Genomic DNA, 57,671 nt, shown 5'->3' with positions numbered 1-57,671 from the left:
ATGGTGAAGACACGCTCAATATCCAACTGGCCGAGAACATCGACCTGGGTGAAGACGGCAGCCTGACGATCAACGAAACGCTGATCGACGGTAACCAAGTCACCACCAATAACGTCACGGTGAATGAGACCCTGACCGTTGAAGGCGACACGTTCCTGAACGAGAACCTGACGGTAGCGGGTAGCACCACCATCAACGAAAACCTGACGGTGGAAGGCACCACGCAGCTGGGCGACAACTTCTTCGTGACCAACGAGGGCAATGTCACCTACGACGGCGACATCACCGAGAACAACCACATCACCAACAAGAGCTACGTGGATAACTCAGTGACTGAACTGGGCGACACGCCGCTGACATTTGGTGCTAACGAAGGTGACGACACGGATCGTCGCTTAGGTGACCGCCTCGACATCGTCGGTGAAGAAGATGCGGAAGGTGATAGCAACATCATCACTAAGATCACGGATGAAGAAACCCTCGAACTGGCGCTGAACGACGATCTTAAGATCGACAACAGCATCACCGTGGGCGACACCTTCATTGATGGTGACAGCGTCACTACCAACAACATGACGGTGAACGAGAACCTAACCGTTGAGGGCGAGACCCGCCTGGGTGACAACTTCTTCGTAACCAACGAAGGCAATGTCACCTACGACGGCGATATCACCGAAGGCAACCACATCACCAACAAGAGCTACGTTGATAACAGCGTGACCGAGTTGGGCGATACCCCGCTGACCTTTGCAGGCGACAGCGGCGAGTCATTCGAACGTCGCCTGGGTGAGCAGACCAACGTTAAAGGTGGTGCTGAAGGTGGCCTCACCGAAGGTAACATCGGTGTCGTAGCCGATGGTGAAGACACGCTCAACATCCAACTGGCCGAGAACATCGACCTGGGTGAAGACGGCAGCCTGACGATCAACGAAACGCTGATCGACGGTAACCAAATCACCACCAATAACGTCACGGTGAATGAGACCCTGACCGTTGAAGGCGACACGTTCCTGAACGAGAACCTGACGGTTGAAGGTGATACCTACCTGGGTGACAGCTTCTCTATCGTGGATAACGAAGCATACTACGACGGCCCAATCACCGAAGATACGCATATCACCAACAAGAGCTACGTGGATAACTCAGTGACTGAACTGGGCGACACGCCGCTGACATTTGGTGCTAACGAAGGTGACGACACGGATCGTCGCTTAGGTGACCGCCTCGACATCGTCGGTGAAGAAGATGCGGAAGGTGATAGCAACATCATCACCAAGATCACGGATGAAGAAACCCTCGAACTGGCGCTGAACGACGATCTTAAGATCGGCAACAGCATCACCGTGGGCGACACCTTCATTGATGGTGACAGCGTCACTACCAACAACCTGACGGTGAACGAGAACCTAACCGTTGAGGGCGAGACCCGCCTGGGTGATAACTTCTTCGTTAACAGCGAAGGTAACGTTACGTACGATGGCGACATCACCGAAGGCAACCACGTCACTAACAAGCAGTACGTGGATAACTCGGTTAACGAAATTGCTGATACGCCACTGACGTTTGGTGCTAACGAAGGTGAGGACACTGAGCGCCGCCTGGGTGACCGTCTGGACATCGTGGGCGAAGCTGATGAGGAAGGTAACAGCAACATCATCACCAAGCTTACCGATGAGCAGACGCTTGAACTAGCGCTGAACGACGATCTCAAGGTCGGTAATAGCATTACCGTAGGTGAAGGTGGCCCGACTATTAGCAGTGACGGTATCGACATGGGTGATAACAAAATCACCAATGTGACTGATGGTGACGTATCCGCAGATAGTAAAGATGCGATTAATGGCTCGCAGCTTTATCAATTGGAAAGCATTGTTACTAACGTTACTGGCGACGTTAGCAATGAATATGTGACCAATAACGGCCGTGGCATTCGTTACGTGCGCACCAACGACAGTGGCTTAGCAGTGAGCGATGCCTTCGCTCAAGGGCAAGGCTCCACCGCTGTTGGCTACGAGGCCGTTGCCTCGGCTGACCGCGCATTGGCGATGGGATACGACGCGATTGCCTCACACCAAGGCAGCGTCGCGCTAGGGGAAGGCGCCCGTACTGCCGCTGCGGTTGGCACTGCTTCGGTAGAAATCGCTGGCCAAACTTACCAGTTTGCGGGGACTTCCCCGGTAGCCACCGTTAGCGTTGGTAGCGTTGGTGCTGAACGTACGGTGACGAACGTCGCAGCAGGCCGAATTTCGGCAGAGAGTACCGATGCGATTAACGGCAGCCAATTGTATGCCACTAATCAAGCGGTCGGGGCGCTAGACAACCGCGTCACCACTGTTGAAGGCGATATCAGCAATATCAACAACGACTTGGCCGACCTGGATGACCGTGCGGTGCAATATGATCGCAACGACGACGGCAGTGTTGATTACAACACCATTACCTTGGAAGGCGATGGCGGCACGAAGATCACTAACGTTGCCCCCGGTGATATTGCGCAAAATAGCTCGGATGCTGTGAACGGTAGCCAGCTATGGGATGTGCAGAACCAAATTACCAACATTGAACAAGGGGGCTCCAAGTACTTCCGCGCCAATAGCGACGGCCCTGCCGCAGACCCACAAGGTGCTGACAGCATCGCCATGGGGCCAAGCAGTGTCGCGTCAGGCGATCGTAGTGTTGCCTCCGGTGCGGGTGCACAAGCCAAGGCGGAAGGCAGCGTTGCCCTCGGTGCGGACTCTGTTGCTGACCGTGAAGGGATGAACGGTGAGCGTGAGCGTTTCTCCAACGAATCCGTTGCTTCCACACAGGGTGCCGTTTCTGTCGGTAGCGCGGGCAACGAACGTCAGATCACCAATGTGGCCGGTGGTACGCGCGACACTGATGCCGTTAACGTCCGCCAGTTGGATGCCGTTCAGCGTGGTGCGGTGAACTACGACCGTGATGAAGATGGCAATGTTGACTACAGCACCATCACGCTGAAAGGCGACGAAGGCACCACTATCACCAACGTTGCCCCAGGTATTAATGAGACCGATGCGGTTAACGTAGGGCAGATGAACGAGCTGGGGCGTCGTTTTGAAAACGAGATCGTCAACGTGCATGGCCGCATCGACAGCGTCGAACGCAACGCCAACGCGGGTTCTGCCAGTGCGATTGCTGCTTCCACGGTGCCGCAAGCGTGGATGCCTGGTAAGAGCATGATTGGTGTGGGGGCGGGCACCTATGGCGGTGAGTCGGCAGTCTCGGTGGGTATCTCGCGTCTGTCCGATAATGGCCGCTGGGTTATCCAAGGCAAGGTAACGGGCGACTCGCAAAGCAACTTTGGCGCAGGTATTGGCGCTGGCTGGCACTGGTAAAGGAGAACGACGTGAACAATCTTAATAACAGTATGATGACCAAGGCGGCCCTCGGGGCCGCCAGTATCGCCGCCGTTCTCGTTCTTGCGGGCTGCGCTAGCCCACCTAATAACGACCAAACCGAGTTACGAGACGCCGGAGATGGCTTTCCAGCACTAGCGGGTAACTGGTATGACGGCGGCAAGTTTGTTGATCCTGAAAACATTTTACGCATTCAGGAAAGCCAGACGAAGGATCAAGTACGCCAGCTAATCGGCAACCCCCATTACTCGGAAGGGTTCTTTGGTGTGCGGGAGTGGAACTACGTGTTCAACTTGTACACGGGTAACGGCAATGAGTACATCACCTGCCAATACCAAGTGCACTATGATGATGAGATGGCATTAGAGAGCACGCGTTGGCGGGATGCACAGTGTCCGGCGTTACTGGTGCCAATCGAAGTAGAAGAAATTGCCGCTGAACCGCGTGAAGAGAAACTAACACTATCAGGCGATGTGTTATTTGATTTTGATAGCGACACGTTAACATTAGAGGGGCGTCGTGCTGTTGATCTAGTGACTCAAACAATCACAAGTGACTTTGTAAACCCGAGCGTAATGATCATCGGTTATACAGATCGATTTGGTAGCGAGTCTTATAATTTAACATTATCCAACTCTCGTGCTGAGACAGTGGGAGACCGTATGGCTAATCAGGGAGTTCGTCGCTCAAGCATTATGACGGTTGGGCGTGGTATGGCGGACCCTGTTGTTGAGTGCCCAGGAAGAAGTGCAACGCCAGGTGTGACTGAGTGTTTGAGGCCGAATAGACGTGTAGAAATCACGGTTACAGAGACGGCTCGTTAGTTGCTTATGTAGCTAACTAGTACTAAAGATAACTACTAACGGTAGGGATATAGTGTTATCTCTGCTTTTTAAAGACTGGAAATTAAGGACTTAAATAATGAAGTATTTTGGCTATATCACTACGTTCGTAGCAGCGGTCGCGGTGGCAGTTGGTCTATCTGTATTTAGTATGGGCGTGATGGCAGAGCAGCAAGAGGAACCAGCTAAGAAGTCTGTGGATCAAAGTTCTGTATGTGTAGCAGCAAGTGATGAACAAGCGCTAGGGTGTCCTGAAGGTGGTATGTTCCTGGCGCGTTTGGCCATCAACGAAAGTGACTTGCAAAACCCGCTAATACTTGAAAATCGTGTGTTGAACACGATGGCTCTTTACTGCGATACAAACTTTGAAATTCAACATACACGCACGGGTGTGCTTTGTGTGCTGACCCATGAGCGCATCGGTACGCCAGCTGAAGATGCTGATGCTATTGAAGCAGTTGAAGAAGAGTCGGTTGAAGATGATTCCTAACTGCATATTTAAATAATTATTTTTATTATTCAGTATCAATTCACATTGATTTAGGGGGTAGTTCCTTATGAGTAAACAGCGCGTGACAGGCCCAGCAAAAAGCAGAGACGCTAGTAAAAATGAAGCCAATCAAAGCGAAAAAGAATTAACTGCTAATGAAAATGCGTCGGCGGTTGCCGTTGGCGAACAAGCAACGCAGCCAACAGTCACGATAGATGGTAAAGAGTACACGCTTGAAAGTCTGGGTCAGCAGGGGCGAGAACAACTTCAGAACCTGCGAGTAACTGATCAAGAGCTACAGCGTTTACAAGATCAATTGGCGATTACGCAAACGGCCCGTAATACTTATGCCCGTATATTGGCCGAAGTGACGCAGTCGGTAACGCCAGTGAAGTAATCTCGCAAGCTGAGAGATTGCTTAATTTTGTTGAACGCCCGGTAGGCGAGAGTCTATCGGGCTTTTGTGAAGGATGGCCTGAATATGAGGATGCTACCCTGGTTGAGCCTTATTATTGTCGGGATTAGCACGCTAGCCAGTGCGGATTATGAGGCAGGGCTTGACGAATACCAGCGTGGCCATTACGCCTCCGCTATTCATGAGTGGCGTACGGCTGCAGAACGAGGCGACTCGGACTCTCAGTTTGCACTGGGAATGATGTTCGAGCGTGGCCAAGGGGTAAGTGCTAGCTTAGATGAAGCCTACAAGTGGTACCGACTTGCGGCGGACAATGAGCTTGCAGATGCTCAGGTTAGACTGGCTGAGCTTTATCTTCTTGAACGTCTTGATGGCGATTCAGGGTCAGCCGCGCAATGGTTTGAGCGGGCTGCCGAGGCAGGCAATGCTGCTGCCCAATTTCAGCTAGGTTTATTGTATTTGGAAGGTGAGGGCGTTGATGAAAGTGCTGAGCTTGCTGCGAGATGGTTTGAGTTGGCCGCTGAACAGGGCCATGTGGCAGCTCAGAACAATATCGGAAGCCTTTACGAAACAGGTCGTGGAGTAGAGCAAAGTTATACCCGCGCGTTTGAATGGTATGAGCGTGCTGCGAAGCAAAATGATCCATTCGCGCAAAATAATTTAGGTGCAATGCATGCTAGGGGGCATGGGGTTGAACGTAACCATGCTTGGGCTGTTTTTTGGTTCGTTATGGCTGCTCAAGGCGGTAACGATTTGGCTAAAGAAAATATCGAGGCAAGTTTGTCTAATCTTGAAGAAATGCAAATTGCCGGAAGCCGCGTCAATATACGCGCGGGAGCGAGTACTGATTTTGACCGTATTGCATCATTGACAAGAGGCACCGCCGTTTATGTGTTGGGGAGTATGGACGGGTGGAGCCAAGTCTACTTCCAACAGGACAATGTACCCGCTTTAGGTTGGATATCTAATACACTAATTGAGTGATTTTTAATAAAGCTAGTGTTATTTGGGCAAAAAATACATTACCGAGCGTGCCTATGTGTATCAATGATGGTGGCGTTATGAATAAAAGTAGCAGCTGGAGTAGCCTAAAGGCTAAGTCGCTATTGCAACGTTTTTTAGGCGTTGTAGTAGGAGGTGTGCTTCTTGTGACTTGTGGGCTGTCCTACGCATCCGATACACACCATCAAGTGATGCCGGGTGATACGCTTTGGGATATTTCAGAATATTATTATGGCACTCCTGACGAATGGCCTACTTTACAGCAGTTGAATGCGATCGCTGATCCCTTCAAACTTCAGCCCGATACAATGGTGGACCTCAGTGCTTTCGACCCTTTTCCTTTGTCAGTTCTATACCGCTCGGGGGATGCATGGTTAGTCGAAGAGAACGGTGAAAAGCTTTTAGAGAGTGGAGACACTATTGAGGTTGATTCCGTCATTCAAACCGGTCCGGGATCTTCCTTAACCGTTCAAATGCGTGATGGGGCTAGGGCGGTGGTGCCCTCTAATTCACGCATTGTGTTAAAGCGTGAAGGTGAAAGTGGGATCACGTTTCAATTAGAGCAAGGAGAGATAGAGTCATACGTACCTTCAAATCGCATGCGCAGAAGAGCATATAATATAGAAACAAATACGGGCGTGCTCGGTGTGCGCGGTACTCACTTTCGGGCAGGCTACTCAAATGAAACACTAGTAACGTCGGTTTATGAAGGGAATGTTGCTGCTCAAAACCGAATAGGTACTGCAGAAGCCTCAATAAGTAAGGGAGAGGGCGCGCGTATTGATGAAACAGGTGGTATCCAAGTTGTGCGTTTATTGCCACCACCCGATGACGTAGATATCACCTCGCTGCCAAATGAGGCCATACAAATAGATATTTTGTCGTCTATGCAGGGGAAAACTTACAGAGTACAAATAGCAAGTGATCCAAACTTTTTAACGATAATACGTGACCAACGATCTGAGGGCGACCAGGTACAGCTCGCCCCACTTTCTCCGGGGTTTTACCATTTGCGAATAGCTGCTATAGATGATTTTGGTATCGAAGGTAATAGTGCTATTTTCGTTATTCATCATCATGGGAATCGAGTATCCGTTAAGCAGGAAGAAGACTCGTGGGTCTTCGAGTGGCTTCATAGAGCACAAATAACCTACCGCTTGCAACTAGCAGCTGATCACGAATTTATGAAAGTTTTATTGGACTATGAACCTCAAAATAACGGTCCTTTAAGGGTGAGCCGTCTGCCTGGCAACGAGATATTCTGGCGTGTAGTTAGCTTAGATGAACGAACAGATATGACGGTTGTTCTCGATACTGGAACACTAAATGACACAGGGCAGTAGCCTTTCTAGAGCATTGCACCGACGGTTTGTGATGACATGGTGTGCAATGGGTAGTTTATTACTACCCATTGCTTTTTTTCTTTATAGTTTGTCTCCCTTACTGTCTGATAATTTTTTTTACGATGCTTGGCTTTCCAGGCAATCAGAGCCTCCTTCTGCCGATATTTTGGTTGTAGCGATAGATGAGCCCAGTCTACAAGCATTGGGCCGTTGGCCTTGGTCTAGAGATGTTCACACCCAGCTGATTGATCAGTTGAATGCAGCGGGTGTGCAATCGATTGTGTTGGACGTCCTGCTAGTTGAGCCAAGCCGCATACCTGAAGAAGATGCGCGGCTTGCTAATGCAATGCATCGCCATGGCAGCACTTATCTTCCAATGGCACTACTTTCTGAATCTTTATTGGAAGGTAGTACACGAGATGTTTTAACCCCCCCTTCTCCATTATTATCTGCTGCCAGGGGCGTTGGACATATCAATATGGTGCTTGATACTGATGGCGTGGCTCGGTCGGTTGAATTGTTGATTGAGCGCCGGGGTGATGTATGGCCACAGCTCATGACCCTTCTTGCGGATGGAGAGAATAAAGGAGAGCATGGTGTATCACATTGGCCAACTGAGGCGATAAGAATACCATTTAGAGGCCCGACTGGTTCATATCCAACTGTTTCTTATCATGATGTATTAATGGGGTATGTTCCCGCCTCTTTACTCAGAGGTCGTACTGTCTTAGTGGGTATGACTGCTCTTGGTTTGGGCGATCGCTATAATGTATCGTTATTGTCTTCCAGTTTAATGCCAGGTGTTGAAGTACATGCCCACTTACTTGATGCCCTACGAAATGAAACTTATATACGCCAAGTAGACAGCTGGATAGGGGCTTTTTTAGCAAGCTTGCCTATTGTTGTCTTAATGCTATTGGCATGGTGGTTAAGGTTTCGTTATTTATTACTAGTGGTGCTATCGCTCGGTGTTGGGGTGTTATGCGCTTCTCTAGTTGCGCTGAATTTTAGGTGGTGGTGGCCTCCTTTTGCGAGCCTAATAGCATTGGGCATCGCCTTCATTGCAATTGTTTGGCAAAGCCAGGCAACATTGCTGTCTTGGTTTAAGCGTGAGCTGGAATTGTTATATCAAGAACCATCTATCTTGCCGTTTAGGGAGCCTGATGATATTCGAGGTGAGGGTGGGAAACTTTATCAGCAGTCTCAAGCACTTGAGTTTGCGCTAGGTAGAATTGTAGAAGGGCGGCGATTCATATTAGATGCAATGCACTCATTACCGCTCCCCATCTTCATACTAAATAAGAAGGGAGAGGTTCTACAGGCAAATAAAAAAGCATTGGCGATTTGTTGGGAGGAAGGAGAGCAGGCCATCGATCACATTGATGCTTTGCCATCCTTCCTAACCTTTGAAGAGAAACACGGTTTTTCGACTATATGGCCACCCCAGCCAGCTGGAATGAGTAACGTCAACGGCATTCAAATAGGTGGATTATGTACTGATAGAGATGGGCGAACGTACCGACTGGAGATGGGAGAGTTATCTACAACGACGAATAGTGCGGCTGGGGGCTGGTTAGTATGGCTGGTTGACCTGACAAGTGAAGTAGAAGCTGAAGCACAGAGGTCTAGTATGCTTAGTTTCTTGTCACATGATATGAAAGCTCCTCAGGCAAGAGCGCTAGCATTTCTAGAAGCCCAAAAAAATCCAGCCTCGGCCGCAACGCAAGCTAATTTCTATAGCTATTTGGAACAATGCCTCACGATGGGGCTTGGGATGATTAACGACTTTATTAATTTAACGCGAGCCAAGTCATTTGACTTGAAAAAAGAGTTTGTGCTTTTTGAAGATGTTGTTATGGAAGTGCTAGATCAGGTTTACCCACTTGCGAAAGTAAAAGATATTAAAGTGGCGAGCAAGCTAAAAGATGAAGATGGCGCCCCGATGATGGGCGACAAGAACTATCTTGCAAGAGCTGTGTTTAACTTAATTGAAAATGCCGTTAAGTATACGCCTTCTGGGGGCGAAGTTAATGTTCTTGTGTATCGGCAGGGTAAGTGGATTGTGCTGCAGGTTTCTGACAATGGCGTCGGTATTGAGTCTGATGAAATTAACGATATTTTCGACGACTTTACGCGCAGCGATAAGGATGGCGTGGCAGAAGGGCATGGTCTCGGGCTAGCATTAGTGAAAACGGTAGCAGCTAAGCATGGCGGCGAGATTTGCTGTGAAAGTGAGTTTGGTAGAGGTAGTCAGTTTACAATGAAGCTACCTTCTTGTGAGTTGTGAGTTGTGAGTTGTGAGTTGTGAGTTGTGAGTTGTGAGTTGTGAGTTGCCGAAGTGCCAATTGTTAGTTGTTTTTTTGAATGCTGATTATATAAACGACGTTGCCTAGCTCAGGCATCTGTTGTATTTGAAAACGAATATTGACATCTCTTAACTGCATGCCATATTCCCGTTCTGGTTGACCATGATGGTAGGCTGGTCGTGGGTCTTGGCCTAATACTTGAGTAATTAGCTGCCTTAAGTCACTAGCATCTGCGCGTTGGGCAAGTGCTTTTTCGGCCGCTGAAGAGAATTCTACGGGGTAAAAGGGTGGCGGTGCTGGGGCAAAGCCTGAGCGTGCATTCGGAACGGCTTCAGTCCAAGGCAGGTAAGGTTTGATATCTACCACGGGTGTACCTGTCATTAAATCTGCTCCTTTGAGCAATAGGCGTGCACCGTTGTGCGTATCAATACCCACTAGCTCAACGAGCGATAGCCCTAAACGATTAGGCCGATGTGTGCTACGACTCGCGAATACCCCTATTTTTTTATTGCCACCCAGTCGGGGTGGGCGTACAAGGGGAGCCCACTCTTCGGGACTGCGGTGAAAAATAAAGCTGATCCATAAGTGGCTAAATGCTTCTAGTCCACGAACGCTTAACGGTGTGTTGAAGGGGGGCGTTAATACCAGTATCGCTTTCGCTGCCGTCGCTAGTCCTGGTTGGCGAGGAATGCCAAACTTATCAGGGTAGTCGCTTTCAATATAACCTATAGGGTTGATGGTAAATGACTCATTTATGGATATATCGTGCATGGCACACCTTACGTATAGATAAAAACGAAGTATAAAGCAGTCGAGCATCGAGTTGGGATGCAATGACCCGTTAAGGTGCGATAATTAAATAGTGGAGTTGTATATATGCTCAGTACTAATGTGACAAGTACTAACGTGACAAGTACTAACGTGACAAGTACTAACGTGACAAGTACTAACGTGACAAGTACTAACGCGAGCCAAACACCTTCTGCGCCCACTCCACGAATTATCTATCGTGAAGGGTTTGCCCGTGACGCAGCTGACCAAGCAGAGGTGTTTTATCACGCGGTGATGCAGGGCGCTGCTTCCCACTATGGTGTAGACGAACGCCGAGCTTGGGCGAATGCTCTGCCACGCGAGGCAAGCGCCTGGGCGGCCAGACAAACGCTTTATACTACGCTGGTTGCCAGCTGTGATGGGCGATGTGTCGGGTTTTTAGAGCTGGATGTTGCGGCCAAACGTATAGAGACACTTTATGTGTGGCCTTCACTGACTGGACGCGGGATCGGTACCACATTGTTGATACACGCTGAACGTATGCTGCTTGAGCAGGGCGTATCGAGTGTAGAAATTGAAGCAAGCTTAGTGCTTTATGAACGTTTGATTCGCCGAGGTTTTAGCAACCTCGGCGAGCAGTGGGTAGAGCGCAGTGGCGAGCTTTTGAAACGCTATCGCTTAGTCAAAAAGCTCAACGCTGTCGAAACCTGAGTACATCAAACGTCGAAGGTGTGGGTAATACGCATCGATAAATCGATCGATTTTAGGTCTTTGGTGAGTGCGCCGCTGGAAATGCAGTCAACACCGGTATCGGCAATTGCCTTCAATGTTGCTGCGCCGACATTGCCAGAGGCCTCAAGTGTTGCCCGCCCACCAGTTATTTCGACGGCTACATGCAAGTCTTCTAAGGCGAAATTATCGAGCATGATAATGTCTGCCTTTGCGGCCAGTGCTTGATCAAGCTCCTCAAACGTTTCCACCTCTACCTCTACTGGCAGGTCACTTGCCAATTTACGAGCTTGCTCAACGGCTGCCGGAATACCGCCACAAGCAGTAATATGATTCTCTTTAATTAAGAAAGCATCCCACAATCCAATCCGATGATTATGTCCACCGCCGCAGGTTACTGCGTACTTTTGAGCTAGGCGCATTCCAGGCAATGTTTTACGCGTATCTAGTAGACGGACATTAGTGCCTTCAATTAAATCAACGTAATGTCGTGTTGATGTAGCCGTGGCAGACAATGTTTGCAGCATATTTAGGGCAGCACGCTCACCGGTCAGTAGGCTGCGAGCAGGCCCTTCTAGCTCTAAAAAACACTGATCTGCTTGAAGAGAGTCGCCGTCTGCTGCCTGCCAACGTAGCGTAACGCGGTTATCTAACCGTCGAAAAATCTCATCTACCCAAGCAACACCACAAAGTACTGCGGGTTCACGCGTAATGATGCTGGCGGTTGCCCATTGGTTCTCAGGGATTAGCTGCGCTGTAATATCGCCAGGGCCAATATCCTCAGCTAGTAAGCGGGCTGCGCTAGCGCGTATCTCTTCGGCAAGAGCGTTTTCATAATGCATGGCGGTGAGTTCTCTAGGCGTTATTGAGTGTGTTGGGCATTATAGTGAAAGAGAATGCCAACGTAGAGAAGAGTGTATCTGTTATGAAAAGTACAGCCTTTGATGGGCAGTGGCCAAGCGCTAGACAAATGGCATCACCCAACTGCGATCAGCGCCCCAATAGTGAGGTCTCGCTACTGCTTATTCATGCGATTAGTTTGCCGCCCGGTCAGTTTAGTGGTGATGCCATTGAGGCACTGTTTACTAACCAGCTAAATTCAGCAGAGCACCCCTTTTTTGCTGAGATTGCACATCTTAGGGTATCAGCTCATTTTCTGATTCGTCGCGATGGCGAGTGCTTACAGTTTGTTGATACAGATCATCGCGCCTGGCATGCCGGGCGCTCATGCTGGCTGGATCCGTATCAAAAGGCGTGGCGAACAGCCTTAAATGACTTTTCAGTGGGTATTGAGCTGGAGGGTGACGACGTGACCCCTTTTACCAAAGCGCAATATCAAAGGTTAGTAGCGGTAACTCAGTGGCTAATAGCGCGCTACCCACAGCTGGATAAGTCACGCATTACCGGTCATGCTCACGTGGCTCCACTGCGTAAGACTGATCCAGGGCCAGCCTTTGACTGGGCTTATTATTATCAACAGTTAGATGCTTAGCGCTGGGTTAATAAATTTGTAAAAGAACGTTGGAAATTTAATTAAGTACTTCACTCGTAAGTAAATAAAACGGTAGTTTGGCTACATTTTTGAGCGTTTGGTAGATTCGTCTAAAGTCTTACTATTTTTTTATGTTGCGGTGCAATAGTCTGTTTTCGATAGCCTTTTAGGGCTTGCTGGAATTGGCAGAGTGACGACTTTGCGGTATCTTCTCATATACAAAAGGCTAACTTTTACGACAATTGTGTAGCTTTACTACATCGGAAAGTACGTAGCTTGTTGAATGTAGAAAGAAAACCTCTACGCGACGCTTAGGCGTCGGTGTTTTATCGGCCTGTGGTGGCTAAACACCGCAGCCGCCCCAGGCCCTAAGGGTTGGCGGGGCTCATTGTCATTTATCGTCATTCGGAGAGACCTCTATGAGTCTGGAGACAAGAGAAGATCTCGATCCGCTCGAAACCACGGAGTGGCTGGAATCCCTGGAATCAGTACTGGATCGTGAGGGCGAAGATCGTGCCCGCTACCTGATGACCCGCTTGGCGGATCGCCTGCGCCGGGACGGGATGAAGGTGCCCTTCTCGGTGACAACCCCGCACCGGAATACGATCCCTGTGCATCGCGAAGCACCGATGCCCGGCGATCTGTTTATGGAGCGCCGCATTCGGTCGTTGATTCGTTATAACGCCATTGCTCAGGTCATCCGTAATAACCGCGCCAACCCTGGGCTGGGCGGCCACATTGCCAGCTTTATGTCGTCGGCCACGCTGTACGATGTTGGCTTTAACCACTTCTTCCGCGCCCCCAAAGGCGATTTTGAAGGCGACCTGATTTACATCCAGGGCCACGTTGCCCCGGGTATTTACGCGCGTTCCTACCTGGAAGGCCGTTTATCAGAAGAGCAGATGGACAAATTCCGTCGCGAAGTCGACGGCGATGGCCTCTCTTCCTACCCACACCCGTGGCTGATGCCGGACTACTGGCAGTTCCCCACGGTGTCCATGGGCCTTGGCCCGATTCAGGCCATCTATCAAGCCCACGTGATGAAGTACCTGCATCACCGTGAGCTGAAAGACATGTACGACCGTAAGATCTGGTGCTTTATGGGCGACGGCGAGTGTGATGAGCCGGAGTCACTGGGCGCGATCTCTCTGGCGGGGCGTGAAAACCTCGATAACCTGATCTTCGTTATCAACTGCAACCTACAGCGCTTGGACGGTCCGGTGCGTGGTAACTCCCGCGTCATGGACGAGTTCGAAGGCGTATTCCGTGGTGCCGGTTGGAACGTCATCAAGGTGGTCTGGGGGCGTCACTGGGATCCGCTGTTCGAGAAGGACAAGAAAGGCATCCTGCAAAAACGCATGGATGAAGCGGTCGACGGTGAGTACCAGAACTACAAGGCCAACGGCGGTTCGTACACCCGTGAGCACTTCTTCGGTAAGTACCCCGAAACCGAAGCGATGGTCAACGATCTATCTGATGAAGACATCTGGAAGCTCAACCGCGGTGGTCACGATCCGTTCAAGGTCTACGCGGCCTACCACGAAGCGGTCAACCAGACCAACGGTAAGCCCACGGTCATTCTGGCGCATACCGTCAAAGGCTACGGCATGGGCAGCGGCGATGGCGAAGCCGCCAACGAGTCCCACCAGGTCAAGAGCATGGAGTACGAGGCGTTGCGTAAATTCCGCGACCGCTTCGGCATTCCGCTCACCGACGAGCAGCTCAAAGATGTGCCCTATTACAAGCCGGAAGAAGACTCCCCCGAGCTGAAATACATGCACCTGCAGCGGGAACGCTTAAACGGCTACCTGCCGAGCCGCCGCAGTGACTTTGAGGCGCTGGAGATCCCCAGCCTGGACGACAAAACCTTTGCCTCGCAAATGGTGGGTTCCAAAGGGCGTGAAGTCTCGACCACCATGGCGTTCGTGCGCGTGCTGAATGGCCTGGTGAAGGATAAGAAGCTCGGCAAACATGTTGTCCCGATTATTCCTGACGAAGCGCGTACCTTCGGCATGGAAGGCATGTTCCGCCAGCTCGGCATCTATACCTCGGAAGGTCAGAAGTATGAGCCGGTCGATAAAGGCCAGATCATGTTCTACCGCGAGGACCAGAAAGGCCAGATTCTCGAAGAAGGGATTAGTGAAGCCGGTGCCATGTCCGCATGGATTGCCGCCGCGACGTCCTACAGCAACAACAACGTCACCCTGCTGCCGTTCTACGTCTACTACTCGATGTTCGGCTTCCAGCGCATTGGTGACTTGGCCTGGGCCGCCGGTGACCTGCAAGCCCGCGGCTTTATGGTCGGCGGCACCGCCGGGCGTACCACGCTTAACGGTGAAGGCCTGCAGCACCAGGATGGCCACAGCTTGATTCAAGCCTCCACCATCCCCAACTGCCGCAGCTACGACCCGACCTACGCCCACGAAGTGGCGGTCATCCTCCAGGATGGTCTGAAGCGCATGTTCTCCGACAAAGAGAACTGCTTCTACTACCTGACGGTGATGAACGAAAACTACGAGCACCCCGCGCTTGAGAACGTGCCTACCGACGATATCGTCAAAGGCATGTACCTGCTCAACGAAACCCAGGGCGATAAAGGCCGCGTGCAACTGCTGGGCTCCGGCACCATCCTGCGTGAAGTCGAAGCGGCTGCCGAGCTGCTGGCCAACGACTGGGGCATTGGCGCGGATATCTGGAGTGTCACCAGCTTTAACGAACTGCGCCGCGAAGCGCTGCTGCTGGAGCGTGAAGCCTTCCTGAACCCGGATGCCGAGGCCAACAAGCCCCACGTGACGAAGTGCCTGGAAGGCCGTGACGGCCCGGTGATTGCCTCCACCGACTATATGAAGCTCTACGCCGACCAGGTGCGTGCCTGGGTACCCAGCGAGTACACCGTGCTGGGCACGGACGGCTTTGGCCGTTCCGACACCCGCGAGAAGCTGCGCTACTTCTTTGAAGTAGACCGCTACTTCGTCACCGTGGCGGCGCTACGTGCGCTGGCAGACCGCGGTGAGCTTGATCGTAAGCACGTCGGCGAGGCGCTGAAGAAGTATGGCATTGACGCCAACAAGCCGAACCCGCTGACCAGCTAAACCGCTGCCCGGCGGGCAGATGCCCGCCGGCTCGATCCGATTTGGAAGGAGCGCGACCTTGAGTAGCGAAATCATCAAAGTTCCCGATATCGGTGGCGATACCGATGTCGAAATCATCGAGATTGCGGTGTCAGAAGGCGACGTCATTGAAGCGGAAGACACCCTAATCACCCTGGAATCTGACAAAGCCAGCATGGACGTCCCGGCCCCGAAAGGCGGCAAGGTCATCAAAGTGCTGGTCAAAGAAGGCGATACTGTCTCCGAAGGCGACGACATCGTTGAGCTGGAAGTAGAAGGTGGCGGCGAAGAGACGTCAGCCCCCGCATCTGACAGCCAGCCCAACGACGCGCCAGTGAAAGAAGACAAACCAACGCAGGAAGACGCCCCCGCACCGGCAGCGAAGAAAGCCAGTGGCGGCAAGCAGACGGTCGATATTAAAGTGCCGGACCTGGGCGGTTCAGACAGCGTTGAAATCATCGAAGTCGCGGTTAGCGCCGGTGATGAGGTCAACGCCGAAGATACCCTGATCACCCTGGAGTCGGACAAAGCCTCCATGGACGTGCCCAGCCCGCACGGCGGTAAGATCGTTGCGCTGACCGTCAAGGAAGGCGATACCGTCTCGGAAGGCGACGTGATCGGCCAGATGGAAATCGCTGGCGAAGGCGGTGATGCATCGGCTGAAGAAGCTGCATCGCAAGCGCAGGCTGCTAGCCAAACCAGCAGCGCGCCGGAAGCAGCGGCTGTTGAAGAGTCTGCCGTTGAAGAAGATAGCGGTAGCGGTGAGCCTGAGCGCAAAGAGATTCGTGTACCTGATTTGTCAGGTTCTTCTGACGTGCCGATTATCGAAATTGGTGTGGCGGCAGGTGATGAGGTCAACGAAGAAGACCCGTTGATCACCTTGGAATCTGATAAAGCGTCTATGGACGTGCCTAGCCCTTACAAAGGCAAGCTCTTAGAGCTTACTGTGAAAGAGGGTGACACCGTCTCTGAAGGCGATGTGATTGGCTATATAGAAGTAGCGGGTGCCAAGAAGGCCGCCCCTAAAAAAGCGGCGCCGGAGAAAGCTCAGTCCTCTAGTGCTAGTCAGTCAAGTACTAGTCAGTCAAGTGCAAAGCCTGCCGCTTCACCAGAAGGTACGCCTAGCCCTGAAGCGCAGATGGCGGCTCATAAGCCTCGCGATGGGAAACTGGTACACGCAGGCCCAGCAGTACGCATGCTGGCACGTGAACTCGGCGTAGACCTCGGTCTTGTTAAGCCTAGTGGCCCGAAAGACCGGGTGCTGAAAGAGGATGTGCAGGCTTACGTGAAGCAGGCCATTGCCAGCCAGGGTAAAGCACAAACAGCGGCTGCCCCTGCAGCGAGTGGTGGTGCGGGTATTCCCGCGATACCTGAAGTCGACTTTAGCCAGTTTGGCGACGTAGAAGAGAAGCCGATGGGTCGCCTGCTGAAAATGGGCGCGACCAATCTGCACCGCAGCTGGCTCAATGTGCCTCACGTGACGCAGTTCGACGAGGCCGACATTACCGAGCTTGAAAGCTTCCGTAAGGCCATGAAAGCCGAGGCTGAAGCCCAGGGCGCTAAGCTGACACCGTTGCCGTTTATGGTCAAAGCCTGTGCCTTTGCCCTGCGTAAATTCCCCCAGTTCAACGTTAGCCTGAAAGGCGATGGCGAAACGCTGGTATGGAAAAACTACGTGCATATTGGGATTGCCGTGGATACGCCGGACGGTCTGATGGTGCCGGTAGTGCGCAACGCCGATAAGAAATCCTTGATCGAGATAGCCAAGGAGATGGCGGAGCTAGGCAAGAAAGCGCAAACCAAGAAGCTTAAGCGTGATGAGATGACCGGTGGCTGCTTCACCATTTCGAGCCTTGGCTCGATTGGTGGAACCGCGTTCACACCGATCGTTAATGCGCCGGAAGTGGCGATCCTGGGGGTATCGAAAGCGCAGATGAAACCGGTATGGGATGGCAGTGCCTTCCAACCGCGCTTAATGATGCCGCTATCGCTCTCCTACGATCACCGGGCGATTAACGGTGCGGATGCCGCCCGCTTTACGGCCTTCCTGGCCGATGTGTTGACGGATATTCGCCGATTACTGCTGTAATCGTCTCACAGTAAGCCACAAGCGGCGCCCAATAGGGCGCCGCTTGTGTTTAAAACAGTTCAGTAGGTCTGCAAAGAAGGGGTGACCAAAGTACAAGAAATTGCCACCTGACTGTTTTTGCTTAAGAAAATGTTAAAAAAATGCGTTATCAGGCTTTTGGGGAGTTGTGTCATCCGAACGGCACGGTTATTGTCAGTCCATTATTCAAAAATTATTCATATCTAACGACTAACATTCAAGGAGCAGTGCCATGCGTTTAATCCTGTTGGGTGCCCCCGGCGCGGGGAAGGGGACTCAGGCTCAGTTTATCTGTGAGCAATTTAAGATCCCTCAAATTTCCACCGGGGATATGCTGCGCGCGGCCATCAAGGACGGTACCGAATTGGGTCTCAAAGTAAAAGAGATTATGAATAGCGGCGGTTTGGTGTCCGACGATGTCATTATCGATCTTGTTAAAGAGCGCATTAGCCAACCCGACTGTGGAAATGGTTTCTTGTTCGATGGTTTTCCGCGCACCATCCCGCAAGCCGATGCGATGAAAGAGGCTGGCGTTAAGCTGGACTACGTGTTGGAAATTGCCGTGCCAGACGAAGAAATTGTGAGCCGTCTTGCAGGGCGTCGCGTGCATCCGGCATCTGGGCGTGTTTACCATGTCGACCATAATCCGCCCAAAGAGCCGGGTAAAGATGACGTGACTGGGGAAGCGCTGATTCAGCGTGAAGATGATCAAGAGTCTACCGTGCGCAACCGTCTGTCGGTTTATCACGACCAAACCGCACCGTTGGTAGATTATTATCAGCAGTGGGCGAAAGAAGACCCTGAGGCCGCGCCGCAGTATCATCGCGTAGAAGGCGTAGGCAGCGTGGCTGACATTACTCGGCAAGTGAAAGAAGCGCTTTGCTAAGTAGCACATGCTAGAGAATTACACGATGGCCCGCAGGTTACCTGCGGGCCATCGTCGTTGAGGCCGCGTAAAGGTATAATGACGGTCTATTTTATGGAGTGCAGAATCGATGTCATCGTTATACCTTCTCGCACTGGACGCATCTTCTAGTGCCTGCTCTGCGGCTTTATTGCGCCAGCAGGGTAGCCAGCGTGAATGCTTGGCGCGTTTCGAGATGACGCCAAGGGCCCATACCCGGCGCTTAATGCCGATGGTGGATGACATTCTCGCTGAGGCCAATATTGCTACGCAGCAGCTAGATGCGGTTGCGTTTGGGCGTGGCCCCGGCTCATTCACCGGCTTGCGCATCGCTGCCGGTGCAGCGCAAGGCTTGGCGTTTGGGCTGGATCGTCCATTGTTGGGTATTTCCACCTTGGAAGCGCTCGCGCTTCAGGCCCATCGCCGCTACCATTTTCGTCATGTAGTGACCGCGTTAGATGCCCGTATGGGCGAAATCTATGCGGCTACTTGGCACTGTTTAAATGACACGCTTAGCTTGCAAAGTGACGAAGTGGTCGTGGCGCCTGCTAACTTTCATTTGCCTGCGGAGGAGGCCGACTGGGTAGGCGTGGGCTCGGGGTTTACGCTGTGGGATGACTTTGCGTTAAGCCTACAGGCCAATATGTCTCAGCATCTCACTGATCTTGAGCCACGGGCCGAAGAGATGGCATGGCTCGCCGTTCGTGATTTGGAAGCGGGGTTAGGTCTGGCAGCCCATGAAGCACAGCCAGTTTATTTGCGCAACGACGTGGCCTGGAAAAAGCCAGCATGAGCCATACGGTAAGCCCAGAGACGCTTGTGTTGCCTTCAGGATTGGCGCTTAGCTACGTTGATGGCCAATTGGCACTGTCAGGTGATGAGCGTCAATACGGAAAACCGCTTAGCGTGGATTTTGCCGCTGGAAAGGCAGCCCATCGCCGTCAGTTTGGTGGTGGTCGCGGGCAGTTAGTGGCAAAAGCCTGTGGGCTTGCTAAAGGCATCACACCTAACGTCGTGGATGCCACTGCTGGTTTGGGCCGGGATGCGTTTGTACTGGCAAGCCTGGGCGCAAATGTCTTATTAATTGAACGTGTCGCGGCGATTGCTGCGCTGCTTCAAGATGGCCTTGCGCGTGCCGCAAAAACAGACGCGACAGCAGAGATTGCCTTGCGTATGACGCTTCGTCATGGTGATGCCGCTGAGCAGCTGGCTGCCCTTGTGGAAAGCGCGGCCTTTGATCCTGAGGTTGTTCATCTTGATCCGATGTTTCCGCACCGTGAAAAGTCGGCGTTGGTCAAAAAAGAGATGCGCTTGTTTCGAGAGCTGGCGGGAGATGACGATGATGCACCGCGCTTATTAGAAGCAGCGCTGGATGTAGCAACGCATCGAGTGGTGGTCAAGCGCCCCCGCAAAGCTCCCCCTATCGATGGCCCAGCGCCGCAGCATACGCTAGAAGGTAAAACGAGCCGTTACGATTTATACGTCCATCGCTCGCTGGCTCGTCGCTGAGCCGTTTCTTCAAGAGAAGGAGTCTCTATGCAGCACGTGTGGCGTGAAGGCAACCGCACTACTCTGTTGCCGGAAGCAACGCGATTTTTGCCAGCTATGTTTGATGCAGTTAGTCAAGCGGAGCACTACGTGCTGGTGGAGCTCTACTTGATGGAGTCAGGTAAGTTAGCGAGCCAGATGAGTAATGCGCTGATCGACGCTGCTGAGCGCGGTGTAAAAGTGTATTTGCTGCTCGATGGTTATGGCTCTATGGGATTGGAACATCGTGACCGCATACGCCTAGAGCAAGCAGGTGTCGCATTACGGTTCTTTAATCCCATTGGTTTTCACTCGCTGGCTCGTAACTTAAGCCGTGATCACCGCAAAATTGTTGTCGTGGATGGAGAGGTTGCGTTTACCGGCGGATTTGGCGCGGTGGATGAGTTTCTGGAAGCATGGTACGAAATTGCGGTGCGCATCGAAGGCCCTGTGGTCGCTGATTGGGAAGAGCTTTTTCGCCGTTTATGGCGTTCCCGGTTAACACGGCAAGCAGGTGATGGGCAGGCTAGTTCAGTGTTGCCGCCACAGCGGACAGCAGTGCATTATGCTGATGGCATACGTGGCCGTGTAATGTCAGCGAGGGGGTATCGTTACCAAGCTATTCGCCACTCGCTCTATGCGCGGGTAAATCAGGCAAACAAGCGACTTTGGCTATGTACACCTTATTTTGTGCCGACCTTCACGCTGCGCCGACGTCTTATTCGCGCAGCACGGCGTGGCGTGGATGTTTGTTTACTATTACCGGGTAGTAAACATGACCACCCAGGTGTGCGCTATGCAGGACAACGGTTTTACCAAGCGTTGTTAAAAGCTGGCGTGCGGATTTTTGAGTTCCAGCCCACGTTTATTCATGCCAAGTTTGTGTTAGCAGATAACTGGGTCAGTCTTGGTTCATGCAACTTCGACCATTGGAATCTGCACTGGAACCTTGAAGCTAATCAAGAAGTAGAAAACCAAGCCTTCGCCAAGCAAGTTCAATCGCTGTTTGAGCGTAACTTTGCCGCCAGCCAAGAAGTCGATGCTGCCGCCTGGGCCGCACGACCCTGGTGGCAGCGAGCCCGAGAGTGGGTCTATGGCGTAGTGGATGGTATTGTCACCCGTCTTAAATAATGTGCGGCTAACAATCGGCTATCGACGCTTTTTACCTTTGGCCGGTGTTTTCTTGCGTGGCTTAGGCTTTGGCGTTTCGGGGGGCACGCGGTAGTGAAGATAAAGATCCAGGACTAATTCTGGCAATTGAGCAACAAAGGTTTCCTGACTGGCCTGATCTTGGGCCATCTCAGCCATTTCTGGCTCATCATCGAATAAACCTGAGAGCGACATAAAGGGCAACAGTAGCGTGGCGGCAGCTTCTTCGTCATCTTGGAACCACGCGCTTTCGTCGCTAAAGACACCTTCCATAAACCCCGCGCACCAGTCGCCGATGGGCGTTTCCTCAGCGGGGATGCCATCTAGCGTTAGCTCGAAGGGTAGCTCTGGTAAACCGCCCTGTTCAAGCACTGCGACGGCGTTGTCACGTAGCAGTGTTAACAGTTGGATAATCTCGTCTCGTTCGGCATCGTCCTGATAACTTGGCTCTCCCTGAAACAGCTCAGTTAGCCATTGACTGGTAGGTAATTCGCTAGGGGCAACCGCCAGCGCCACTAAAAAACCATGGGCAGAGATAAGGTCCAGCGCATCTTCGCCGACCTGCTCTGAGTCGAGAAAGTCATCCAATCGATCAAGTTGCTCGTCATCAAGTAGCGGCTGAGGTGGGGTGGTATTGGGCGACGTTGCTGCGGGAACGTTATTGCGCTCTGCCATAAGGGGCCTCATCATAAAAATCGTCTTTGAGAAAAAGATGTTGATCGGCAACACTCGTTGGCAACATCGTTACTGGTTAGTTTATCACTAATGAAGACTTTACCACTGCCCCCATGGCCTGCTGAAAAACTTGCGACACTATCTTCAGAGGCGCTCATGCACGCCGTGCGAGACAGAACTGATGAAGCGTTAAAACGCTGCCAAGAAGTCTATCCTGCGCTGCCAGCGCCAAAGGTGTGGTTCGACCTAAAAGGTGCCTCAGCAGGGCAGGCGCATCTAGGGCGTGGCGGGCTGCGTTTTAATCCTGTTTTACTGAGCAATAATCGGCAGGCGTTTTTTGACGAGGTGATTCCCCATGAAATGGCGCATTGGTTAGTCTTTCATTTAGCCAATGGCACGCGGCTCAAACCGCATGGTCGAGAATGGCAAGCTGTCATGCGAGACCTGTTTGGCCTTGAGCCTAAGGTGACTCATCGCTTTGATGTTCAGGATGCCCAGTCTCGGCCATATTATTATCAATGTGACTGTCAAACGCATTGTTTCACAGCCAGGCGTCATTCTTTAGTGGTAAAGGGGCGTCGCTATCGCTGCCGTCATTGTGATCAGACCTTGGTCTACAGTGCTTTTAAAAAACCTTGAAAGTGTTTTAACCTATTGTTTTAAATATTAAAAATGTTAATACCAATGTCTAAAGGGAAGCCGGCGTTGGGAGGTTTATGCTAGGTAAATATTAAGCGCGTCGGTGCGACTAACAATAATACCGACACCATTTTCTAGAGAGTGCAATTTCACGGACAGAGGCAACTTCATGAGCGAGCATAAAAACGTCTATCCAGTGCGCGATAGTATCGCTGCCAGTGCATGGGCTGATAAAGATAAATATGCGGCAATGTATCAGCAGTCCATGGACGACCCGGAGCGTTTCTGGGCTGAGCAAGCAAAGCGTCTTGATTGGATCAAGGCGCCAACCAAGATTAAAAACACCTCCTTTGCACGCGATAATGTTGATATTCGCTGGTTTGAAGATGGTGAGCTAAACGTTAGCGCCAACTGCCTAGATCGCCATTTGGAGAAGCGTGGCGACCAAACAGCGATTATCTGGGAGGGAGATAATCCTAACGATTCAAAACATATTACGTACCGTGAGCTTTATGAGCGCACTAACCAGCTGGCCAACGGCCTGAAGTCGCTGGGGGTAAAGAAAGGCGATACAGTGACGCTGTATATGCCGATGATTCCCGAGGCGGCCATGGCCATGTTGGCATGTGCCCGTATTGGTGCAGTGCACTCTGTTGTGTTTGGCGGCTTTTCGCCGGACGCAGTCGCTCAGCGGGTAATTGGTGCTGATTCTAAACTGGTGATCACTGCTGATGAGTCAGTGCGTGGTGGTAAACACGTACCCCTTAAAGAGAATGTCGATTCGGCTCTGACGCGCGATGGCACTGATGTGTGCAAAAACGTATTGGTGGTGAAGCGTACAGGCGGTGATATTGACTGGAAGGAAGGCCGTGACATTTGGTTTGACGAGCTGGTGGATAAGCAATCTACCGAATGCCAAGCTGAAACCATGAATGCCGAAGATCCGCTGTTTATTCTCTATACCTCTGGATCAACCGGTGCGCCTAAGGGCTTAAAGCATACCACTGGCGGCTACCTGACCTACGCAGCGATGACCCATCAGTATGTTTTCGACTATCAAGAAGGCGAAGTTTACTGGTGTACAGCGGACGTAGGTTGGGTGACGGGCCATAGCTATATCGTGTACGGACCGCTTGCCAATGGTGCAACCACGCTAATGTTTGAGGGCGTACCGAGCTACCCAAGCCATGGGCGAATGGGCGAAATTGTTGATAAACATCAGGTCAATATCCTCTATACCGCGCCTACTGCTGTCCGTGCATTAATGGCGCATGGTGATAACGTGATGGACTCTAGCAAACGTGACTCACTGCGCTTGCTAGGTTCTGTAGGCGAACCTATCAACCCAGAAGCTTGGGAGTGGTTCTATCGCGTTATTGGCAATGAGAAGTGTCCTATTGTGGACACCTGGTGGCAAACCGAAACGGGCGGCATTATGATCGCGCCACTTCCTGGCGCTACTGATCTAAAGCCTGGCTCTGCTACAACGCCCTTCTTTGGTGTGAACCCCGCGCTGGTGGATAATGAAGGCCATAAATTGGAAGGCGAGACGGAAGGCAATCTAGTCATTCTCGACTCCTGGCCGGGCCAAGCGCGCTCCATTTGGGGCGACCACGAACGCTTTGTACAGACCTACTTTTCTACTTACGACGGCATGTATTTTACAGGAGATGGCTGCCGCCGGGATGAGGATGGCTATTACTGGATTACAGGCCGGGTTGACGACGTACTTAACGTCTCAGGCCATCGTATGGGCACTGCTGAAATAGAGTCGTCTCTGGTTGCTCACTCGGCAGTGGCAGAAGCCGCCGTCGTCGGTTTTCCGCACGATATTAAAGGCCAAGGCATCTATATCTATGTAACACTTAATGATGGTATTGATCCCACGGATGAACTCAAGAAAGAGCTGACCCAATGGGTACGTAAAGATATTGGCCCGATTGCATCGCCAGATGTAATTCAGTGGGCTCCTGGGCTGCCAAAAACACGTTCTGGTAAAATTATGCGGCGCATTTTACGTAAAATTGCGGCCAATGAGTGTGATGGCCTGGGGGACACCAGCACGCTGGCTGATCCGTCGGTGGTGGACGAACTCATTGAGCATCGTGCCAACCAGTAATGTTTTTTGCCCCCAGTTATCCTTCTAATGGGGGCACTTTTAAATGACGGATGTCATTCATTTGCTATGTTAAATAAGGCAAACTGGATAGATCCGTTGCAGTGCCGGCCATGGAGCCGGCACTGTTATTTCTGTTTGGATGACGTATCAATGACAAATAGTGCATGTGATGCTTGGGAATGACGAAGCCCATGGGGTACCATGCTTCAACCGTATGAGCCTAGCGTCGCGGCGGTAGCCAACCCCGCTGCTCGAGGAACCGGAGGAATATCCATGGCAGTAGCCCATAAGTTTATCGTCGCAGACGACCATCCGCTGTTTCGTGCAGCGCTCACCCAGGCGTTGCGCCAGTTAGCCCCCCAGGCTGAGATTGTCGAAGCCGACACCATGGAAGCCACCACTGAGGTCGTTAATCGACACCCTGATGCTGATTTGATTTTGCTAGACCTCCATATGCCAGGAGCGCATGGCTTTTCAGGTTTGATTCAATTGCGTGGCCAGATGCCCGATATTCCGGTGGCGGTTGTTTCAGGCAGTGACGAGCCCTATGTAGTACGTCGTGCAATTGACTACGGCGCGTCAGGCTTTATTCCTAAATCATCCTCGCTACAGTTGATTGCTGAAGCGGTGGGGGAAATCCTGCAAGGGGAAGTTTGGCTGCCAGAAGCGTTGGCGAACGTCTTAGATGAAACCAGCGAAGAAGAGTCGCGTTTTGCGGAGGCAATTGCCTCACTGACGCCGCAGCAGTTTCGTGTGCTCAATATGCTGACGGAAGGCTTGTTGAATAAACAGATCGCCTATGAGCTTAGCGTCTCAGAAGCCACTATTAAGGCCCACGTGACGGCTATTCTGCGCAAGCTGGGAGTGCACTCGCGCACCCAGGCTGTTATTGCTGCTCAGAAACTTGAAGTGGAACCGCCAAAAGTTTCTTCTTGAAGGGTAAGTTGGATTCCCGATAACCCCCTTCGGGAATGACGGTGTGGTGCATCTGTCTCGTTTCGGGAATGACGGTGTGATGCATCTGTCTCGCGGCTCTGTCATTCCCGCATGCTTTTAGCGGGAATCCATTTTGAAGCAGGCTCCCAGGCATCAGCGGGTAAGGTCAAACTGGATTCCCGATACCCCCCTTCGGGAATGACGGTATGGTGCATCTGTTTCGTTTCGGGAATGGCGGTATGATGCATCAATCCGCCGTATCATTACGTTTTCCCTCCTGCTCGGCTAGCCTGAAGGGTGCGAGTTAAAAGCGCGCGCAGCGCGGCAGGTTTGACCGGCTTAAGCAGCAGTTGATAACCCGCACGCTTAATCTCTTCGGCCACCGCTTCCGTGCGGTCGGCGGTAATCACAATGCCCGGTACGGCTCCTTCGAAGCGCTCACTGAGGGCCTCGAGTGCCATTAGCCCCGTGACTTCATTGTCCAGATGATAGTCTGCCAAGATGGCGTCGGGGTCGCCGTCCATGTTACGCAGAATCGATTTTGCACCGCCGATGCTGGTCGCGGTAAATACTTCACATCCCCAGCCGCTTAGCATGGCCGTCATGCCCTCTAAAATGAGCGTTTCGTTATCGATACACACAATGCGGGTACCCGCTAGCTTATTACCACTCCGGCGGCTTTGAGGTTCTTGGTCCGCTAAGGTTACTTCACGGGCGGCAACAATGGGAACGCTGACGCAGAATGCAGTCCCCACACCTACCCAGGACCGAACCTTAATTGGGTGGTCAAGTACACGGCTCATACGATCGGCAATTGATAAGCCTAAGCCGAGCCCTTTCTCACTCTCTTTATGGCGTGAAACTTGATCCAATCGGCGGAACTCTTGGAAAATTTCCGTTAGCTTAGACTCAGGAATACCGGGCCCACTATCCCACACCTCTATGGAAAGTCGTCCTGCTTGGCGGCGACAGCCTAGTAGTACACGACCTTCTTGGGTATAGCGAATCGCGTTGGATAGAAAGTTTTGTACAATCCGGCGAAGCATCTGCGGATCGGAATCTACCCATTGTTGCGTCGGTACGACGACAAGATCCAGTCCACGGTCATCGGCCATTACTTCAAATTCGGCACGCAGTGGACGAATAATATCCGCCAGTGCAAAGTGGCTGCGTCGCGGTGTGAGGGCACCCGCATCAAGCTTTGAAATATCTAGCAGAGTGCCAAGCAGTTCTTCAGCGGCTTGAAGTGAGTTATCAATATGGCTGATGGTACGCTGGGTATCGCTAGCGGTGACGTTCTGCATTAATGCGGAAGTAAACAGCCGGGCTGCGTTCAGCGGCTGTAACAAGTCATGACTGGCGGCAGCCAAAAAGCGCGTTTTGGAAGCGTTAGCATCTTCAGCTAATTGCTTCGCTTGGCGCAGCGCTTGCTCTGCTTCAGCGCGCACACGGTTCTCTTGGCGCAGCGCCGCGTTGGCCTCGGAAAGTGCTTGTGTGCGCTCGCGAACACGTTCTTCCAGAGTTTCGTTGGTCTCTTTCAAGGCGATTTCAGCTTGGCGGCGCTCAGTAATGTCTTGATAAAGCGCGAAGAAACCTAAAATCGACTGGCTATCGCCAAAGTGGGGCGTATAGGTGACCAGCATATAGCGCATGGCATCATTAACGCGCATTGAGACTTCAAAACTGACGCGCTCGCCTGCAAGCGTTCGCTGAACCCATGGCATGCGCTCTTCAGCTTTTTTAACCGGTAATACGTCTTCGTATCGGCGTCCAATCACGGCATTACGATCAATATCGAAAGCTTGTTCGTAGGCGCGGTTGGTGAATAAGTAACGGCACTCTTTATCAAAATAGGCAATCAGCGCGGGTACATTATCGGTGTAGATACGGATGTTGTTTTCAGAGCGGATCAGCGCCTCTTCGATGCGCTTCTGCTGAGTAATATCTTGATAGGTATAGACAAAACCACCGCCAGGCATCGGGTTGCCTTGGACTTCCAATACACTGCCATCTTGGCGGTAACGCACATAACGATGGGGCTGGCCGTCGCGAATGTTGTCTAGCAGCAGTTGGACGTGCTCCTCTGGATCTCCTGGACCATATTCGCCGTTGTGCGCGTTGTAGCGAAAAATGCGATCCATGGGGGCGCCGACCCGTATCAAGTGATCAGGGAAGCGGAACAGCTCTAAATAGCGTTGGTTCCACACCACCAAGCGCAAATTTTGGTCAACCACGCTAATACCCTGGTTGATGTTTTCAATGGTGGCTTGCAGTAGTGCGCGGTTGAACTCTAAGACTTGAGAGGCTTCATCAACGATTGAAATGACATCTGAAATGCCGATGCCGCGTCCCTGAAGCGCCGAGTTAACGACTATGCGTGCTGACGATGCACCTAGCACTGACGCAAGAAAGCGCTCAGTAAATTGGATGACGTCGATAGACGCCCGTGAACTATCTTCCATGGGTTTGCCCGCGCGTCGTGCGTAATCCTCAAATGCGCGATCCACTTGGCCTGCCCCAAGAAAACGCTCACAAAGTACTTTAAGGTCGCCAACAGTAGTGGCGCCTGTCCAAGGGCGGTTTACGGATGTTTGGCGTGTTTCAACGCTATCGACAAACAGCGATGCCTGAATACGCTCGACAACCCGCTGAGAAGTTACCTGTGAAACAAAGATATAGCAGAACAAGTTGATGCCCAGCGACAGCATGACTCCGTGGGTAAATGGGTCGCCGAGGTTTAAGCCAAATAGGGTTGTGGGCGATAGCCAATTAAGCCCTAAAGGGCCGCCCGCTAGCCAGGCTTGAGGAAGCACTCCGGCGTTGATCATAGCCGGCATTAGCAGGCTGTATGCCCAAATCGCAAAGCCTGCGTTCATGCCAACGATAACGCCGAGGCGGTTACCGCGCTTCCAATACAGCCCGCCGATGAGTGCGGGGGCAAACTGAGCGGCGGCCGCAAAGGACAGCATGCCAATTGAGGCTAGCGAGGTGAATTCGGCAATGAGCTGATAGAAGCCGTAAGCCATTGCCAGAACAGCGACAATGGTAAGGCGGCGCGCGCGGAGTACTAAGCGGCCATAGTCGCGAGCTTTGGTGTCGAACCAACGCAACCTGAAGAGCGCTGGGATCACGATCTCGTTAGAAATCATGATAGAAACTGCCACTGCCGCCACAATAACCATCCCTGTCGCGGCAGAAAATCCGCCAATAAAGGTGAGAAGGGTCAGCCACTGCTGGCCAGACGCCATCGAAAGAGAAAGTACGTAAGTATCAGGCTCAACCCCGCTTTCAGAAAACAGCAGTAAACCAGCTGCCGCCAAAGGCACCACAAAAAAGGCGACTGCGAGTAAGTAAAGAGGAAATAGCCAGCGTGCTTTCGTTGCGTCATCTGGGTGGATATTTTCCACCACTGCCACATGAAACTGACGAGGCAGGCAAAGTATGGCGAGCATGGCGAGCAGCGTTTGCGCCCAGAAGCTTTGGCCAAAATCTTGATTGGCTAGCTGGCGCTGCAACTCCAATTGGCTTTCGGCGTGGCCCATTAGTTCACCTAGGCCATCAAACATGCCCCAGGTAACAAACGCGCCGAGGACAACAAACGCCAGCAACTTTACCAGAGATTCAAATGCTACCGCATGAATCAGCCCTTCGTGGTGCTCTGTCGCGTCTGTGTGGCGAGTGCCAAAAAGGATGGCGAAGATTGCCATGACGATAGCGACATAAAACGCTGTGTCGCCAAACAGCGGCGTATGGGTCATATCCGCTGCGTCGGTAAGAACACTAAAGGTGGTAGACACCGCTTTTAACTGCAGAGCAATGTAGGGCAGGGTGCCAATGAGGGCAACTAAGCTAGCAAACGCCGCAAGAGATTGGGTTTTGCCGTAACGGGAAGCAATAAAGTCAGCGATTGACGTGACGTTTTGATGTTTGGCAACGCGAATCATTTTTGCCAGAACAGGCCAAAACAGCAGAAACGTTAAGATTGGGCCGACAAAGATACTGGCGAATGACCAGCCAGCCGTGGCTGCTTGCCCCACCGCGCCGTAAAACGTCCACGAGGTGCAGTAAATGGCCAATGCCAAACTGTAAATGATTGGCCGTCGGCGGCTGGCGCCGTGAGTCCGTGCACGGCGATCACCGAACCAGGCAATTCCAAACAGCACCGCAATGTAAAGCAGTGATACCGCGACCAGCAGACCGCCATGAAACATGTCGTCTCCCCACGTTGAAGGCTTCGCCTAGCGACGATCTAATATCAAATAACGATCATCTAAATAAAGACCCTATTCTAGGCGAAGGAGGGGCATCACGTCTGCTGGTCGGCGGCAAGTTGGCAAACGGTTGTTAGCAAAGGCGCGGTTTCCCGTAGCGTGCGGCGTTCGCTTAATTCAGCGTCGCCCGTCTCTGTATTCAGGGGGACTATCTCGCGGTGAGCGCAGTTCAAGACATAAGGCTGAGTGGTCAGTATATCGGTATGGCGGCGTTCGAATTGATAGAGAATAAATTCAGCAATTAACTCATCGTCAATGTGACGAGCGCGCACATTGTCGCTATCAACGATGCTGAATTTAGTCGTCATCGGAAACACAAAGGTCCATGGTCGCCACACGGCGCTAGACGTATCGCTGGAAATGACGATGGCAGTTTCAGGTAGTTGAGAGCGCTTGTGTTCAAACCAGCTGTATTCGGTTGAGACCTGATACCCAAGCATACCCAGGCCACCAAAAACGGGCACGATCCATTTAGGCAGCCGTTTACGGCTAAGCGTTCTAAGTAATAGGCCTATCCCTGCGGCGGCAAGCCCGGCAAATACAGCGGCAACAAGATGCCAAATCATAAAATATCCTTTCTAAATGACATCGGGCTCCCCTAAGGAAGCCCGATGAGAAGTATCGATTCCGAATCTAATGGCAGTGTGCCAAAGAGGAGGAGCCGATTATGACTTAGTGGTCGACCGCGACACCAGCACCTTTCGGGTAGCGAACGCTTTCTACCAGGTCTTGAATCTCCTGCGGAGGCTCTTCCGTTGCGCTAGAGACAGCAAACGCAGTTGCAAAGTTGATCATCGCGCCTATTGCACCGAAGGAGAGTGGTGAAATGCCCAGGATCCAGTTGTCTGGCGTGTTAGCCAGCATGTTGGTGCCAGGGACGAAGAACCAGCCGAGATAGGTGAAGATATAGAGCAGGGTGCAGATCAGACCTGCAAGCATGCCGCAAATCGCGCCTTTGCTGTTCATGCGCTTGGAGAAAATGCCCATCATCAGCGCTGGGAACAGTGAGGCACCCGCGATACCAAAGGCAAGTGCAACCGTCTGTGCTGCGAACCCGGGTGGGTTAAGCCCGAGGTAGGTAGCCAGAAGAATTGCGCCGCCCATTGAGATGCGTGCTGCCAGCATTTCACCCTTTTCAGAGATTTTCGGATTGATCATTGTTTTGATCAAGTCATGACTAATGGCTGACGAGATAGCCAATAGTAGGCCAGCCGCTGTTGAGAGAGCCGCAGCAATACCGCCTGCTGCAATCAGGCCGATAACCCAACCCGGTAGGTTAGCAATTTCTGGGTTTGCTAATACGAGAATGTCGTTATTAACGGTCAGCTCGTTACCTTCCCAGCCACGATCAGAATAGTCGGTAGCATCATTGTACATTTGGATGCGGCCGTCATTGTTGAGATCGTTGAAGGCGATAAGCCCAGTTTCTTCCCACGTGCGCACCCACTCAGGACGATCTTCATAGAGAATCGGATTGCGGGCGGCTTCTTCGTAATTCTCTACTTGTCCTGCCATCTCGGGATAGACGGTGGTAGCCAAGTTTAGACGCGCCATGGAACCAACCGCAGGAGCGGTGAGGTACAGCAGTGCAATGAATACAAGTGCCCAACCAGCGGACCAGCGCGCATCAGCAACTTTCGGCACAGTGAAAAAGCGAATAATGACGTGGGGTAAACCAGCAGTACCCACCATTAGCGACAGAGTAAACAGCACCATGTTCAGCTTATTATCGACGTCGGCGGTATAGTCGCGGAAACCAAGTGCATTGACCACTTCATCCAGCTTGGTCAGTAGCGGAATACCAGACTCCGTATGAGTACTGAACATACCGAACATCGGAATCGGGTTGCCGGTTAGTTGCATGGCAATGAACACCGCCGGAATAGTATAGGCGATGATAAGCACTACGTACTGAGCGACCTGCGTGTAGGTAATACCTTTCATGCCGCCAAAAACGGCATACAGGAACACAATCAGCGCTGCGATCCAGATACCCCAGGTGTTGCTCACTTCCAAGAAGCGCGAGAAAGCAACGCCAGCACCGGTCATTTGACCGATAACGTAAGTAACAGAGGCAACGATTAAACACACAATCGCGACGAAGCGCGCAGTGTTGCTGTAGAAACGGTCACCAATAAAGTCGGGCACTGTAAACTTGCCAAACTTACGCAGGTAAGGCGCTAGCAGCATTGCCAGGATAACGTAACCACCTGTCCAGCCCATCAAGAAGGTGGAGTTAGCGTATCCGCCAGACGCTAGCAGACCGGCCATTGAAATAAACGATGCAGCTGACATCCAGTCAGCGGCAGTCGCCATACCGTTGGTGATAGGGTGAACGCCGCCACCGGCAACGTAGAAGTCTTTGGTCGACCCGGCTCGTGCCCATATCGCAATCCCGATATAGAGCGCAAACGACGCGCCGACAAACAATAGGTTAATGGCAAACTGGCTCATACTGGCTTACTCCCCAAGGCCGAATTTTGCATCGAGTTTGTTCATTCTCCAGGCATAGAAGAAGATCAGTACGATGAAGGTGAGGATGGAGCCCTGTTGAGCGAACCAAAAGCCCAAGTCAGTCCCACCAACGGGAATGCCCGCTAGCAGCGGACGAAAGAGAATGGCACATCCATAAGAAACGAACGCCCAAACGGCCAAGCATCCAAAGATTAAGCGGACGTTGGCTTTCCAGTATTCAGCAGCATTGGATTTGTCATCTGCCATTGTGGTGCTCTCCAGTTGTGATTTTTAGGGTTGGAAAGTTAACTCAGGATAGCGTGTGATCCATTAGGGCAATCCTTCATAGAAAACCGCTCTTTTAGTTGTCTGCGATGATTTAGTGCGATTAGACGCATATCACCTTGTTGGTTAAGTTGCTCTGCTGGTTAATGGTTTGGCAAGGTTTTCTTCAGTGCCTTGATAAGTGTTTAACAAGTGCCACGTGAACATCCTGTATAGCCCGTTGTTAATAGTGGGCAATAATTGCAAAAAATAAATCCCAGACTTTGGTATCAATGAGCTTTCAGTACGTATTGTGATGTTTATTTTTGAAAATAAATACTTGTTTTTGAAGTTTTTTTGGCTTTCATGTCTGAGTGATAGGACGATGGTCTATGGATCGCTTAAAAGCAATGTTTGCTACTTTTAATAGGTGGTATATTAAGTGGTCAAGTTTGCTAGTTCGTGTCGCTACTTTGGTCGCTAAACAAACGTCTTTGCGACGTTAGCGGTATAGCAAAAGGTATAATAAAGGCGCTGGTTAAAAAGCAATCAAACCTTAAGCCATTGTGTTCTTCATCGCGATTAACTGGGGTCACTCATGATTGACGTTGATCTTTCCCAATTGCCCTTCACATTAATTGATGATGAAGGGCGTGACCACGTTCGTCGTGGTATGGACATCGCCTATTTTGATCGTGATGAAATTATTATCGAGATGGGGCAAGCGGGTGAATCGGTATTTTTGATTCACAAGGGCGAAGTTGCTGAGCTGGATCCTACCCTGCCAGCGTCTAGTGCACGGATTGGGCACTACACAGCTGGTGACCTGTTTGGTGCCATTAGTATTCTGAACGGTAAAAGCCGCTATCGCTTCCAGGCTGAACAAGAGTGCTTGTGCTATGTGATGCCGAAGGCGCTATTTATAAAACTATGCCGTCATCATCCTGACTTCGAAAATTTCTTCAAGCAGTCGCTATCTCACAAAGCGCGATTAATGACTGAAAAGCGTGCCGAAGGTGGCGTGACCATGGCCGGTTTTATGTTGGCTAAAGTCAGCGAATGTATGCGTGAACCTCTTATCATGGATGCATCGACAGATATTGCCAGCGCGGTGCGTCAGCTCAACGATAGCCATGCAGATAGTTTGCTCGTCAAAACCCAGGGCGAGTTTGGCATTGTCACTAAAACCGATTTGCTCAATGGTGTCGTGCTGAATAACTATGAACATACAGCGCCCGTTGAGGATGTGGCCCATTTCTCGTTGGTGACCGTTACCCCCCATCAATACTTATTTGAAGCGCTCGTGCTGATGACGCGGCATAAAGTAACGCGGGTAGTGGTTATGGAACAGGGCGCCCTGAAAGGGGTGGTGGAGCTAACGGATGTCCTTAGCTATTTTTCGAGCCGTAGCTATGTCGTTAGTCTGCAGGTAGAACAGGCGAATAGCTTAGAAGCATTGGCGGCTGCCAGTCAACGCACGCCAGAATTGGTGAATGCGCTTATGGCGCAAGGGGTCAAGCTACGTTTTGCCATGGACCTACTGGCCGCGTTGAATGGCCGAATTATCAATAAAGCGTGGTCATTTGTTATTCCTGAGCAGTATCACTCCCAAAGTTGCCTAATGGTGATGGGGAGCGAAGGGCGCGGTGAACAAATTCTTAAAACAGATCAAGATAATGGCCTGATTTTAGCCGATGACAACCAATGGCCTTCGCTTGCCGAAGACATGAATGTGCTTACCCAAACGCTGATTCAGCTCGGCTACCCACCATGCCCAGGTAATATCATGGTGTCTAATCCTGAATGGGTTGGCACTGTGTCGCAATGGAAAAACAACATTGCTAAATGGGTGAGTGCAAGAGATGGCGACAGCCTAATGAAGCTGGCGATTTTGCTGGATGCCCATGGTGTGGCTGGTAATCCGCAATTGCTAGACAGCGTGCGTGCAGAGCTGTTTGAACGCTGCTCACGGGATGAGCTATTGCTGTCTTACTTTGCGCGTGCTGCGCTGCGTTTCTCAACACCGCTAACGCTATTTGGCTCCTTAAAAAAGCCTCAGCATGGGATCGATATTAAAAAAGGCGGTATTTTTCCTATTGTTCATGGGGTGCGCACAATGGCCCTCGAGCGACGCATTAATGCCACTTCCACCTTAGATCGCCTGGACGCTTTAGCAGAAGATGGTCGTCTTGATCGCCGTTTTGCTGACGACCTGGGCGAGGCGCTGGCGCTGTTTACCGAACTACGTTTAAAGCAGCAGTTGCAGACAGCAGAAGCGTCGACTCAGCAGCGTGGTAACCGTGTTGTGGTGCAAGAACTCTCGTCCCTTGAGCGTGACCTGTTGCGTGAGGCGCTGCATATCGTAAAAGATTTTAAGCAGCGGCTCTCCCATCGTTATCATTTGGAGTATTCGTGAGCGGAATGCGCTTGTTAGACCGGCATATGTCACTGCTCAGTGGCTCGCTGCGTACATTAATGCAGCGCGAAAGCGACCGTCGACGTTGGGCAGATTCCCCCTACGCATGGCTGTTTCAGCCCTACATGGGGGAAGAAATGGTGGCGCTTGCCTGCCAGGTTAGCCCAGGCCAAGCGCCGGTGGTCAGCGTCGCTGCTGTTGTCTTAAGCCCAGGGAGAGTACAGACCAGCCGAGCCTGGGTGGCTACCCTGGCAGAAGAGCAGAACAACAACGCCCCTGCGCTGCGGCGACATCATCAGCTGTATGCGACGGATACGGTGCTGGCGCCGAACGCTGAGCATCTTGGGGCGCTGGCTGAATTCATCGGTAATCGGCCGCTAATTGGCTGGGAGTTAGGGCGCTCGGTGGAACACCTAAATCTTTTGTTTAAAGCAGGGTTGGGATTTGGTTTGCCCAATGCCCAGGTCGATGTTGGAAAGCTACACTATCGCCAACTGCGTCGCTTACATCCACAGTGTGGGACAAGTGGCCGCCTAACCGAAGCGCTCGCTCGTTGGCAAATCCCCGCTCTTCAATGGATGGGAGTGCTTGGGGATGCAACCGCAAGCGCGCTTTTATATCTGCGTTTGCAGCGCGAGATCGCCCAGCAGGGGTAGTCGTTACTACCCTCATGGGATGAATCCACGGGTTTATCTTGGGTGGACGTGGTGAGTCTTGTTAGAATGCCCGCTGCTTCTTCTACCATCGGCAGTGCCTACACCATGCTACAACCTGACTATTTTGACCCCGCAGCGCCTGATACTGTTTCTGTTGACAGTCCTGCTGTTAATAGCGCACAGACACCATCCGAGCATCACGCCGCTAAACAAAAGCGTGAATTTAATAAGCTACAAAAGCGCTTACGGCGAGAGGTTGGCAACGCCATCATTGATTATCAAATGATTGGTGAAGGTGACAAGGTGATGGTGTGCCTGTCTGGCGGCAAAGATAGCTATACGATGCTGGAGATACTGCTTAACCTGCAGCGCAACGCGCCGGTTAACTTCTCTCTGGTCGCCGTCAATATGGATCAAAAACAGCCAGGCTTCCCGGAGCATGTGCTGCCCCAGTACCTAGATAAAGTGGGGGTTGAATACCACATTCTAGAGCGTGACACCTACTCGGTGGTGAAAGAGAAAACCCCAGAAGGAAAAACGACCTGCGCGCTCTGCTCACGACTAAGACGTGGCTCTCTCTATGGGTTTGCCGAGGAAATTGGGGCAACGAAAATTGCCCTAGGGCATCATCGTGAAGATATTTTAGAAACGTTATTTCTTAACATGTTCTTTGGTGGCACTTTGAAAGCAATGCCTCCCAAGCTTTTATCTGACGATGGCAAGAATATTGTCATTCGCCCTCTTGCCTACTGCAAAGAGGCTGATATTGCAGAGTTTTCTCGACTAATGGAATTCCCGATTATTCCCTGCAACTTATGTGGCTCTCAGCCCAATCTCCAGCGTCAAGTCGTCAAAGATATGTTGGCTGAGTGGGATAAAAAACACCCAGGACGTCTAGAAAGCATGTTTAAAGCAGTGACCAATGTAGCGCCTTCCCAGCTAGCAGACCGCCGTTTATTTGACTTTGCTGGCCTTGAAGCCAAACAAGCGGCGTTGATGGAAGGGCGTATTCAGGCGCTTAGCGTGGACTAGCCGACTGTTCTTCCTCTTCAGCTAGCGTGATGAGGCGCCGCATATTTAAAATATTAACCTCGCGCCCTGAAACAGCCACCACCTCTTGCTGTTGAAAGCGGCTAAGAATACGGCTGACCGTTTCTACCGCCAAGCCTAAGTAATTGCCGATGTCGGCGCGGGACATGGAGAGTCTGAAGCTATAAGGCGAGTATCCACGGCGGCGAAAACGGTCTGAAAGGGTGACTAAAAAGCTTGCTAGTCGTTGATCGGCCGTCTTGCGGGATAGCAAGCGCATCATGCGCCGGTCATCTCGCAATTCTTTGCTCATGCTCCGATAAAGCTGGCCACGTAGTTCGGGCAGTTCTTCGGAAAGCAGGTCCAAACGGTCAAATGGGATTTCACACACCGTAGTGGTTTCCAGTGCAATGACGCTACCGGGGTAGTGCTCTTCATCAATTCCGTCCAATCCTACTAGTTCGCTGGGAAGGTAGAAATTTGTCAGCTGATCATTGCCGTTCCCTTCGCTGGTCACCTGTTTCAGGCTGCCTGAGCGGACGGCATACACACTGGTGAAGTGATCACCCTGGCGAAACAGGGGCTCGCCTTTTTTGAGCGGTGCGCGGCGGCGAATGATGGCATCAAACTGGCTCATGTCCTCAAGCTCTAAGGCGAGCGGTAGACACAGCGAGCTTAGGCTACAGGTCTGGCAGCGCGCCTCTTGCAGCAGTGAGCGTCGTTGGCTGGCGGGGTGTGGCATATCATTCTCCCTTTCTCGTTAGCCATCATAGGCCCAGAGGCAAGACGTCTCAAGAAGCTTATACAATCTTAGAGTAGCGCTGAGTAGATTGGTCAGTTAGGCGAGCATCAAAGGCCATCGCTAAATGACGAATCAGCAGCCGCCCAGTGGGGGTGGCGCTAATAACTTGCTGATGGCGAGTGATTAAGCCGTCTTGCTCAGCTGTCTTCAATTGCTCAATTGCGGTGGAAAAATAGTCACTAGCATCGATGTGCCAACGCTTTCCAACTGCCGCTAGATCAATATGCATGTCGCACATTAGCCGTTCAATCACGTCTCTTCGTATTAGGTCGTCCTTATTTAACCTTAATCCTTTAACGGTTGCCAGCTTACCTTGATCTAAGGCTGCTTCATATTGGTTAAGCTGGGTCGGGTTTTGTGCGTAAACGTCGTCAACCCGTGATATAGCGGATACGCCTAAGCCAACTAAATCGCACTGTGCATGGCTAGAGTAGCCCTGAAAGTTTCGTTGCAGTGTGCCGTTGCGCTGAGCAATCGCTAGACTATCGTCAGGTCGTGCAAAGTGATCCATGCCAATATGCACATAGCCTGCGTTAGTCAGCATTTCTATGGTGGTATGCAAAATAGCCAGCTTTTCATCAGCGCTGGGAAGATCCGTTTCGTTAATGCGTCGCTGTGGCGCAAAGCGGGTGGGCATGTGCGCATAATTAAATACGGACAGCCGTGCCGGGTTTAGTTCGATGACTTGACTTAGCGTCTCGGCAAAGCTTTTTTCGGTTTGAAATGGCAGTCCATAAATCAAATCAAGATTGAGTGAGCGAAAACCAAGACGGTGTGCTTCTTCCATCAACGTTTCGGTGAGTACCCGGGGTTGTACTCGGTTGATGGCTTTTTGTACCTGCGGATTTAAATCCTGTACACCAAGGCTTAGTCGATTAAAGCCGAGAGACTGTAGATGGCGCAACGTAAATACGTCTGCTTCACGAGGATCTATTTCAATAGCGTAATCGCGATCGGCTGAGCTAGATAAACCAAAACGGGCATCTAGGCGGTCAATTAGGTCCCCCATCTGTGCCAAGGTTAGAAATGTGGGCGTACCACCACCCCAGTGTAACTGTTGCACCGGGCGTGAAGTGTCTAAATGGCGGGCAGTGAGCACCATTTCTCGATCTAGCCGAGAAAGGTAAGGTTCTGCAAGGGCGGTATTCTTCGTTGCGATTTTATTGCAAGCGCAGTAGAAGCAAATTTTTCGACAAAAGGGTACATGTACATACAGTGATAGCGGGCGGTGGCTCTCGTTACTGCGCGCTAGCGCCTGAGTAAAGTCATCGGCACTAAACTGCTCATGAAACGCTAGAGCTGTCGGGTAGGACGTGTAACGTGGGCCACTTTTGTCATAGCGACGCAGCAGCGTTTCATTCCAGGCATTAGCCCCAGACACATCAGTGTTGGTAGGTGAGAAGGCAGCAGTGGCATGAACGGGCATGGCGAGCGCTCCGAAGTGAGAAGTAAACAAAAGGAGTGACTGAGCGCCGTCGCTCAGTGTTCTCTCGGCATGCTACGTCGGTGTCACTTGGAATGCGTTGAGCTATATCAAACTATAGGAGGGTCTGACTAATGCGCTGTTAGAGGAATAAGCGTCCATAGCTGCCAAAGGGCGAAACTTATAATCGACAGTGCGGCGACGCTGCGAGTGGCAGGGTGGCGAATTAAATGGCTTAACTGCTGTGCTGCAAGTCCTGTTGCCAGCAGAGCAGGGAGTGTACCCAGGCCAAAAGCCCCCATTAAAAGCGCGCCATCGAGTGGGTCTGCAATCGCTAAGCTCCAGGCTAGCATGGAGTAAACCAGCCCACAGGGCAGCCAGCCCCACAGTGTCCCTAGGGCGAAGGCTTGAGGAAGATGGACGACAGGCATCAGGCGTCTTCCCACTGGCTCTATATAACGCCAAAGGTGCCTTCCCACCGCTTCTACTTTCAGCAGTCCTTTCCACCAGTTGGCGATATAGAGTGCCATTAAGATGAGCATCAATGCGGCGAAAGCCTGCAATGCAACACGTGCAGACGGTGAAAGCGAGATAAGTGTGCCAAGTGCAGCAACAATAGCACCCGCCACCATATAGCTGAGAATGCGTCCGGCGTTATAGCTAATCAGCAGCCCGCCCATTCGGGCAGGGTGTCGCATGCTAGGTGGTACGGCAAAGGTCAGCGCGCTCATAATGCCGCCACACATGCCGATACAATGGGCGCCGCCCATTAAGCCAAATACAAATGCGGCTAGTAGGGGCGGTAAATCGAGTCCCGTCGGATTCATGCGGGCGGCTCTTGGTTATCTTGAGAAGAGGACCCGCTTTTTTTACGCGCTGCACGCTGCTCGGGAGACAAATCATTCTCATCGTCGTCGAATAGGATGCGGTGGGCTGGCCCTTCTAAATCGTCAAACTGGTCGTGCTTCACGGCCCAGAAAAACGCCCACACCGCGAGACCCAGAAGAGTGAGTGAAAGTGGAATCAGTAAGTATAAAATCGTCATGCCGTCACCGGTGTTGATAGGGCAATCTGAGGGGCGGGCGGGGTACGCCAGCGAGTGAGACGCAGCGCGTTACCTACCACAATCAGGGAGCTTAGCGACATGCCAATCGCAGCGAGCCAGGGGGGAATTAAGCCCATTGCTGCTAAAGGCAGTGCCGAAAAATTGTAGCAAACCGACCACAGCATATTTTGGCGCATAATGCGGCGTGTGGCGCAGGAAATATCAATCGCCTCAAAAATACGCATTAGGCGTGGACTGAGCAATATCGCGTCGGCGCGGGTTCGGGCAAGGTCTGTGGCGCCATTCATGGCAATGGCGACGTCAGCGCCAGCCAATACCGGCACATCATTGATACCGTCACCGATCATCACGACACGCTCACCGCTGGCTTGTAACTCACGTAGTCGTGCCAGCTTGCCCTCAGGCGATTTGCCAGCGTGCCACGTGGTAATATTGAGCTGTTCTGCCAAGCTCTCTACCGCTTCTTGCGTGTCACCAGAAAGTAGTTCTACTTCCAATCCACGGGCTTGAAGTGCGGCAACGGTTTGAGCCGCATCTTCACGAATGCCATCGTGTAGCTTGAACCAGGCACGTGGTGCGCTGTTTTCACTGAGTAAAAGCCACTGGCCTGTGCCTGGTGGAGGCAGTGTGGTTGTCGTCGCAAAATCAGGTTTGCCTAATCGCCATGTTGCGCCGTTTAAAGTGCCTTCTAGCCCGCTCCCAGTCACACTTTTGATGTTGCGTGCCTGCAGAGTGGCATCTCTAAATGGGCGAAAAGCTCTGGCAATGGGGTGTTCAGAGTGTGCCTCTAGCGCCGCCGCGATGGCTTGGGCATGCTCTTCACTGAGCGTCGTATCGCTGTGGGCGAGATGCTGTTGGTCAATAGGATGCGTTTGGGTCAGCTGCATTTCGCCGCGGGTCAGCGTACCGGTCTTATCAAAGATCACGCGGGTGACGTTGGAGAGTGATTCGATCGCGTCAGCACGTGTAATTAGTACGCCTCGCTGGCGCAATTGGCCATGCCCTGCTGTCAGCGCAGTGGGGGTGGCCAGCGCCAGTGCACAAGGGCAAGTGACTACTAATACCGAGAGTAGTACCCATAGCACGCGAGATGGATCAATAAACCACCATGCTACGGTGACACACGCGGTAACGATCAGCAGTCGTAATACAAACAGGTGCGCCATACGCGCCGCCATCTGGGCAAGTCGTGGGCGACTTGCAAAGGCGCGATCGGTTAAATCGACAATACCGGCCACTCTGGCGCTATTGCCAGCATGGGTTACCTTTATGGTGAGCGGGTTTTCCATGTTTTGGCTGCCACCCACCACGCTTTCGCCTACCCGTCGAGTCACTGGCAAATACTCACCGGTCAGCATCGACTCATCAAGGCTGGATTCGCCGTCTTCGATAATGCCGTCAGCGGGAACGCCATGACCGGGCTTGATGAGCACGCGGTCGCCTTCTTTAAGTTCACTGGCAGGCAGAATGCGTTCACTGCCATCAGCTTCAAGGCGAATAGCGGACACCGGCAAAACGCCGCTCAGCGCATTGCCACTGTGGCCGCTGCGCCGCCTGGCCCTACCTTCTACATAGCGGCCAAATAGCAAGAAGAAGGTAAACATGGCGACCGAGTCGAAATAAACATCGCCAACGTTAAACAGCACTGCATAACTGCTCGCCAAATAGGCGCCGCCAATGGCTAGCGAGACCGGCACATCCATGCCAAGAACGCCGGTTTTCAGATCACGCAATGCGTTACGGAAAAAAGGCTGCGCTGAGAAAAATACCACGGGCGTGGCTAGGGCAAACGATAGCCAGTGAAACAGAGCGTAAAAGTCTTCGCTAAGCTCACCTGGCCCCGATACATAAATGGGAATGGAGAACATCATGACCTGCATCATCCCGACAGCCGCGACAATCAGGCGTCGCACATTCATGCGTTCTTCATGTTGTAAGCGCGTTTGGGCTTGATCAGGTTCATAGGGCTGCGCATCGTAGCCAATGGCCGCTAGTTCAGCGAACAGCTGTGAGAGGTTGATGACGGCGGGGTCCCAGCTCACACGTAGGCGATGATGGGTAAGGTTGACCGCGCTAGAAGTAACGCCATCAAGTGCATTCAAACGGTGTTCAATGAGCCAGGCGCAGGCTGCACAGGTGATGCCGTCTATTGCTAGTGTGGCTCGTACTTGTCCTTCGTCACCCTCTGGGTGAACAAACTGCGCTTGCAGCCCTGGGTCATCAAATACCGACCAGGTTTCTGCTTTGGCAGCTTGGCGCTCGTCAGGGCGCTCTGGCATTTCTGTGCGATAGCGATAATAGCTCTCCAACCCGCCATCAACGATGGCGTGGGCGACGGCTTCGCAACCTGGGCAGCATAGTGGTTTGGATGTGTCGTCAATGTTAATTCGCCACGGTGCCCCTTCGGGCACCGGGTTGCCGCAGTGGTAGCAGCTAAGGGCGGTCGTGGTCATTCGTTCTCCGAGCGCCCGCCAGGTAGTAGTGCAATCGTGTTTTCGTCAGGAAAGCGTGCTTCTCCGATAAGGCGCCATTCTGATTCATCGCCTTGCTCTGGCTGTAGCTGTAGATACCAGCGATAGCGCAGATTGTCAGGTCCTTGAGTGATGTAGCGGCCTTCGCGCACATGCTCTAGTACAAACGACTGGTCACGATCGTCTTCGGTGGGAAAGATAAGATCTAGATAGAGCTTATCTGGGCGAGCATCACCCGCAAGATCAACAACAATATCGCTGGTAAGCGGATCAATGCGTAACTCGGCACTTAAATTTAAAGCGCGCGCTTGCTCTTGCTTGGCGAATACCATGTTAATTGCTTTGCCGTGCTCGTAGTAATCTTCTTGTACCACCATACCGTCGTAGCTTTTGATCGACATAACCGCAAAGGTCGTGCTGACAATAATGGAGGAGAACAGCAAGCCTAACAAAAACCATGGCCAGAACTGTTTGTACCAAGGTGTAATCGTAGGGTCTGACATAACGCATTTATCTCCTGGCGTTACCTAAGAAGCGGGCTTCACGCTCCTGACGGATTTGCTCATCTTGTTGTGCTTGTAGCACAAAAGTAATGGGGTGGCTGGGCTGGCTTAGATCTTGAGGGTTTGCAAGTACGGTGACTACCTGAATGCGAGACTCGCCTGCTGGCACGCTAATCGACGCGCTATCTAGCGTTAAGCTGGGTAGGCCTAACACACTGATTTGGTAAGTGTGTGGCTGGTTATCAAGGTTACGCACTGTAAGGCTGTAAACATTGCTGATTTGCCCTTCTCGGGTCATTTGATACAGCTGTGTGCGCTCACGCTCGGCGTCGAAACTAAGTGGTATGCGGTCGTTAACCGCCCAGGCAAACGCAACGACCATAATAATCAGCGCGGCAAAGTAGCCCAGCAGTCGAGGCCGTAAGATGTGGCTTTTCTTGCCTTCTAGCGCATTTTCCGTTGTGTAGCGAATAAGCCCTTTGGGGTAGCCCATTTTGTCCATGACGCTGTCACAGGCATCAATGCAGGCTGCACAGGTAATGCACTCGTACTGGAGCCCATCACGAATATCAATACCTGTTGGGCAAACCTGAACGCATAGCTCGCAGTCTATACAGTCGCCAAAGCCGGCTTCTCTCGCCTGAGTATGGCTAAGCGACTTCTTCCGCCGACCTCTTGGCTCGCCGCGTGCTTCGTCGTACGACACGATCAGCGTGTCGCGATCAAACATGACTGATTGGAAGCGCGCGTAGGGGCACATGTAAATACACACCTGCTCACGCAGCCAGCCTGCATTTAAATAGGTAAATACTAAAAAGAAGCCAACCCAAAAATAGGACCAGCCATGGGCTTCTAGCGTAGGCAGTTCCGTTACTAGCGTGCGGATGGGGGTGAAGTAACCCACAAAAGTAATGCCAGTAGCCAAAGAAATCAGTAACCAAGCGGAATGTTTAGCTCCTTTCCGCCACGCTTTGTCAGCATTCATTGGCTGCTTGTCGAGCTTAATACGGTGGTTTCTAGATCCCTCTATGCGGTGCTCAAGCCAAATAAATAAGAATGTCCAGACGCTTTGTGGGCAGGTATAGCCACACCAAACGCGTCCAGCAAAAACAGTAATAAAAAATAGCCCAAAGGCACAGATAATAAGCAGCCACGAAAGTAATACGAACTCTTGGGGATAAAATGTGGCAGCAAAAATATGAAACTCTCGGCCTGGAAGGTCAAACCAGATAGCAGGGCGGTCGCCCCAGTTCAGCCATGGAAGCAGGAAAAAGCCCAGCATAAGCGCCCAGTTGGCGCTGCGCCTTACTTTCTGGAAGAGCCCTTTAATTTCGCGCACATAAATATGTCGGCGCTTAGCATACATGCTCTGAGTTGTACTTTCCCCAGGGGTATGGTGCCCAACGGGCGGCGGCGTAATATCTTGGCTAGGTATTTTTTCCATGGCGATGATCGCAGCTCACTAAGGCGGGAATGGGCGGCAGCATGGATATCGTGGCGTTAAACCTGCGACGCTAGATAACACAACTGTATGCCGTGTCGCTAAATAATAGTGTAACGGATAGAAAGGGTATCTGGACGGACGGTGGATGAAGAAAGGGTGCGGTATGAAACCGCACCCTCGTGATACTACCTACAAGCGGTTGCTACTAACTAAGCGATTAGTCGTTGAAGCGTAGGCTGTAGACATAAGCGGCTACTAGATGAACACGCTCTTCACCGATATAAGCCGCTTGTGCTGGCATGTGGCCGTTACGACCATTGCGCAGTGTTTGGCGGACAGAATCAGCAACGCTTTGTCCCGGTGCCAAATAGAGCCATACATCATCAGTAAGGTTAGGTGCGCCAAGCGCGGTATTTCCCGTTCCACTGGGTGTATGACATGCCGCGCACGCTGCTAGGAAAGTGCTTTCGCCACTGGCTGCACGGTCTGCATCATGCTCTTCGCCAGACATTGAGAGAACGTACTGAGTGAGGTTCTCAATGTTGTTCTCGCCAAGCTGCTGCCAGGCAGGCATTAATCCATTACGACCATTATTCAACGTCGTCATGATGTTTTCCGGCTCACCGCCATACAGCCAGTCGTCATCGGTGAGGTTCGGGAAGCCGTAACCACCTTGGGCGTTAGAGCCGTGACATACCGCGCAGTTGTTCAGGAAAACACGCTCTGCTACCCGCATGGCTTCAGCGTCTTTTGCCAGTTCAGGAATAGGTATTTCCTGATACTGAGCAAAAATCGGTGTGAAGCGCTCTTCGGCATTAGCAACCTCTTCTTCCCACTGGCCTTCTTGGGACCAGCCCAAAATGCCCGCATAGTTACCTAGGCCTGGGTAAAGTACTAAGTAGCCCAAGGCAAAAATAACGGTGAGGATAAACAGCTTGAACCACCACTGGGGTAGTGCGTTGTCGTACTCTTCGATCCCATCAGCCGCGTGGCCAGTGGTTTCGATATTGCCATCAGCATCGGGTGCTTTATCGGTACGGCGGTTGGAAAATAAGATCCAAACGCTCAGAGCGATAGTGCCCAGTGTGACGACAATGATCCAGGCGCTCCAGAAGCTGGATAGGGAGTCACCCCATAAATTATTCATGTATTTTTATCTCCCCTGTCGTGGCGGGAATCCACTTCGTGCTCAGACGAAGCATGCTTGTCACGGGTCGGTTGCTTATCATCGTCATCGGCGAAAGGCAGGTTAGCTGCTTCGTCGAAGTCTGGTTTGCGTCGCTTGGAATAAGCCCATAAACAGATGCCAATAAAAGCGACAATCAATATCAGCGTGATAAGGCCGCGGAAAGTTCCCGTATCCATAACTTAACGAGTGCCCTCAAGCACGGTGCCTAATTGCTGCAAGTAGGCCACCAGTGCAGTAATTTCCTGGGTGCCGCGAACGTCTTCTGTCGCAGTGGCGATATCTTCATCGGTATATGGCACGCCTAGCTGACGCAGCGTGCGCATTTTTGCCGGTGTCGATTCGCCATCCAAGGTGTTTTCAAACAGCCAAGGATATTCAGGCATGACTGACTCGGGTACCACATCTCGTGGGTTATAGAGGTGGGCGCGGTGCCAATCATCACTATAACGTCCACCTACGCGAGCAAGATCCGGCCCAGTGCGCTTAGAACCCCAAAGGAAGTTGTGTTCGTAAACCTGTTCGCCTGCAACGTTATAGTGGCCATAGCGTTCGGTTTCTGCCCTGAAGGGGCGAACCATCTGGGAGTGGCAGCCTACGCAGCCCTCGCGGCGGTATATGTCGCGCCCTTCCAGTTCCAGTGCGGTGAGAGGCTTGAGGCCCTCAACTGGCTCAGTTGTTTGCTTTTGAAAGAACAGCGGTACGACTTCGGCCAGGCCGCCAAAGCTGATCGCAACCAGGATCAACACGGCGAGCAGGCCAACGTTCTTTTCAACAATCTCGTGTTTCATTGGTCTCAACTTCCCCGTTTTAAGCGGCTTGTGGCGCTGAATGGCTAATCGTTTCGCGACGTTTTACGGTCATGTAAACGTTGAATGCCATAATTAGCATGCCTGTTACCCAGAAGAGGCCGCCAATCATACGCACAAAGTAGCCGGGGCCACTGGCTTCGACAGACTCTACAAAGGTGTACATCAGCGTGCCGTCAGCATTAATCGCGCGCCACATTAGGCCTTGCATGATGCCGTTGACCCACATGGCGGCGATATACAACACAGTACCAATGGTGGCTAACCAGAAATGCACCGCAATTAGATTGACGGAGTACATCTCGGTACGCCCAAAGACCCGCGGAATCAGGTGGTACATAGAGCCAATGGTAATCATCGCTACCCAACCTAGCGCACCAGCATGCACGTGACCAATGGTCCAATCGGTGTAATGCGACAGCGCGTTGACGGTCTTGATGGCCATCATTGGCCCTTCAAACGTCGACATGCCGTAGAACGACAGCGCTACCACCAGGAAGCGAAGTGTTGGATCGGTGCGCAGTTTATGCCAAGCGCCAGACAGGGTCATCATGCCGTTAATCATACCGCCCCAGGAAGGCGCAAGCAGGATGATAGACATAATCATACCCAGCGACTGTGCCCAGTTAGGCAGCGCTGTGTAGTGAAGGTGGTGGGGGCCTGCCCACATATAAATCATAATCAACGCCCAGAAATGGACGATGGAGAGGCGGTAGGAATAGACCGGGCGTTCGGCCTGTTTTGGCACGAAGTAGTACATCATGCCCAGGAAGCCTGCCGTCAGGAAGAAGCCGACCGCATTGTGGCCATACCACCACTGCACCATCGCATCTACCGCACCCGCATAAATCGAGGTGGAGTACATGGGGGTGACCGGAATGGCCGCATTATTAACGATGTGCAGCACCGCGACGGTCAAAATAAACGCTGCAAAGAACCAGTTCGCCACGTAAATATGGGAAGTGGTGCGCTTTTTAATCGTCATTAAGAAAACGATAGCGTAGCTAATCCAAACGACCGCAATCAAAATATTGATAGGCCATTCAAGCTCTGCATACTCTTTTGTAGTGGTATAGCCTAGCGGCAATGACACGACAGCCGAGAGAATAACCGCTTGCCATCCCCAGAAGGTGAACGCTGCGAGCTTGTCAGAGAACAGGCGAGTCTGACAGGTACGCTGTACGACATAGTAAGACGTCGCAAATAGCGCTGAGCCACCGAAGGCGAAGATAACAGCGTTAGTGTGTAACGGACGTAAGCGCCCGAAGCTTGTCCAAGGTAAGCCGAGGTTCAGTTGCGGCCAAACTAGCTGGGAGGCAAGGATAACGCCAAGCGTCATACCTACAATGCCCCACACAACGGTCATGATCGCGAACTGCCGAACTACCTTGTAGTTGTAGGTCGGGTGTTCCAGTGCTGTGCTCATTTCATGTTCCCATCGAACGCGGTTAGGGGGTAACCCGTAGCATTTTGCATTAGCATTTTGCCCGGGTGCGGCCACCCGCTTGATGATGCAGGTCAAGATCCGATAGAGATTCTATCGCAGCCGCGCCTTAAGCTGAACACGCCAATAGAAGTAACACTGAATTATTAGGAGTTAATCGTGTCTTATTACGCGGGTTTTGGTTTCGTCGATATACACCCAGCAGCTTTAAACGACGCGTTAGCTAATCCCAGCGTACAGCGGTTTATAGTGATTGGGCACGGCCCGCTTTCAGTTTTGGGGTCGCCTAAGGTAGGCCGAATACTACTTGCTCATGGCGCAGGGGCGGGTCATTGCTCTGTGTTTATGCGGCAATTTGCCGCGACGTTAGCAGCGCAAGGCATGCAGGTATTGGCAATTGATTTTCCCTACATGCAGCAGATTAACGAGCAGGGTAAACGCCGTCCGCCACCCCCTATCAAGCAAACGGTGGCTAATTTTGCCTCATGGTACTCGCTACTGACGTCTTTAAGCGATCAGCCCTTGTGGGTGGGCGGTAAGTCGATGGGTGGGCGTGTTGCCACTTTATTTGCCAGTGAAATGCTTGCCAATAATGAAGTGCATGGTCCTGGCGTTATTGTCGCGGGCTATCCTTTCCATCCACCTAAAAAACTAGACAAAACCCGTTTGGAACATTTTCCCGCTATTCGTTGCCCCGTGCAGATTCTTCAGGGGGAACGAGATCCCTTTGGCAATGTAGATGAGGTTTTAGGCTATAACCTTCCTAATAATATTAACGTTGCTTGGCTTGCTGATGGCGATCATGATTTTAAACCTAGACGTGTTTCTGGATTAAATCAGCAAGTTTTGATTGACGAAGCGGCCATACTTGCGGCATCCTTCGTCCGCGCTCACCAAGCAAGGTACGTGTGATGAGTGGCAATACGCTGGTTTGAATCGAAAATTTGAACGCGCCGTGTTGACATATCACCAAGTTCCTGTAGAATGCAGCGCCACGTGACCAGCGGGTGGTTAGCTCAGTTGGGAGAGCACCAGCCTTACAAGCTGGGGGTCACTGGTTCGAACCCAGTACCACCCACCATTTATTTGGTCGTTTGGAAACGTGAAGCAGTAGCAATTGATGCATTAAGTGGACCGGTAGTTCAGTTGGTTAGAATGCCGGCCTGTCACGCCGGAGGTCGCGAGTTCGAGTCTCGTCCGGTCCGCCATCATCAATTATTACCGTATAAAAGTTATCGCTATTCGGACCGGTAGTTCAGTTGGTTAGAATGCCGGCCTGTCACGCCGGAGGTCGCGAGTTCGAGTCTCGTCCGGTCCGCCACGATAACTTATCAAGTTGCACCATTTAAGCATTATTGCTTTAAATGCCCTGGGTGGTTAGCTCAGTTGGGAGAGCACCAGCCTTACAAGCTGGGGGTCACTGGTTCGAACCCAGTACCACCCACCATTTAGCTGAATGTTTTTAAGCGCCTCTGAACCGCTTTTAAATAGCTAGTTTCATGGTTAGAAATAAGTGACTTAAAGTGGACCGGTAGTTCAGTCGGTTAGAATGCCGGCCTGTCACGCCGGAGGTCGCGAGTTCGAGTCTCGTCCGGTCCGCCATTTAAGCACTCATCGACTAAACGTTTTAGTCGAACGAATTCCAAAAAGCCCAGATCATTGATCTGGGCTTTTTATTGCGTGTCATTTAGTACCTTGAGTCCATTCTCTAGCGCCATAACGTGCAGCCATGCAGCTGCACGGTAATATCAGGCGATAGCGCTTACCCCGGCTTTGGCGATCTGTACGTCCTGGTCAGGCTTCACGCCTGAGATGCCGACAGCACCCACGACGTTGCCATCGACGATGATAGGAACGCCGCCTGACAGCAAACCTTGCAGTGGCGCAGAGACAAATGCCGTGCGCCCACCGTTAATCATTTCTTCAAATACTTGGGTCTCTTTACGGCCTAGTGCTGCACTGCGCGCTTTATGTGTTGCTACATCGGCACTGAAGGGTGCAGCACCGTCTAAGCGGCGCAGAGCGAGTAGATGCCCGCCATCATCCGTTATGGCAATGGTGACCGGCCAGCCGTTGTTATCGGCTTCTTTTTGAGCAGCATCTAGTACCTGAATGACATCGGCTTGGCCGAGAACAGCTTTGCTTTGCATCAAACTTTCCTTTTGATCAAGGGGAGTAAAGTGCCGCGCTATTGTTTGCTTGTAAAAGCTTGTTAGCGCGGCAAAGTGAATTAGTGTTTATACCAGGGCAGCATCCACCACTTCCACCCAGTGCCGTACCGGGGTGCGATTGGCACTAGCAAGATGGGTTTGGCAGCCAATATTGGCAGTGACGATAACCTCTGGGTTGCTAGCTTCCAGCGCATTGAGCTTGTTATCGCGCAGCTGTGTGGCAAGCGCTGGCTGGGTAACCGAGTAGGTGCCAGCTGAGCCACAGCATAGATGCGCATCTTGTACCGGCGTTAGCGAAAACCCCAGCTTGCTGAGCACGCCTTCAACCGCACCATTGAGCTTCTGGGCGTGCTGCAGTGTGCAAGGGCAGTGAAACGCCAGACGTTGGTGCTCTTTCAGCTCGAGCTTCTCTACTGGCTCTTCGCGCAGTATTTCGACAATATCTTTCGCCAGTGCGCTGACTTTTTGCGCTTTCTGGGCATAGGCCGGGTCATCTTTGAGCATGTCGCCATACTCTTTGACAAAAGCGCCGCAGCCGCTGGCCGTTTGAACAATGGCTTCAGCCCCTTGTTCGATCTGTGGCCACCAAGCATCGATATTGGCACGCATACGAGCGCGACCATCGTCCTGGGCATTCAGGTGAAAATCAATGGCCCCACAACAACCTGCTTCGCTGATGGGCGTCACGCTAATCCCAAGACGGTCTAGCAGTCGAGCGGTCGCTGCATTGGTGTTTGGCGATAGGCCTGGTTGAACGCACCCTTCTAGTATTAGCACCTTGCGAGAATGGCGTTGGCTATCCGGGCGTTGGCCTGCGTCGACTGGCGTCGGTGGCATCTTACTGCGTAGCTTGCCAGGCACCAGGGGTTTGAAGGTTTGCCCTAAGGACAGAAGTGCTTTGAAGCGCTTAGGGTCTACCAGCATCTTACGCAGTGCATAGCGTTGGGCGCGTTCGGCCATGGGGCGAGGAACCCGGCGGTCAATTTCTGCACGACCGATATCCAAAAGTTTGTGATATTCCACGCCTGAAGGGCAGGTGGTTTCACAATTGCGACAGGTCAAACAGCGGTCTAAATGCAGGCGTGTCTCTTCGGTGACCTGATCATTATCATCGCGGCTTTCCAGCAGCTCTTTCATTAAATAGATGCGCCCGCGCGGCCCGTCCCGCTCATCGCCTAGCAGTTGATAGGTGGGGCATGTAGCATTACAAAAGCCGCAGTGTACGCAGGTGCGTAGGATGCGCTCGGCCTCCTGAATATGCGGTTTTTGGCGATCAGCATCGGTAAAGTGCGTCTGCATGTCTACTCTCCTGATTAAAACGCCGCATAAAGACGGCCTGGGTTGAAAATGCCATAGGCATCCAACTCGGCCTTCAGGTTGCGATGATACTTTTCGACCACGGGGTTGAGCGGGGTGAACGGTGACTCTGCTCCGCCTTGGGCATAGGGGGTAAAGCAAGTGGCATGACCACCTGCCTGCTGGCAAACCGTGCGCAACGTATCAGCCGCCGCGCTGGTTTTTATCCACCGCTGGCTGCCACCCCAGTCATAGAAGATATCGCTTTGGGGTATATTCAAGGCTAGCGGCGGCGTATTGGGGGGTAATGATAAGCGCCACAGCGCTTGCCCTTCATTCAGACGGAAAAAAGGATGCTGATGGTCGCGCAGTTGCTGCCAGAAATCGCTGGAAAGTGATTCGCCGCCCAAGCGTTCCTTGGTCGCATTAACGGAACTTGCGCCGCCTTCTAAACGAATAAATAGCTCGCCTGCGTGCCATCCTGCTGCGGTGATGGGCAGCGGCTGTCGTCCTAGTTCGGCGAGCTTACCCAAGGCATCTTCAAGACTCATGCTTAGGCGTAGGCTGTGAGTGGCAGTAGGAATGGGAAGGACTTTAAACGAGATATCAGCCAGTACGCCTAGCGTCCCTTGAGCACCTGCCATCAAGCGTGAGAGGTCGTATCCGGCGACGTTTTTCATGACTTCACCGCCAAAACGCAACAACTTGCCTTCTTGGGTGATCACGCGTGTGCCTAAGACAAAGTCCCTCGCTGCGCCAGCCCATGGGCGGCGTGGGCCGGACATGCCGGTGGCAACAGCACCGCCAATGGTGCTGGCATCGCTGAACGCGGGTGGTTCAAAGGCCAGCATTTGATTTTCTTCGGCTAGAGCTGCGTTGAGTGCGCTTAACCGCGTACCGGCACGAACAGTAATCACAAGCTCTACCGGGTCATAGGAGACAATGCCGCTATGGGGCAACATATTTAAGGCGTTGCCTTCTACCGGTCGGCCGTAAAAAGCGCGGGTATCGCCACCTACTATGCGCAGTGGCGTGCGGTTGGCATAGGCGCTGCGCACCTGTTCGCACAGGTCGTCAGCGATATCTTGATCGGCAGCATGTATCGCTAGTTCAGTCATGGTGATTCCTAATCATTATGCTTCCTAGTGGTTAGTCGACTAGGAGTCGCATCAGAAGCGTGGTAGTTCCGGATGCGGTAGTTCGTTGTTATGCACATGCATCGCGCCAAACTCAGCACAGCGCGCCAGGGTAGGAATATTTTTCCCTGGGTTGAGTAAGCGCTGTGGGTCAAAAGCGGCTTTCAAGGCATGGAATACCGTTAGTTCATCGGGTTGAAACTGACTGCACATCTGATTGATTTTTTCGCGGCCGACGCCGTGTTCGCCAGTGATAGAGCCGCCCGCCGCGACGCATAGCTCCAGAATTTTTCCGCCGACGTCCTCTGCAAGAGCCAGCTCTCCCTCTTTATTGGCATCAAATAGAATCAGCGGGTGCATATTGCCGTCACCGGCATGGAAGACGTTGGCAATCGCCAAGCCACTCTCTTCCGACAGGGCGGCAATACCTTTGAGGACGCGAGGGAGTTCGCGGCGAGGGATGGTGCCATCCATACAGTAGTAGTCAGGCGACATGCGCCCCACCGCGGGGAAGGCATTTTTTCGCCCTGCCCAGAATTTGGCCCGCTCAGCCTCATCGCGAGCCTGTTGAATGTCGGTCGCCCCCGCTTTTTCTAAGACTCGGCGAACGGTTTGGCAATCGTCGTCCACATCGGCTTCAACACCATCTAGTTCGCACAGAAGAATGGCTTCTGCCTCAACGGGGTAACCAGCTTTGATGAAATCTTCTGCAGCCTTGATGGCCAGCTTATCCATCATTTCTAATCCGCCAGGAATAATCCCCGCGGCAATAATGTCGCCAACAGCACGGCCCGCTTTCTCTACGTCGTCAAAGCTGGCCATTAGTACCTTGGCGGTTTCAGGTTTGGGCAGCAGCTTTACGGTAATTTCAGTGACCACACCCAACATGCCTTCAGAGCCATTCATCAGCGCGAGGAGGTCAAAGCCAGGTGCGTCCAGTGCTTCGGATCCCAGCGTCATACGCTCGCCTTCAATCGTCATGACATCAACACGCATCACGTTATGAACGGTGAGACCATACTTGAGGCAGTGCACGCCACCCGCATTTTCCGCCACGTTGCCACCAATCGAGCAAGCAATCTGTGACGATGGGTCGGGTGCATAATAAAGCCCGTAAGGGGCAGCAGCTTCAGAAATAGCTAAGTTGCGCACGCCTGGCTGTACACGTGCAATGCGAGCATCTGGGTCAACATTAATAATCGTGTTGAAGCGCGACATCACTAGCAGGACGCCTCGTTCAAGCGGTAAAGCACCGCCTGAAAGCCCCGTGCCTGCACCACGAGTAACGACCGGAACACCCAGGGCATGGCAGCGTTTTAGAAGACCTTCTACCTGTTCCAGAGTCTCGGGTAATGCAACCAGCATCGGCATGATGCGATAAGCGGCAAGGCCGTCGCACTCAAAGGGATGTAAGTCCTCTTCACGGTGCAGCAGCGTCAAAGACGGCACTGCGTTTTGCAGATCATCTAAAACATCTGCTTTATCGCGGTGAATGAATTCGCCGTCGAGGCGTTCATCGAAAAGAATGTTCATGTTAGCTCCTGTGGGTGAGGAGAGCAGAAAATTATCTAATCACTTTATGGAAAATCTTTCCATAAATAACTAATTCGATGCTGGAAAACTTTTGCATACAGTGAAAATTCTAATAACGTGTTAATGATTTACTGTTTCTGCTGAGGTTGCTGGGTAGTGGTCCCTCGTGAAGAGGCTGCTGGGTTGCCCTTAGGCTACCCAGCAGGAATGACTCACTCTTGATTAACGTTTTCCCGTCACATCAGTGGATCGGTAATGCCAATCACATAGAAAGCAATAAGCGCAATGATCCCAGTAAAGATCAGATAGTAGATCGTGGGAATAATTGTTTTACGAATCGTTGTACCTTCGCGACCCAGTAGGCCAACCGTCGCTGATGCGGCGACAACATTGTGAATCGCAATCATGTTACCCGCTGCGGCACCAACGGCTTGCAGCGCGACCATCATCGCCGTAGACAACCCAAGTGTTTCGGCAACGCTAAACTGGAATTCCGCTAGCATCAGATTAGAAACGGTATTGGAACCGGCAATAAAGGCACCCATAGCCCCAACCGCAGGTGCAAAGAAGGGATAAATGCCCCCTACGCTGTTAGCTACCGCCTGGGCCATCATGACGGGCATTGACACAAGGTCAGCACCATTCACGCCAGAGTTAATCAGGATGCGTACCATGGGAACGGTGAAGATCAAGACAAAGCCAGCACCGAAGATGGTTTTAGTAGATTCAGACACGGCAGCGCTGATTTTCTGCGGGTTCATGTGGTGCAAGAAGTAGGTGACGATGACCACCGCGATAATAATGCCGCCTGGCAAATAAAGCGGCTGTACACCGCCGCTAACACCGGCTTCGCCTAGAATGTTGTTCCAGCTCAGGTTAACGGAGGTCAAGGCAGCTTTCAGCGGTTCAACGGTGCGTGAAGCAACCAAGAATACCGCGAGTAGGACGTAAGGAATCCAGCCCTTGAAGGTCGACATTGGCGCTTTACCAACAACGTCATCCAATTTGATCTGCAGGTTGCCGATCCATTCATCTGGCCAAGACGTTGATTCAGGAAAGTCCCAGGTGTCTTTCGGTAGCAAGAAGCCTTTGCGAGCAGCGGGTACTACAATCGCTAAGCCCACCATAGCACCAATCATTGATGGGAATTCTGGGCCTAAGAAAACGCCGACCAGCATGTAAGGTACGACGAACGAAATGCCAGTAAAGATTGCAAAGGGTGCAATGGATAGGCCTTCTTTCCAGGAGCGATTCGCACCGAAGAAGCGCACCATGATCAATACCAAAATCAGAGGCATCAATATGCCTACGATGCCGTGCGTGATGGCCACAGAGCTAGTAATTTGCTGGAAAAAAACGTCCCACGTAGAGCCGCTAGCTTCCAACTGGGCTGTGATGCCAGCGCGATCAAGCCCGCTACCGACACCCACTACAACTGGGGTGCCAACGGCGCCAAAAGAGACCGGAGTGGACTGAATCATCATGCCGACAACAACGGCTGCCAGTGCAGGGAAGCCAAGCGCTACCATGAGCGGTGCAGCGACTGCTGCGGGCGTACCAAAGCCAGAAGCCCCTTCAATGAAGCAGCCGAATAACCAAGCAACAATTAGCGCCTGAACGCGACGGTCAGGGCTAATGCCTGAAAAACCGTTACGAATCGCAGTGATGCCGCCAGAATGCTTAAGCGTATTTAGCAGCAAGATGGCGCCAAAAATTATCCATAAAAGGCCTGCTGTTTGAATCAGCCCTTGAATGGTAGACGCGGCAACGCGGCTAAACGACATATCCCAAGCGGTCAGACCAATGACGGCTGCGGTCAGGAAAACAATCGGCATCGCTATTTTTGCGGGTATTTTAAAACCAATGAGCAAAATACCGGCAAGCAGCAGCGGCAGAAATGCCAGAAGTGCAAGTGTAGTTTCATTCATTTTAGGAATGGCCCCTTGTTATTGATTTGGTGTGCTCGGCAGATGCCAGCGGTCGTGGCAATGCTGGTTGGATCAGTGCGAAAGATACGGTTAGGTAGAAAAAATGGCTATATTGGATAATTGGTAAGACCAATTAAGGGCGGTTGTATGTATAGACTTTGAACCACTCTTTTAAATTTAACGAATTGTTTTTATTTGCTTTTCAATTTCCACAATGCAGTAGGGCTGCCTGCAACCCATTAGACTAATAGACAGTACAGTTTCCATCTAAGAGGGCAGTACAGGGCAAGTGAATGGAGAAAAAGTCGCTTGCTTACTTAGCTGATATGAAGACCTTTGGGGTAGGTTCAGAACAAGTAAAACCCGTTACTTGCGTCATTGGTGGCTTGAGCCCATTGTTGTCAGCGTGTGTTTGATTTTAACCACGTTTCTAATTACAAGGAGGCCGTCACAGTGGCAATAACTCTTTATGACTTATGCGGGCACGATGAGCGCTTACGCTTTTCTCCCTATTGCTGGCGCGTTCGTATGGCACTGGCACACAAAGGGTTGGAATATACGACTGTTCCTTGGCGTTTTCTTGATAAAGAGGCACTTGCCTTTGCCAACTACGACAAAGTGCCGGTGTTAACCGATGGTGACACGGTTGTCACTGATAGCTTCGAGATCATGCGCTACTTAGATAAGGCCTATCCTGCCAATCCAGTATTGGGAGAAGGAGTGAGCTATCAGCGAGTCCACTTTTTTAAGCTCTATATTGAGCGTAGCGTGACTCCGGCACTTTTTCGAACGGTCGCGCTGGATTTATTAGCGGCCATACATCCTGACGACCGCGCCTACTTCAGAGAGACCCGCGAAGCCCGTTTTGGTATGCGTTTAGAGGACGTCAATAATCCAGAGCAGGGGCGAGCACAGCTGAAAAAAATGTTGGCTCCTGTGCGTGATCAGCTTCGGAGTAGCCCATTTTTAGATGGCGAAGCACCCAGTGGAGCAGATTACCTCCTATTTGGCAGCATGATGTGGGCATATACAGTGTCACTTGAGCCATTAGTTGACGCTAATGATCCGGTTGATGAGTGGTTTAAGCGTATGCTGGAGGTGCACGAAGCGGTCGCGGGTAAGGCCATTACTATTCGTGATCTATAATGTGTCAGGCGGCAATAATGCCGCCTGTATCCATCGTATGTACGAGGAAAGCCACACAAACGGCTTATGTCGTATGTGTGAGAGGAGATGGCAATGATTGATCTGTATTACTGGACAACTCCCAATGGCCACAAAATCTCCATCATGCTTGAAGAAGCAAAACTGCTTTACCGAGTAAAACCTATCAACATAGGGCGTGGCGAGCAGTTTGACCCTGAATTCTTAACCATTGCGCCGAATAATCGTATTCCCGCTATTGTTGATCATGCACCTCAAGACGGTGGTCAGCC

Annotated in this window: 48 protein-coding genes and 5 tRNA genes (2 of these 53 cut by a window edge); 29 read left to right on the top strand and 24 right to left on the bottom strand. The window is 51.9% G+C overall.

The window, feature by feature from the left end:
- From ACN06F_RS14560 to ACN06F_RS14530, 7 genes are all read left to right on the top strand, one after another.
- Window positions 1–3,356: the 3' portion of a YadA-like family protein gene (locus tag ACN06F_RS14560; protein ID WP_433924157.1), read on the top strand. 5,251 nt of this gene lie to the left of the window's left edge; the window shows 3,356 of its 8,607 coding nt (coding positions 5,252–8,607); the start codon falls outside the window, past its left edge; the stop codon is at window positions 3,354–3,356.
- Between the two features lie 11 nt (window positions 3,357–3,367).
- A complete protein-coding gene (locus tag ACN06F_RS14555) occupies window positions 3,368–4,201 on the top strand; it encodes an OmpA family protein (protein WP_433924156.1) in 834 nt (277 codons plus the stop codon).
- Window positions 4,202–4,298: 97 nt separating this feature from the next.
- A complete protein-coding gene (locus tag ACN06F_RS14550; protein WP_433924155.1) occupies window positions 4,299–4,709 on the top strand; it encodes a hypothetical protein in 411 nt (136 codons plus the stop codon).
- Window positions 4,710–4,776: 67 nt separating this feature from the next.
- Window positions 4,777–5,106: a DUF6447 family protein gene (locus ACN06F_RS14545; RefSeq protein WP_433924154.1), complete on the top strand. Its 330-nt coding sequence runs from the start codon at window positions 4,777–4,779 to the stop codon at window positions 5,104–5,106.
- 84 nt (window positions 5,107–5,190) lie between these two features.
- Complete coding sequence (locus ACN06F_RS14540) at window positions 5,191–6,108, top strand: SH3 domain-containing protein (protein ID WP_095604706.1); 918 nt, start codon at window positions 5,191–5,193, stop codon at window positions 6,106–6,108.
- 77 nt (window positions 6,109–6,185) lie between these two features.
- Window positions 6,186–7,469 (top strand): FecR family protein, encoded by a 1,284-nt coding sequence (locus tag ACN06F_RS14535; RefSeq protein WP_433924153.1) that lies wholly within the window; start codon window positions 6,186–6,188, stop codon window positions 7,467–7,469.
- Window positions 7,470–7,515: 46 nt separating this feature from the next.
- Window positions 7,516–9,756, top strand: a complete 2,241-nt coding sequence (locus ACN06F_RS14530; RefSeq protein ID WP_433924152.1) for a CHASE2 domain-containing protein — start codon at window positions 7,516–7,518, stop codon at window positions 9,754–9,756.
- A gap of 61 nt (window positions 9,757–9,817) precedes the next feature.
- On the opposite strand, the gene tsaA is transcribed toward ACN06F_RS14530, so the two are convergent.
- The gene (tsaA, locus tag ACN06F_RS14525) at window positions 9,818–10,546 is read right to left on the bottom strand and encodes a tRNA (N6-threonylcarbamoyladenosine(37)-N6)-methyltransferase TrmO (RefSeq protein ID WP_433924151.1); all 729 of its coding nucleotides are present in this window, start codon (window positions 10,544–10,546) and stop codon (window positions 9,818–9,820) included.
- 180 nt (window positions 10,547–10,726) lie between these two features.
- On the opposite strand from tsaA, the gene ACN06F_RS14520 reads away from it, so the two are divergent.
- Window positions 10,727–11,257, top strand: coding sequence for a GNAT family N-acetyltransferase (locus tag ACN06F_RS14520; RefSeq protein ID WP_095604709.1), 531 nt, complete (start codon window positions 10,727–10,729; stop codon window positions 11,255–11,257).
- Window positions 11,258–11,262: 5 nt separating this feature from the next.
- Here the strand turns inward: ACN06F_RS14520 and nadC are convergent, their stop codons facing one another.
- On the bottom strand, window positions 11,263–12,117 hold the full coding sequence (nadC, locus tag ACN06F_RS14515; RefSeq protein WP_038478005.1) for a carboxylating nicotinate-nucleotide diphosphorylase: 855 nt from the start codon (window positions 12,115–12,117) through the stop codon (window positions 11,263–11,265).
- A gap of 83 nt (window positions 12,118–12,200) precedes the next feature.
- Here nadC and ampD point away from each other — a divergent pair, with 83 nt between their 5' ends.
- The 7 genes from ampD to ACN06F_RS14480 all read left to right on the top strand — a co-directional run bounded on the left by ampD (window position 12,201) and on the right by ACN06F_RS14480 (window position 21,546).
- Window positions 12,201–12,767: a 1,6-anhydro-N-acetylmuramyl-L-alanine amidase AmpD gene (ampD, locus tag ACN06F_RS14510; protein WP_038478002.1), complete on the top strand. Its 567-nt coding sequence runs from the start codon at window positions 12,201–12,203 to the stop codon at window positions 12,765–12,767.
- A 419-nt stretch (window positions 12,768–13,186) separates the two neighbouring features.
- A complete protein-coding gene (aceE, locus tag ACN06F_RS14505; RefSeq protein ID WP_253486034.1) occupies window positions 13,187–15,859 on the top strand; it encodes a pyruvate dehydrogenase (acetyl-transferring), homodimeric type in 2,673 nt (890 codons plus the stop codon).
- A gap of 58 nt (window positions 15,860–15,917) precedes the next feature.
- Window positions 15,918–17,966: a dihydrolipoyllysine-residue acetyltransferase gene (gene aceF, locus ACN06F_RS14500; RefSeq protein WP_433924150.1), complete on the top strand. Its 2,049-nt coding sequence runs from the start codon at window positions 15,918–15,920 to the stop codon at window positions 17,964–17,966.
- Between the two features lie 250 nt (window positions 17,967–18,216).
- Window positions 18,217–18,870, top strand: coding sequence for an adenylate kinase (adk, locus tag ACN06F_RS14495; protein ID WP_433924149.1), 654 nt, complete (start codon window positions 18,217–18,219; stop codon window positions 18,868–18,870).
- 109 nt (window positions 18,871–18,979) lie between these two features.
- Window positions 18,980–19,681, top strand: a complete 702-nt coding sequence (gene tsaB, locus ACN06F_RS14490) for a tRNA (adenosine(37)-N6)-threonylcarbamoyltransferase complex dimerization subunit type 1 TsaB (protein ID WP_433924148.1) — start codon at window positions 18,980–18,982, stop codon at window positions 19,679–19,681.
- Window positions 19,678–20,397: a class I SAM-dependent methyltransferase gene (locus ACN06F_RS14485; protein WP_253486032.1), complete on the top strand. Its 720-nt coding sequence runs from the start codon at window positions 19,678–19,680 to the stop codon at window positions 20,395–20,397. The genes tsaB and ACN06F_RS14485 overlap by 4 nt, the downstream gene beginning before the upstream one ends.
- Before the next feature lie 27 nt (window positions 20,398–20,424).
- Window positions 20,425–21,546, top strand: coding sequence for a phospholipase D-like domain-containing protein (locus tag ACN06F_RS14480; RefSeq protein ID WP_231657676.1), 1,122 nt, complete (start codon window positions 20,425–20,427; stop codon window positions 21,544–21,546).
- Between the two features lie 18 nt (window positions 21,547–21,564).
- Here ACN06F_RS14480 and ACN06F_RS14475 read toward each other — a convergent pair whose 3' ends face one another.
- Window positions 21,565–22,239 carry a YecA family protein gene (locus ACN06F_RS14475; RefSeq protein ID WP_415965108.1) on the bottom strand — a complete coding sequence of 225 codons (675 nt, stop codon included), beginning with the start codon at window positions 22,237–22,239 and terminating at the stop codon, window positions 21,565–21,567.
- 90 nt (window positions 22,240–22,329) lie between these two features.
- On the opposite strand from ACN06F_RS14475, the gene ACN06F_RS14470 reads away from it, so the two are divergent.
- The 3 genes from ACN06F_RS14470 (at window position 22,330) to ACN06F_RS14460 (ending at window position 25,933) form a co-directional block, all read left to right on the top strand.
- On the top strand, window positions 22,330–22,878 hold the full coding sequence (locus ACN06F_RS14470) for a SprT-like domain-containing protein (RefSeq protein WP_039868362.1): 549 nt from the start codon (window positions 22,330–22,332) through the stop codon (window positions 22,876–22,878).
- Between the two features lie 169 nt (window positions 22,879–23,047).
- The gene (gene acs, locus ACN06F_RS14465) at window positions 23,048–24,997 is read left to right on the top strand and encodes an acetate--CoA ligase (RefSeq protein WP_038477978.1); all 1,950 of its coding nucleotides are present in this window, start codon (window positions 23,048–23,050) and stop codon (window positions 24,995–24,997) included.
- Window positions 24,998–25,270: 273 nt separating this feature from the next.
- A complete protein-coding gene (locus tag ACN06F_RS14460; protein WP_009721286.1) occupies window positions 25,271–25,933 on the top strand; it encodes a response regulator in 663 nt (220 codons plus the stop codon).
- A 101-nt stretch (window positions 25,934–26,034) separates the two neighbouring features.
- Here ACN06F_RS14460 and ACN06F_RS14455 read toward each other — a convergent pair whose 3' ends face one another.
- The 5 genes from ACN06F_RS14455 to ACN06F_RS14435 all read right to left on the bottom strand — a co-directional run bounded on the left by ACN06F_RS14455 (window position 26,035) and on the right by ACN06F_RS14435 (window position 32,925).
- Window positions 26,035–26,181 carry a hypothetical protein gene (locus ACN06F_RS14455; protein ID WP_167541167.1) on the bottom strand — a complete coding sequence of 49 codons (147 nt, stop codon included), beginning with the start codon at window positions 26,179–26,181 and terminating at the stop codon, window positions 26,035–26,037.
- Window positions 26,182–26,196: 15 nt separating this feature from the next.
- Window positions 26,197–30,144: a hybrid sensor histidine kinase/response regulator gene (locus tag ACN06F_RS14450; protein ID WP_433924147.1), complete on the bottom strand. Its 3,948-nt coding sequence runs from the start codon at window positions 30,142–30,144 to the stop codon at window positions 26,197–26,199.
- 95 nt (window positions 30,145–30,239) lie between these two features.
- Entirely contained in the window at window positions 30,240–30,770 is a 531-nt protein-coding gene (locus ACN06F_RS14445; protein WP_120386388.1) for a hypothetical protein, read from the bottom strand.
- A gap of 106 nt (window positions 30,771–30,876) precedes the next feature.
- Entirely contained in the window at window positions 30,877–32,658 is a 1,782-nt protein-coding gene (locus ACN06F_RS14440) for a sodium:solute symporter family protein (protein WP_038477969.1), read from the bottom strand.
- A 6-nt stretch (window positions 32,659–32,664) separates the two neighbouring features.
- Window positions 32,665–32,925 (bottom strand): DUF4212 domain-containing protein, encoded by a 261-nt coding sequence (locus ACN06F_RS14435; RefSeq protein WP_038477966.1) that lies wholly within the window; start codon window positions 32,923–32,925, stop codon window positions 32,665–32,667.
- Between the two features lie 595 nt (window positions 32,926–33,520).
- On the opposite strand from ACN06F_RS14435, the gene ACN06F_RS14430 reads away from it, so the two are divergent.
- From ACN06F_RS14430 to ttcA, 3 genes are all read left to right on the top strand, one after another.
- A complete protein-coding gene (locus ACN06F_RS14430; protein WP_433924146.1) occupies window positions 33,521–35,338 on the top strand; it encodes a putative nucleotidyltransferase substrate binding domain-containing protein in 1,818 nt (605 codons plus the stop codon).
- Between the two features lie 5 nt (window positions 35,339–35,343).
- Entirely contained in the window at window positions 35,344–35,994 is a 651-nt protein-coding gene (locus tag ACN06F_RS14425; protein ID WP_433925123.1) for a DNA polymerase III subunit epsilon, read from the top strand.
- Window positions 35,995–36,060: 66 nt separating this feature from the next.
- Window positions 36,061–37,026: a tRNA 2-thiocytidine(32) synthetase TtcA gene (gene ttcA, locus ACN06F_RS14420; protein WP_099049291.1), complete on the top strand. Its 966-nt coding sequence runs from the start codon at window positions 36,061–36,063 to the stop codon at window positions 37,024–37,026.
- On the opposite strand, the gene fnr is transcribed toward ttcA, so the two are convergent.
- From fnr to ccoN, 11 genes are all read right to left on the bottom strand, one after another.
- Window positions 37,013–37,765, bottom strand: a complete 753-nt coding sequence (gene fnr / locus ACN06F_RS14415; protein WP_433924145.1) for a fumarate/nitrate reduction transcriptional regulator Fnr — start codon at window positions 37,763–37,765, stop codon at window positions 37,013–37,015. The two genes, ttcA and fnr, sit on opposite strands and share 14 nt — an antisense overlap.
- Window positions 37,766–37,823: 58 nt before the next feature.
- The gene (gene hemN, locus ACN06F_RS14410) at window positions 37,824–39,251 is read right to left on the bottom strand and encodes an oxygen-independent coproporphyrinogen III oxidase (protein WP_433924144.1); all 1,428 of its coding nucleotides are present in this window, start codon (window positions 39,249–39,251) and stop codon (window positions 37,824–37,826) included.
- A gap of 128 nt (window positions 39,252–39,379) precedes the next feature.
- A complete protein-coding gene (locus tag ACN06F_RS14405) occupies window positions 39,380–40,075 on the bottom strand; it encodes a sulfite exporter TauE/SafE family protein (protein WP_038477955.1) in 696 nt (231 codons plus the stop codon).
- Entirely contained in the window at window positions 40,072–40,293 is a 222-nt protein-coding gene (ccoS, locus tag ACN06F_RS14400) for a cbb3-type cytochrome oxidase assembly protein CcoS (RefSeq protein WP_038477952.1), read from the bottom strand. Before ccoS ends, ACN06F_RS14405 begins: the two co-directional genes overlap by 4 nt.
- A complete protein-coding gene (locus ACN06F_RS14395; protein ID WP_120386394.1) occupies window positions 40,290–42,767 on the bottom strand; it encodes a heavy metal translocating P-type ATPase in 2,478 nt (825 codons plus the stop codon). The genes ccoS and ACN06F_RS14395 overlap by 4 nt, the downstream gene beginning before the upstream one ends.
- Window positions 42,764–43,288, bottom strand: coding sequence for a FixH family protein (locus ACN06F_RS14390; protein WP_038477946.1), 525 nt, complete (start codon window positions 43,286–43,288; stop codon window positions 42,764–42,766). The genes ACN06F_RS14395 and ACN06F_RS14390 overlap by 4 nt, the downstream gene beginning before the upstream one ends.
- A gap of 7 nt (window positions 43,289–43,295) precedes the next feature.
- Complete coding sequence (gene ccoG, locus ACN06F_RS14385; RefSeq protein WP_038477943.1) at window positions 43,296–44,732, bottom strand: cytochrome c oxidase accessory protein CcoG; 1,437 nt, start codon at window positions 44,730–44,732, stop codon at window positions 43,296–43,298.
- Window positions 44,733–44,949: 217 nt separating this feature from the next.
- Window positions 44,950–45,879 carry a cytochrome-c oxidase, cbb3-type subunit III gene (ccoP, locus tag ACN06F_RS14380; protein WP_038477940.1) on the bottom strand — a complete coding sequence of 310 codons (930 nt, stop codon included), beginning with the start codon at window positions 45,877–45,879 and terminating at the stop codon, window positions 44,950–44,952.
- A complete protein-coding gene (locus tag ACN06F_RS14375) occupies window positions 45,876–46,097 on the bottom strand; it encodes a CcoQ/FixQ family Cbb3-type cytochrome c oxidase assembly chaperone (protein ID WP_038477937.1) in 222 nt (73 codons plus the stop codon). Before ACN06F_RS14375 ends, ccoP begins: the two co-directional genes overlap by 4 nt.
- A 3-nt stretch (window positions 46,098–46,100) precedes the next feature.
- Window positions 46,101–46,709, bottom strand: coding sequence for a cytochrome-c oxidase, cbb3-type subunit II (gene ccoO / locus ACN06F_RS14370; RefSeq protein ID WP_038477934.1), 609 nt, complete (start codon window positions 46,707–46,709; stop codon window positions 46,101–46,103).
- A gap of 19 nt (window positions 46,710–46,728) precedes the next feature.
- Entirely contained in the window at window positions 46,729–48,153 is a 1,425-nt protein-coding gene (gene ccoN, locus ACN06F_RS14365) for a cytochrome-c oxidase, cbb3-type subunit I (RefSeq protein WP_038477931.1), read from the bottom strand.
- A gap of 177 nt (window positions 48,154–48,330) precedes the next feature.
- Between ccoN and ACN06F_RS14360 the strand changes: the two genes are divergently transcribed.
- The 6 genes from ACN06F_RS14360 (at window position 48,331) to ACN06F_RS14335 (ending at window position 49,773) form a co-directional block, all read left to right on the top strand.
- The gene (locus ACN06F_RS14360; protein ID WP_433924143.1) at window positions 48,331–49,083 is read left to right on the top strand and encodes an alpha/beta fold hydrolase; all 753 of its coding nucleotides are present in this window, start codon (window positions 48,331–48,333) and stop codon (window positions 49,081–49,083) included.
- 93 nt (window positions 49,084–49,176) lie between these two features.
- Window positions 49,177–49,252 (top strand) — tRNA-Val (locus ACN06F_RS14355).
- Between the two features lie 50 nt (window positions 49,253–49,302).
- A tRNA-Asp gene (locus tag ACN06F_RS14350) sits at window positions 49,303–49,379 on the top strand.
- A 36-nt stretch (window positions 49,380–49,415) separates the two neighbouring features.
- Window positions 49,416–49,492: transfer RNA gene (locus tag ACN06F_RS14345), tRNA-Asp, on the top strand.
- A gap of 50 nt (window positions 49,493–49,542) precedes the next feature.
- Window positions 49,543–49,618 (top strand) — tRNA-Val (locus tag ACN06F_RS14340).
- Between the two features lie 78 nt (window positions 49,619–49,696).
- Window positions 49,697–49,773: transfer RNA gene (locus ACN06F_RS14335), tRNA-Asp, on the top strand.
- Window positions 49,774–49,919: 146 nt separating this feature from the next.
- Here the strand turns inward: ACN06F_RS14335 and ACN06F_RS14330 are convergent.
- From ACN06F_RS14330 to ACN06F_RS14310, 5 genes are all read right to left on the bottom strand, one after another.
- On the bottom strand, window positions 49,920–50,321 hold the full coding sequence (locus tag ACN06F_RS14330; protein ID WP_038477925.1) for a GlcG/HbpS family heme-binding protein: 402 nt from the start codon (window positions 50,319–50,321) through the stop codon (window positions 49,920–49,922).
- 87 nt (window positions 50,322–50,408) lie between these two features.
- Window positions 50,409–51,641 carry a glycolate oxidase subunit GlcF gene (glcF, locus tag ACN06F_RS14325; RefSeq protein WP_038477922.1) on the bottom strand — a complete coding sequence of 411 codons (1,233 nt, stop codon included), beginning with the start codon at window positions 51,639–51,641 and terminating at the stop codon, window positions 50,409–50,411.
- Between the two features lie 14 nt (window positions 51,642–51,655).
- On the bottom strand, window positions 51,656–52,756 hold the full coding sequence (gene glcE, locus ACN06F_RS14320; protein WP_038477919.1) for a glycolate oxidase subunit GlcE: 1,101 nt from the start codon (window positions 52,754–52,756) through the stop codon (window positions 51,656–51,658).
- Window positions 52,757–52,807: 51 nt separating this feature from the next.
- Window positions 52,808–54,307, bottom strand: coding sequence for a glycolate oxidase subunit GlcD (glcD, locus tag ACN06F_RS14315; protein ID WP_198348908.1), 1,500 nt, complete (start codon window positions 54,305–54,307; stop codon window positions 52,808–52,810).
- A 236-nt stretch (window positions 54,308–54,543) separates the two neighbouring features.
- Window positions 54,544–56,235: an L-lactate permease gene (locus tag ACN06F_RS14310; protein WP_433924142.1), complete on the bottom strand. Its 1,692-nt coding sequence runs from the start codon at window positions 56,233–56,235 to the stop codon at window positions 54,544–54,546.
- A 453-nt stretch (window positions 56,236–56,688) separates the two neighbouring features.
- On the opposite strand from ACN06F_RS14310, the gene ACN06F_RS14305 reads away from it, so the two are divergent.
- On the top strand, window positions 56,689–57,381 hold the full coding sequence (locus tag ACN06F_RS14305) for a glutathione S-transferase family protein (protein ID WP_253486028.1): 693 nt from the start codon (window positions 56,689–56,691) through the stop codon (window positions 57,379–57,381).
- A gap of 93 nt (window positions 57,382–57,474) precedes the next feature.
- Window positions 57,475–57,671, top strand: the 5' end (the start) of a protein-coding gene (locus ACN06F_RS14300) for a glutathione binding-like protein (protein WP_038477908.1). The gene runs 493 nt beyond the window's last position; only the first 197 of its 690 coding nucleotides appear in the window; its start codon is at window positions 57,475–57,477; its stop codon lies beyond the right edge, outside the window.

Origin of the sequence: Vreelandella sp. 21 (genome assembly GCF_050995515.1) — a bacterium.
Lineage (GTDB): Bacteria > Pseudomonadota > Gammaproteobacteria > Pseudomonadales > Halomonadaceae > Vreelandella > Vreelandella alkaliphila.
This window is presented reverse-complemented; position numbering and strand designations above follow the sequence as displayed.

Bases quoted from the DNA above. Each gene is read 5' to 3' on its own strand.
- ACN06F_RS14550 (WP_433924155.1), top strand. From the start codon at position 4,299: ATGAAGTATTTTGGCTATATCACTACGTTCGTAGCAGCGGTCGCGGTG.
- ACN06F_RS14545 (WP_433924154.1), top strand. From the start codon at position 4,777: ATGAGTAAACAGCGCGTGACAGGCCCAGCAAAAAGCAGAGACGCTAGT.
- ACN06F_RS14540 (WP_095604706.1), top strand. From the start codon at position 5,191: ATGAGGATGCTACCCTGGTTGAGCCTTATTATTGTCGGGATTAGCACG.
- ACN06F_RS14535 (WP_433924153.1), top strand. From the start codon at position 6,186: ATGAATAAAAGTAGCAGCTGGAGTAGCCTAAAGGCTAAGTCGCTATTG.
- ACN06F_RS14530 (WP_433924152.1), top strand. From the start codon at position 7,516: ATGGGTAGTTTATTACTACCCATTGCTTTTTTTCTTTATAGTTTGTCT.
- tsaA (WP_433924151.1), bottom strand. From the start codon at position 10,546: ATGCACGATATATCCATAAATGAGTCATTTACCATCAACCCTATAGGT.
- nadC (WP_038478005.1), bottom strand. From the start codon at position 12,117: ATGCATTATGAAAACGCTCTTGCCGAAGAGATACGCGCTAGCGCAGCC.
- ampD (WP_038478002.1), top strand. From the start codon at position 12,201: ATGAAAAGTACAGCCTTTGATGGGCAGTGGCCAAGCGCTAGACAAATG.
- aceE (WP_253486034.1), top strand. From the start codon at position 13,187: ATGAGTCTGGAGACAAGAGAAGATCTCGATCCGCTCGAAACCACGGAG.
- adk (WP_433924149.1), top strand. From the start codon at position 18,217: ATGCGTTTAATCCTGTTGGGTGCCCCCGGCGCGGGGAAGGGGACTCAG.
- tsaB (WP_433924148.1), top strand. From the start codon at position 18,980: ATGTCATCGTTATACCTTCTCGCACTGGACGCATCTTCTAGTGCCTGC.
- ACN06F_RS14485 (WP_253486032.1), top strand. From the start codon at position 19,678: ATGAGCCATACGGTAAGCCCAGAGACGCTTGTGTTGCCTTCAGGATTG.
- ACN06F_RS14480 (WP_231657676.1), top strand. From the start codon at position 20,425: ATGCAGCACGTGTGGCGTGAAGGCAACCGCACTACTCTGTTGCCGGAA.
- ACN06F_RS14475 (WP_415965108.1), bottom strand. From the start codon at position 22,239: ATGGCAGAGCGCAATAACGTTCCCGCAGCAACGTCGCCCAATACCACC.
- ACN06F_RS14470 (WP_039868362.1), top strand. From the start codon at position 22,330: ATGAAGACTTTACCACTGCCCCCATGGCCTGCTGAAAAACTTGCGACA.
- acs (WP_038477978.1), top strand. From the start codon at position 23,048: ATGAGCGAGCATAAAAACGTCTATCCAGTGCGCGATAGTATCGCTGCC.
- ACN06F_RS14460 (WP_009721286.1), top strand. From the start codon at position 25,271: ATGGCAGTAGCCCATAAGTTTATCGTCGCAGACGACCATCCGCTGTTT.
- ACN06F_RS14455 (WP_167541167.1), bottom strand. From the start codon at position 26,181: ATGCATCATACCGCCATTCCCGAAACGAAACAGATGCACCATACCGTC.
- ACN06F_RS14450 (WP_433924147.1), bottom strand. From the start codon at position 30,144: ATGTTTCATGGCGGTCTGCTGGTCGCGGTATCACTGCTTTACATTGCG.
- ACN06F_RS14445 (WP_120386388.1), bottom strand. From the start codon at position 30,770: ATGATTTGGCATCTTGTTGCCGCTGTATTTGCCGGGCTTGCCGCCGCA.
- ACN06F_RS14440 (WP_038477969.1), bottom strand. From the start codon at position 32,658: ATGAGCCAGTTTGCCATTAACCTATTGTTTGTCGGCGCGTCGTTTGCG.
- ACN06F_RS14435 (WP_038477966.1), bottom strand. From the start codon at position 32,925: ATGGCAGATGACAAATCCAATGCTGCTGAATACTGGAAAGCCAACGTC.
- ACN06F_RS14430 (WP_433924146.1), top strand. From the start codon at position 33,521: ATGATTGACGTTGATCTTTCCCAATTGCCCTTCACATTAATTGATGAT.
- ACN06F_RS14425 (WP_433925123.1), top strand. From the start codon at position 35,344: ATGCGCTTGTTAGACCGGCATATGTCACTGCTCAGTGGCTCGCTGCGT.
- ttcA (WP_099049291.1), top strand. From the start codon at position 36,061: ATGCCCGCTGCTTCTTCTACCATCGGCAGTGCCTACACCATGCTACAA.
- fnr (WP_433924145.1), bottom strand. From the start codon at position 37,765: ATGCCACACCCCGCCAGCCAACGACGCTCACTGCTGCAAGAGGCGCGC.
- hemN (WP_433924144.1), bottom strand. From the start codon at position 39,251: ATGCCCGTTCATGCCACTGCTGCCTTCTCACCTACCAACACTGATGTG.
- ACN06F_RS14405 (WP_038477955.1), bottom strand. From the start codon at position 40,075: ATGAATCCGACGGGACTCGATTTACCGCCCCTACTAGCCGCATTTGTA.
- ccoS (WP_038477952.1), bottom strand. From the start codon at position 40,293: ATGACGATTTTATACTTACTGATTCCACTTTCACTCACTCTTCTGGGT.
- ACN06F_RS14395 (WP_120386394.1), bottom strand. From the start codon at position 42,767: ATGACCACGACCGCCCTTAGCTGCTACCACTGCGGCAACCCGGTGCCC.
- ACN06F_RS14390 (WP_038477946.1), bottom strand. From the start codon at position 43,288: ATGTCAGACCCTACGATTACACCTTGGTACAAACAGTTCTGGCCATGG.
- ccoG (WP_038477943.1), bottom strand. From the start codon at position 44,732: ATGGAAAAAATACCTAGCCAAGATATTACGCCGCCGCCCGTTGGGCAC.
- ccoP (WP_038477940.1), bottom strand. From the start codon at position 45,879: ATGAATAATTTATGGGGTGACTCCCTATCCAGCTTCTGGAGCGCCTGG.
- ACN06F_RS14375 (WP_038477937.1), bottom strand. From the start codon at position 46,097: ATGGATACGGGAACTTTCCGCGGCCTTATCACGCTGATATTGATTGTC.
- ccoO (WP_038477934.1), bottom strand. From the start codon at position 46,709: ATGAAACACGAGATTGTTGAAAAGAACGTTGGCCTGCTCGCCGTGTTG.
- ccoN (WP_038477931.1), bottom strand. From the start codon at position 48,153: ATGAGCACAGCACTGGAACACCCGACCTACAACTACAAGGTAGTTCGG.
- ACN06F_RS14330 (WP_038477925.1), bottom strand. From the start codon at position 50,321: ATGCAAAGCAAAGCTGTTCTCGGCCAAGCCGATGTCATTCAGGTACTA.
- glcF (WP_038477922.1), bottom strand. From the start codon at position 51,641: ATGCAGACGCACTTTACCGATGCTGATCGCCAAAAACCGCATATTCAG.
- glcE (WP_038477919.1), bottom strand. From the start codon at position 52,756: ATGACTGAACTAGCGATACATGCTGCCGATCAAGATATCGCTGACGAC.
- glcD (WP_198348908.1), bottom strand. From the start codon at position 54,307: ATGAACATTCTTTTCGATGAACGCCTCGACGGCGAATTCATTCACCGC.
- ACN06F_RS14310 (WP_433924142.1), bottom strand. From the start codon at position 56,235: ATGAATGAAACTACACTTGCACTTCTGGCATTTCTGCCGCTGCTGCTT.